41 protein-coding genes, 1 tRNA gene and 1 other RNA gene are annotated in these 50,213 nt (G+C 76.7%); 27 read left to right on the top strand and 16 right to left on the bottom strand.

Annotated features, from left to right (window positions below; translation table 11 throughout):
- Positions 1-113: 113 nt before the first annotated feature.
- Positions 114-2,915: a pyruvate dehydrogenase (acetyl-transferring), homodimeric type gene (gene aceE, locus ACI8AX_RS18495; RefSeq protein WP_456551314.1), complete on the bottom strand. Its 2,802-nt coding sequence runs from the start codon at positions 2,913-2,915 to the stop codon at positions 114-116.
- A 347-nt stretch (positions 2,916-3,262) separates the two neighbouring features.
- Here aceE and ACI8AX_RS18500 point away from each other — a divergent pair, with 347 nt between their 5' ends.
- From ACI8AX_RS18500 to ACI8AX_RS18515, 4 genes are all read left to right on the top strand, one after another.
- Positions 3,263-3,688, top strand: a complete 426-nt coding sequence (locus ACI8AX_RS18500; protein ID WP_456551315.1) for a DUF3052 domain-containing protein — start codon at positions 3,263-3,265, stop codon at positions 3,686-3,688.
- A gap of 69 nt (positions 3,689-3,757) precedes the next feature.
- On the top strand, positions 3,758-4,219 hold the full coding sequence (locus ACI8AX_RS18505) for a peroxiredoxin (RefSeq protein ID WP_456551316.1): 462 nt from the start codon (positions 3,758-3,760) through the stop codon (positions 4,217-4,219).
- A 71-nt stretch (positions 4,220-4,290) separates the two neighbouring features.
- A tRNA-Val gene (locus ACI8AX_RS18510) sits at positions 4,291-4,362 on the top strand.
- Between the two features lie 71 nt (positions 4,363-4,433).
- Positions 4,434-5,261 (top strand): acyl-CoA thioesterase, encoded by an 828-nt coding sequence (locus tag ACI8AX_RS18515; RefSeq protein ID WP_456551317.1) that lies wholly within the window; start codon positions 4,434-4,436, stop codon positions 5,259-5,261.
- 19 nt (positions 5,262-5,280) lie between these two features.
- Here the strand turns inward: ACI8AX_RS18515 and ACI8AX_RS18520 are convergent, their stop codons facing one another.
- From ACI8AX_RS18520 to ACI8AX_RS18530, 3 genes are all read right to left on the bottom strand, one after another.
- Positions 5,281-7,602: a protein kinase domain-containing protein gene (locus ACI8AX_RS18520; protein ID WP_456551318.1), complete on the bottom strand. Its 2,322-nt coding sequence runs from the start codon at positions 7,600-7,602 to the stop codon at positions 5,281-5,283.
- Positions 7,603-7,753: 151 nt separating this feature from the next.
- Positions 7,754-10,381, bottom strand: a complete 2,628-nt coding sequence (locus tag ACI8AX_RS18525; protein ID WP_456551319.1) for a protein kinase domain-containing protein — start codon at positions 10,379-10,381, stop codon at positions 7,754-7,756.
- A 115-nt stretch (positions 10,382-10,496) separates the two neighbouring features.
- The gene (locus ACI8AX_RS18530; protein WP_456551320.1) at positions 10,497-11,300 is read right to left on the bottom strand and encodes an esterase/lipase family protein; all 804 of its coding nucleotides are present in this window, start codon (positions 11,298-11,300) and stop codon (positions 10,497-10,499) included.
- Between the two features lie 192 nt (positions 11,301-11,492).
- On the opposite strand from ACI8AX_RS18530, the gene ACI8AX_RS18535 reads away from it, so the two are divergent.
- Positions 11,493-12,425: an alpha/beta fold hydrolase gene (locus tag ACI8AX_RS18535; RefSeq protein WP_456551321.1), complete on the top strand. Its 933-nt coding sequence runs from the start codon at positions 11,493-11,495 to the stop codon at positions 12,423-12,425.
- Between the two features lie 65 nt (positions 12,426-12,490).
- Positions 12,491-13,501, top strand: coding sequence for a zinc-dependent alcohol dehydrogenase (locus tag ACI8AX_RS18540; RefSeq protein WP_456551322.1), 1,011 nt, complete (start codon positions 12,491-12,493; stop codon positions 13,499-13,501).
- Positions 13,502-13,512: 11 nt separating this feature from the next.
- Here the strand turns inward: ACI8AX_RS18540 and ACI8AX_RS18545 are convergent, their stop codons facing one another.
- The 6 genes from ACI8AX_RS18545 to ACI8AX_RS18570 form a co-directional block, all read right to left on the bottom strand.
- Positions 13,513-16,440, bottom strand: coding sequence for an HAD-IB family hydrolase (locus tag ACI8AX_RS18545; RefSeq protein WP_456551323.1), 2,928 nt, complete (start codon positions 16,438-16,440; stop codon positions 13,513-13,515).
- Positions 16,437-18,680, bottom strand: a complete 2,244-nt coding sequence (locus ACI8AX_RS18550) for a glycerol-3-phosphate 1-O-acyltransferase (protein WP_456551324.1) — start codon at positions 18,678-18,680, stop codon at positions 16,437-16,439. Before ACI8AX_RS18550 ends, ACI8AX_RS18545 begins: the two co-directional genes overlap by 4 nt.
- A gap of 121 nt (positions 18,681-18,801) precedes the next feature.
- Positions 18,802-19,779, bottom strand: coding sequence for an NAD-dependent epimerase/dehydratase family protein (locus ACI8AX_RS18555; RefSeq protein ID WP_456551325.1), 978 nt, complete (start codon positions 19,777-19,779; stop codon positions 18,802-18,804).
- Positions 19,780-19,853: 74 nt separating this feature from the next.
- Entirely contained in the window at positions 19,854-21,308 is a 1,455-nt protein-coding gene (locus tag ACI8AX_RS18560) for a WS/DGAT/MGAT family O-acyltransferase (protein ID WP_456551326.1), read from the bottom strand.
- 160 nt (positions 21,309-21,468) lie between these two features.
- Positions 21,469-22,446 carry an alpha/beta fold hydrolase gene (locus ACI8AX_RS18565; protein ID WP_456551327.1) on the bottom strand — a complete coding sequence of 326 codons (978 nt, stop codon included), beginning with the start codon at positions 22,444-22,446 and terminating at the stop codon, positions 21,469-21,471.
- Between the two features lie 139 nt (positions 22,447-22,585).
- Complete coding sequence (locus tag ACI8AX_RS18570) at positions 22,586-24,529, bottom strand: FUSC family protein (RefSeq protein WP_456551328.1); 1,944 nt, start codon at positions 24,527-24,529, stop codon at positions 22,586-22,588.
- Positions 24,530-24,659: 130 nt separating this feature from the next.
- Between ACI8AX_RS18570 and ACI8AX_RS18575 the strand changes: the two genes are divergently transcribed.
- The 6 genes from ACI8AX_RS18575 (at position 24,660) to nadA (ending at position 29,655) form a co-directional block, all read left to right on the top strand.
- On the top strand, positions 24,660-25,166 hold the full coding sequence (locus ACI8AX_RS18575; protein WP_456551329.1) for a GNAT family N-acetyltransferase: 507 nt from the start codon (positions 24,660-24,662) through the stop codon (positions 25,164-25,166).
- Positions 25,163-26,014, top strand: coding sequence for a Nif3-like dinuclear metal center hexameric protein (locus ACI8AX_RS18580; RefSeq protein ID WP_456551330.1), 852 nt, complete (start codon positions 25,163-25,165; stop codon positions 26,012-26,014). The genes ACI8AX_RS18575 and ACI8AX_RS18580 overlap by 4 nt, the downstream gene beginning before the upstream one ends.
- 4 nt (positions 26,015-26,018) lie before the next feature.
- A complete protein-coding gene (locus ACI8AX_RS18585; RefSeq protein WP_456551331.1) occupies positions 26,019-26,759 on the top strand; it encodes a zinc ribbon domain-containing protein in 741 nt (246 codons plus the stop codon).
- A complete protein-coding gene (locus ACI8AX_RS18590) occupies positions 26,756-27,853 on the top strand; it encodes a bifunctional RNase H/acid phosphatase (protein ID WP_456551332.1) in 1,098 nt (365 codons plus the stop codon). Before ACI8AX_RS18585 ends, ACI8AX_RS18590 begins: the two co-directional genes overlap by 4 nt.
- 68 nt (positions 27,854-27,921) lie before the next feature.
- Positions 27,922-28,515: a dihydrofolate reductase family protein gene (locus ACI8AX_RS18595; protein ID WP_456551333.1), complete on the top strand. Its 594-nt coding sequence runs from the start codon at positions 27,922-27,924 to the stop codon at positions 28,513-28,515.
- Positions 28,516-28,623: 108 nt separating this feature from the next.
- A complete protein-coding gene (gene nadA / locus ACI8AX_RS18600; protein WP_456551334.1) occupies positions 28,624-29,655 on the top strand; it encodes a quinolinate synthase NadA in 1,032 nt (343 codons plus the stop codon).
- A gap of 3 nt (positions 29,656-29,658) precedes the next feature.
- Here the strand turns inward: nadA and ACI8AX_RS18605 are convergent, their stop codons facing one another.
- Positions 29,659-30,903 (bottom strand): SLC13 family permease, encoded by a 1,245-nt coding sequence (locus tag ACI8AX_RS18605; RefSeq protein WP_456551335.1) that lies wholly within the window; start codon positions 30,901-30,903, stop codon positions 29,659-29,661.
- 13 nt (positions 30,904-30,916) lie between these two features.
- Positions 30,917-31,672, bottom strand: coding sequence for a sulfite exporter TauE/SafE family protein (locus ACI8AX_RS18610; RefSeq protein ID WP_456551336.1), 756 nt, complete (start codon positions 31,670-31,672; stop codon positions 30,917-30,919).
- 24 nt (positions 31,673-31,696) lie between these two features.
- On the opposite strand from ACI8AX_RS18610, the gene ACI8AX_RS18615 reads away from it, so the two are divergent.
- From ACI8AX_RS18615 to ACI8AX_RS18650, 8 genes are all read left to right on the top strand, one after another.
- Entirely contained in the window at positions 31,697-32,056 is a 360-nt protein-coding gene (locus ACI8AX_RS18615; protein WP_456551337.1) for a DoxX family protein, read from the top strand.
- A gap of 19 nt (positions 32,057-32,075) precedes the next feature.
- The gene (locus ACI8AX_RS18620) at positions 32,076-32,810 is read left to right on the top strand and encodes a PIG-L deacetylase family protein (RefSeq protein WP_456551338.1); all 735 of its coding nucleotides are present in this window, start codon (positions 32,076-32,078) and stop codon (positions 32,808-32,810) included.
- 4 nt (positions 32,811-32,814) lie between these two features.
- On the top strand, positions 32,815-33,717 hold the full coding sequence (locus ACI8AX_RS18625; RefSeq protein ID WP_456551339.1) for an endonuclease/exonuclease/phosphatase family protein: 903 nt from the start codon (positions 32,815-32,817) through the stop codon (positions 33,715-33,717).
- A gap of 18 nt (positions 33,718-33,735) precedes the next feature.
- An RNA gene (rnpB, locus tag ACI8AX_RS18630) (RNase P RNA component class A) lies at positions 33,736-34,143 on the top strand.
- A gap of 28 nt (positions 34,144-34,171) precedes the next feature.
- Entirely contained in the window at positions 34,172-35,161 is a 990-nt protein-coding gene (locus tag ACI8AX_RS18635; RefSeq protein WP_456551340.1) for a patatin-like phospholipase family protein, read from the top strand.
- Between the two features lie 20 nt (positions 35,162-35,181).
- Positions 35,182-36,069, top strand: coding sequence for a leucine-rich repeat domain-containing protein (locus tag ACI8AX_RS18640; RefSeq protein ID WP_456551341.1), 888 nt, complete (start codon positions 35,182-35,184; stop codon positions 36,067-36,069).
- Positions 36,070-36,455: 386 nt separating this feature from the next.
- Positions 36,456-39,740, top strand: a complete 3,285-nt coding sequence (locus tag ACI8AX_RS18645; protein ID WP_456551342.1) for a LamG-like jellyroll fold domain-containing protein — start codon at positions 36,456-36,458, stop codon at positions 39,738-39,740.
- Positions 39,737-40,453, top strand: coding sequence for a hypothetical protein (locus ACI8AX_RS18650; RefSeq protein ID WP_456551343.1), 717 nt, complete (start codon positions 39,737-39,739; stop codon positions 40,451-40,453). The genes ACI8AX_RS18645 and ACI8AX_RS18650 overlap by 4 nt, the downstream gene beginning before the upstream one ends.
- A gap of 52 nt (positions 40,454-40,505) precedes the next feature.
- On the opposite strand, the gene ACI8AX_RS18655 is transcribed toward ACI8AX_RS18650, so the two are convergent.
- Together ACI8AX_RS18655 and ACI8AX_RS18660 are read right to left on the bottom strand one after the other, a co-directional pair.
- Positions 40,506-40,685, bottom strand: coding sequence for a DUF1059 domain-containing protein (locus tag ACI8AX_RS18655; protein WP_456551344.1), 180 nt, complete (start codon positions 40,683-40,685; stop codon positions 40,506-40,508).
- Positions 40,686-40,761: 76 nt separating this feature from the next.
- The gene (locus ACI8AX_RS18660) at positions 40,762-41,028 is read right to left on the bottom strand and encodes a DUF1905 domain-containing protein (RefSeq protein WP_456551345.1); all 267 of its coding nucleotides are present in this window, start codon (positions 41,026-41,028) and stop codon (positions 40,762-40,764) included.
- A 113-nt stretch (positions 41,029-41,141) separates the two neighbouring features.
- Between ACI8AX_RS18660 and ACI8AX_RS18665 the strand changes: the two genes are divergently transcribed.
- Together ACI8AX_RS18665 and chrA are read left to right on the top strand one after the other, a co-directional pair.
- Positions 41,142-42,320, top strand: coding sequence for a hypothetical protein (locus ACI8AX_RS18665; RefSeq protein ID WP_456551346.1), 1,179 nt, complete (start codon positions 41,142-41,144; stop codon positions 42,318-42,320).
- An 82-nt stretch (positions 42,321-42,402) separates the two neighbouring features.
- Positions 42,403-43,776 carry a chromate efflux transporter gene (gene chrA / locus ACI8AX_RS18670; protein ID WP_456551347.1) on the top strand — a complete coding sequence of 458 codons (1,374 nt, stop codon included), beginning with the start codon at positions 42,403-42,405 and terminating at the stop codon, positions 43,774-43,776.
- Between the two features lie 6 nt (positions 43,777-43,782).
- On the opposite strand, the gene ACI8AX_RS18675 is transcribed toward chrA, so the two are convergent.
- Positions 43,783-45,174 carry a CopD family protein gene (locus ACI8AX_RS18675; protein WP_456551348.1) on the bottom strand — a complete coding sequence of 464 codons (1,392 nt, stop codon included), beginning with the start codon at positions 45,172-45,174 and terminating at the stop codon, positions 43,783-43,785.
- Positions 45,171-45,722, bottom strand: coding sequence for a copper resistance CopC family protein (locus tag ACI8AX_RS18680; RefSeq protein WP_456551349.1), 552 nt, complete (start codon positions 45,720-45,722; stop codon positions 45,171-45,173). The genes ACI8AX_RS18675 and ACI8AX_RS18680 overlap by 4 nt, the downstream gene beginning before the upstream one ends.
- Before the next feature lie 367 nt (positions 45,723-46,089).
- On the opposite strand from ACI8AX_RS18680, the gene ACI8AX_RS18685 reads away from it, so the two are divergent.
- The 5 genes from ACI8AX_RS18685 (at position 46,090) to ACI8AX_RS18705 (ending at position 50,163) form a co-directional block, all read left to right on the top strand.
- Entirely contained in the window at positions 46,090-46,854 is a 765-nt protein-coding gene (locus tag ACI8AX_RS18685; RefSeq protein ID WP_456551350.1) for a hypothetical protein, read from the top strand.
- Positions 46,855-46,933: 79 nt separating this feature from the next.
- Complete coding sequence (locus ACI8AX_RS18690; protein ID WP_456551351.1) at positions 46,934-47,629, top strand: class F sortase; 696 nt, start codon at positions 46,934-46,936, stop codon at positions 47,627-47,629.
- Positions 47,630-47,821: 192 nt separating this feature from the next.
- Entirely contained in the window at positions 47,822-48,997 is a 1,176-nt protein-coding gene (locus ACI8AX_RS18695; RefSeq protein WP_456551352.1) for a hypothetical protein, read from the top strand.
- Between the two features lie 77 nt (positions 48,998-49,074).
- On the top strand, positions 49,075-49,746 hold the full coding sequence (locus ACI8AX_RS18700) for a prepilin peptidase (protein ID WP_456551353.1): 672 nt from the start codon (positions 49,075-49,077) through the stop codon (positions 49,744-49,746).
- A 210-nt stretch (positions 49,747-49,956) separates the two neighbouring features.
- Entirely contained in the window at positions 49,957-50,163 is a 207-nt protein-coding gene (locus ACI8AX_RS18705) for a Flp family type IVb pilin (protein ID WP_456551354.1), read from the top strand.
- The last annotated feature ends 50 nt before the right edge of the window (positions 50,164-50,213 follow it).

A 50,213-nucleotide genomic window follows, 5' to 3' on the forward strand; every position in this document is an offset into this window, starting at 1 on the left:
CCCCCCCCCCCCCCCCCCCCCCCCCCCCCCCCCCCCCCCCCCGCCCCCCCCCCCCCCCCCCCCCCCCCCCCCCCCCCCCCCCCCCCCCCCCCCCCCCCCCCCCCCCCCTCCACTCAGGTCGCGGGGCTGGGGTCGGTGCGCTCCTCGGCCGGGGCCGCCTGCACGTCGCGGACCTGGTACTCCTCCACCGCCCGGCGGACGACGTCGCCGTCGACCTCACCGCGGCGGGCGAGCGTCGCCAGCGTGCGGACGACGATCGACTCCGCGTCCACGTGGAAGTGCCGGCGCAGCGCCGGGCGGGTGTCGGACAGGCCGAACCCGTCGGTGCCCAGCGTCGACATGCCCCCGGGGACGTAGGGCGCGATGAGGTCGGGGACCGCCTTCATCCAGTCCGAGACCGCCACGACCGGGCCGGGGGCGTCGGCCAGGCGCTGCGTCACGTACGGCGTCCGGACCTCCTCGCCCGGGTGCAGCAGGTTCCACTCCTCGCACTCGTCGGCCTGGCGGCGCAGCTCGGTCCAGGAGGTCACCGACCACACGTCGGCCGACACACCCCAGTCCTCGCGCAGCAGCTCCTGCGCCCGCAGCGCCCACGGCACCGCGACGCCGGAGGCCAGCACCTGCGCCTTCGGGCCGTCACCCTGGCCGGGCGCGTAGCGGTACATGCCCGCGAGCAGGCCCTGGACGTCGAGGTCCTCGGGCTCGGCCGGCTGCTGGAACGGCTCGTTGTAGACGGTCAGGTAGTACATGACGTCGGGCGAGCGGTGCCCGCCCAGCGGCGCCCCCGGGTCCTGCCCGTACATCCGCACCAGCGCGTCGCGGGTGATGTGCGCGACCTCGTAGGAGAACGCCGGGTCGTAGGAGACGACCGCCGGGTTGGTGTGCGCCAGCAGCAGCGAGTGCCCGTCCTCGTGCTGCAGGCCCTCCCCGTTGAGCGTCGTCCGCCCCGCGGTGGCGCCCAGCACGAAGCCGCGCGCCATCTGGTCGGCCGCGGCCCAGAAGCCGTCGCCGGTCCGCTGGAACCCGAACATCGAGTAGAAGATGTAGATCGGGATCATCGGCTCGCCGTGCGTGGAGTAGGACGTGCCGACGGCGGTGAACGACGCGGTGGACCCGGCCTCGTTGATGCCCTCGTGCAGGATCTGGCCCTGCTCGGACTCCTTGTAGGCCAGCATCAGCTCGCGGTCGACCGAGGTGTAGCGCTGGCCGGCCGGGTTGTAGATCTTCTGCGTCGGGAAGAGCGAGTCCATCCCGAAGGTGCGCGCCTCGTCGGGGATGACCGGCACGAACCGCGGGCCGAGCTCCGGGTCCTTGAGCAGCTCCTTGAGCAGCCGGACGAACGCCATCGTCGTGGCGACCTCCTGCTTGCCCGAGCCGCGGCGCAGCACGTCGAGGGCCTTGTCCTCCGGCCCCTTGAGCGTCTTGAACTCCGACCGCCGCCGCGGCACCGCCCCGCCCAGGGCCCGCCGCCGCTCGAGCATGTACTGCATCTCGTCGGAGTCCGGGTCGGGCTTGTAGTAGGGCGGCAGGGTCTTGTCCAGCGCCTCGTCGGGGATCGGCAGGTAGAGCCGGTCGCGGAAGGCGGCGAGGTCCTCGGCCGTCAGCTTCTTCATCTGGTGGGTGGAGTTGCGGCCCTCGAAGTGGCTGCCCAGGGTCCAGCCCTTGATGGTCTTGGCGAGGATGACCGTCGGCTGGCCCTTGTGCTCCACCGCGGCCTTGAACGCCGCGTAGACCTTGCGGTAGTCGTGCCCGCCGCGGGAGAGGTCCCAGACCTCCTTGTCGCTCATGTTCTCCACGAGCTTGCGGGTGCGCGGGTCCTTGCCGAAGAAGTGCTCGCGGACGAAGGCACCGTCCTCGGCCTTGTAGGTCTGGTAGTCGCCGTCGGGCGTCTGGTTCATGATGTTGACCAGCGCGCCGTCGCGGTCGGCGGCCAGCAGCGGGTCCCACTCCCGGCCCCAGATCACCTTGATCACGTTCCAGCCGGCGCCGCGGAAGAACGACTCCAGCTCCTGGATGACCTTGCCGTTGCCCCGGACCGGCCCGTCGAGCCGCTGCAGGTTGCAGTTGACGACGAACGTGAGGTTGTCCAGCTCCTCGCGGGCGGCCAGGCCGATGACCCCGAGCGACTCCGGCTCGTCCATCTCGCCGTCGCCGAGGAACGCCCACACGTGCTGGTCGGAGGTGTCCTTGATGCCCCGCGCGTGCAGGTACCGGTTGAACCGGGCCTGGTAGACGGCGTTCATCGGGCCCAGACCCATCGAGACGCTGGGGAACTCCCAGAACTCGGGCATCAGCCGCGGGTGCGGGTAGGACGACAGCCCGCCGCCGGGGTGGCTGACCTCCTGCCGGAAGCCGTCGAGCTGCTGCTCGGTCAGCCGGCCCTCGAGGTAGGCGCGGGCGTAGATGCCGGGGGAGGCGTGCCCCTGGAACCAGATCTGGTCGCCGCCGCCGGGGTGGTCCTTGCCGCGGAAGAAGTGGTTGAAGCCGACCTCGTACAGCGAGGCGGAGGAGGCGTAGGAGGAGATGTGCCCGCCGACGCCGATGCCGGGCCGCTGCGCGCGGTGGACCATGATCGCGGCGTTCCAGCGGATGTAGGCGCGGATGCGCCGCTCGACGTGCTCGTCGCCCGGGAACCAGGGCTCGCGCTCCGGCGGGATCGTGTTGATGTAGTCGGTGCTGCGCAGCGCCGGGACGCCGACCTGCTGCTGGCGGCTGCGCTCGAGCATCCGGAGCATCAGGTAGCGGGCCCGGCCGCGGCCGGCGTGGTCGACGACGGCGTCGAGGGACTCCAGCCACTCCTGGGTCTCGTCGGGGTCGGTGTCGACCAGCTGGCTGGGGAGCCCGTCGGTGATCACCGCGCGGGCCTGTCCTGCATCGCGGGCGGGGTCGCCGCCCGACTGCTGCGGTGCGCTCATGACCCCATCCTCCCGCCGCGCGGCCGTCGCCGTCACGCACGCGCCCATCTGACGGGATCCCGCCGTGTCGTCGCCGGTCCGCCGGGGACCTGACCGCCTGCGCCCGGCCTCGCGCCGGGCCCGTGCTCGACCTTGCGCTCGCCGGGGCATGCCCTACGCTTCCGCCCACGTGGCCCGAACGCCGGGCCCAGCGGACCGAGGGAAGACGGGGGTGACATGACCAGGCTGCGGGTGACCCTCCCGCCGGTCGTGTCCGCCCCGCGGCGCCCGGCCGCCGCGCCCGCCGCCGGGCGCCCCGTCGCCGGCGACCGGAGGGCCGTCGTCACACCCATGGAGGACGAGCAGGGATGAGCGTCGACTCGGGCAGCGCCGGCATGGCGGCCCGGCTGGGCATCAAGCCGGGCATGGTCGTGCAGGAGCTCGGCTGGGACGAGGACGCCGACGAGGACCTGCGCGACTCCATCGTCGAGGTCTCCGGCAGCGAGATGGTCGACGAGGACACCGACGAGGTGGCCGATGTCGTCGTCCTGTGGTGGCGGGAGGACGACGGGGACCTGTTCGACGCCCTGACCGACGCCCTCACCTCGCTGGCCGACGACGGCGTGGTGTGGCTGCTGGTCCCCAAGTCCGGCCGGCCGGGGCACGTCGAGCCCGGCGACGTCACCGAGGTGGCCCCCACCGCGGGGCTGCAGCAGACCAGCAGCATCTCCGCCGCCAAGGAGTGGTCGGGCATCCGCCTGGTCACGCCGAAGGCCGCGCGCTCCCGCCGCTGACACGCCCCTCCCGCGGGCTCGCGGGAGGCCCCTGCGAGGGGACCGGGAGGGTTGCGGCAAGATCACGGCATGAGCCTCTCCGTCGGTGACCGCGCGCCCGAGTTCAGCCTCCCCGACCAGGACAAGCAGGTCGTCTCCCTCGCCGAGCTGCGGGGGAAGCCGGTCCTGGTCGTCTTCTACCCGTTCGCCTTCTCGGGCATCTGCACCGGCGAGCTGTGCCAGCTGCGCGACGAGCTCACCACCTACACCGACGCCGGCGTGCAGGTGGTGGCCATCAGCACCGACCCGGTCTTCAGCCTCAAGGCGTTCAAGGAGCAGCAGGGGCTGCCCTTCCCGCTGCTGTCGGACTTCTGGCCGCACGGCAGCACCGCCCAGGCCTACGGCGTCTTCAACGAGAAGGCGGGCATGGCGGTGCGCGGCACCTTCCTCGTCGACGCCGAGGGCGTCGTCCGCTTCGCCGAGGTGAACCAGCCCGGCGACGCGCGTCAGCAGACCGGCTGGAAGGACGCGGTCGCGCAGCTCGCCGCCTGACGGAGTGGGAGGAGCGCGGTCCCCGCGCTCCTCCCACTCCGTTGCCCGGGGAGACCTACCCTGGGCGCGCGGGGCGCGTAGCTCAGCGGGAGAGCTCTCGCCTTACAAGCGAGCGGTCGCCGGTTCGATCCCGGCCGCGCCCACCCCCGGACCCCGCCGCGCCTCCCGGTGCCGGCGCCGGAGCAGGTTCCGACGTCGACGGATGAGGTGAGCGGTGGAGCAGGTCGCCCGGGTCGTGGCCGCGCTGGGCGTGGAGCCGCTGGGGGAGGACCGCTTCGGCGTCTCCGGGGCCTCGCCGCTGGCCCGCGAGACGCTGTTCGGCGGCGCGCTGCTGGTGCAGGCGCTGCTGTCGGCGGACGCGACGGTCCCCGACGACTACGCGGTGCACCACCTGCACGGGGAGTTCCCGCAGCGCGGCCGCGCCGGTGAGCCGATCGTCTTCGCCGTCGACCGGGTCAAGGACGGCCGCGCGCTGACCAGCCGCCGGGTCGTGGGCCACCAGGGCGGGCGGGTGGTCGTGACGCTCGAGGCCTCGTTCCAGCGGGCGCGGGAGGAGGGCGCGCAGTTCCACGTGCCCGGCGCCCTCACCTTCCCGGCGGGCGCCGTCGCGGCCGGGGACCTGGCCGTGCACGCCGACGGCGGCTTCGGCGTCGAGTTCGTCGACGCGACCGGCAGCGCCAACGGCACGGCCTCCACCGACGTCCAGGCCTGGTACCGCACCGGGGAGCCGCTGCCCGGCGCCGCCGTCTGGCACGCCGCCGTCCTGACGCTGGTCTCGGACATGGCCGTGCCCACGGTCGCCATCACCGCGGCCGGGCTGCACGCCGGCGGGCCGGACGGCGAGGGCGGCCCGGGCACGGTGGCCACGACGAGCGTCAACCACACCATGTGGTTCCACCGCCCGCTGCGCGCCGACGAGTGGTTCGTGCTCACCTCGCAGCCGCTGTCGACGGCGCACGGCCGCGGCGTCGCGCTCGGCTCCGCGTACGACGGCGCGGGCCGGCACGTCGCCTCGGTCGTGCAGGAGATCTACCTCAAGTGACGGCGGGCGTCACCGGCGCTCAGCAGGACGCCTGCCGGTAGGTGTAGGTCACCGACTGGCCCCAGGCGATCACCGTGCCGGGACCGACGCTCTGCGCGGCGATGGTGTCGGGCGGGCTGCCCACCGTGCAGAAGAAGCCGGGCGCCGAGATGTCGGCGACGTCGGGGTTGCCGTTCTCCCCGCAGCCCCGGCCGCAGCCGTAGGTGTTCACGTAGTTCGGCATCGTCGTGTGGGTGTCGCGGACCGTCCACGTGACGGTGCGCGAGGTGGAGGCACCCGCGGCGTCGGTCACGGTCACCGTCACGGGGAAGCCGCGGGCCTGGATGGCGCCGCGGGTGGTGGTCACCGCCGCGGCCGACGCGCTGACCGTCCCGGTGATCCGGCCGTTGGCGTGCGCCAGCCCCGGCGGCAGGCCGCTCACCGCGACCGTCACCGCGCCGCCGTCGGGGTCGGACCCGCCGAAGGTGACCCCCGGGGACTGCAGCTCGTTGCTGGTCACGTCGGAGGCGCTCACCACCGGCGCCCGGTTGGCCGGCGCCGGCGCGGGGGCGCCGCCCTGGTCCGCCGGGGGAGCCGGGGCCGCCTGCGGCGCGGAGCCGCCACCGCCGGCGGGCACGGGCACCGGGACGGTCCCGCCGCCCCCGGTGCCGCCGGTGCCCCCGGTCGTGCTGCCGGTCGTGCCGCCGCCGCCCGTGGCGCCGGGGACGGCCGGCGCGCTGCCGGTGCCCGGCAGGACGGTCGTCCCGCCGTCGGCCTGGGGTGGCGTGCCCGCGTCCGCGCCGGTGCCGGTGCCGGTGCCGGTGTCCGTGCCGGTGGGGGGCGCCTCCGCGGGTGCGGCGCCCTCCTCCTCGGCGAGCTCCAGGCGCTTGAGGTCGGCGGCCTCCTGCGTCGCCACGGTGGCCTCGGCGACCTGGTCGCGGACCTCCTCGAGGTGCTCCCGGGAGGGTTCGACGTCCTCGGGCACCGGCACCGACCAGGTCAGCGGCTGCGTGCCGTCGGGGGCGAGGTCGAACACCCAGCACGCCAGGAGCTGGTCGGCGAGCTCGGAGTGCGGGTCGACCGAGAACTCGACGTCGTCCAGGCTCGGCGCGAGCTCCTCGGGGATCGGCTCGATCCAGCTCACCCGGACGCCGGCGTCGGACGTGTTCACCAGCCGCACCGTGCTCACGACCTCGGACAGGTCGTCGGAGTAGCCGTACTCGCGGTGCACCTGCAGCCCCTGCGCGGTGTCCACGACCGACTCCGCCAGGCGCAGCTCGGGCTGCTCGGCCGCGTCGTCCCGCCAGGGCGCGGCGATGCCGAGGGCGGCGCCGGCGACGGCGACGACGCCGAGGAGGGCGACCAGGACCGACGCCAGCCGGTTGCGGCGGCGGGGACGCTCGCCCGCCGGGGCCGGCAGCGGCTCGCGGCGACGGGCGACGTGCACGGTGTCCAGCCGCGGCGTCGGGCGCTCGCCGGGCGGCCGCTCGAACAGCGGGCCGATGGTGGCGACGTCCTCCACGGGCACCGGCGGGACGGCGGCGCCGAGGGCGCCGGCCACCCCCTGGAGGGCGGCGCCGAACTCCGCCGCGGTGGCCGGCCGGTCCTCCGGGTCCTTGGCCAGGGCGGCGGCGACGACGTCGGCCAGGGCGCCCGGGACGCCGAACTCGCGCAGGTCCGGCGGCGGGGCGGTGGCGATCCGGGCGATGAGCGGCGCGAGGCTCTCCTCGTCGGGCCGGTCGAACGGCGCCTGCCCGGTCAGGGCGAAGAACAGGACGCTGGCCAGCGAGTAGACGTCCGAGCGCGGGGACGCGGGGGCGCCGCCGATGATCTCCGGGGCGGCGTGGCCGAGGGTGGCGCTGACCGAGCCCGAGCGCGTCTCGAACGCCGTCCGCATCCGGGCGATGCCGAAGTCGACGAGCTTGGGCGCGCCGAAGGTGGAGAAGAGGACGTTCTCCGGCTTCACGTCCCGGTGCACGATCCCGCTGCGGTGGGCGGTCTCCAGCGCGCCGGCGAGCGCCGCCCCCCACGCGACGACGTCGCGCGGCTCGGCCGGGCCGTCGGCGGCGGTCCGCTCGGCCAGCGAGCCGCCGGGCAGGTACTCCATGACGAGGTAGAGCTCGCCGTCGGCGGTCTGCCCGGCGTCGTGGATCGACACGATGTTCGGGTGGCCCGACAGCGCGCCCAGCGACCGGCACTCGCGCGCGAAGCGGGCCAGCACCTCGTCGCTGAGCCCGGCGTCGCGGATGACCTTGAGCGCGACGTCGCGGTCGAACCGCTCGTCGCGGGCCCGGTAGACGACGCCGAAGCCGCCCCGGCCGATCTCGACCGGCTCACCCAGCCCGGCAACCCCTGGTGGCATGCCCGTGCCCCGTACTCGTCGTCGGACCCCCCGTGGCCACCCGGCGCCGGGCACGAGCCCTGGTCGGCGCCGACCGGTTGCCGGGAAGGTACGTGCCCGCGCCGCCCAGCGGAACCGTCCCGGGGGCGGCTCCCCCCGATCTGGGGGCCGGTCAACCCCTCCCGGGCGACGCGCCGGGCGGCGGCGGGACCTCCGGGCGCCCGATGACGGTCCGCGGCGCGGGCGCGGGGGGCGCCAGCGCCGCCTGGGCCGCCAGCACCAGCTCCAGGCAGCTGGCGTAGCGGGCCTCGCGGTCCTTCTGCAGCGCGCGGGTGACCACCTCGGCCAGCGCGGCGGGGGTCTCCGGGCGCAGCGTTCGGACGTCGGGGACCGGGCCGGCCATCACCGAGGCCAGCAGCGGCGCCATGTCCACCGCCGGGAACGCGCGGCGCCCGGTCAGCGCCTCGAAGAGCACCGCGCCGAGCGAGTACACGTCGGCCCGCCGGTCCAGCGGCAGGCCCTCCAGCTGCTCGGGCGCGGCGTAGGCCAGCGTGAGCGGGGCCTCCCCGGCACCGGTCAGCGACACCGCCGCCGCGAGGTCCTTGGCGATGCCGAAGTCGGTGAGCATCGCCTGCTCCGTGCCGTCCGCGTGCCGGCGCAGCAGCACGTTCGCGGGCTTCACGTCGCGGTGCAGCAGCCCGGCCTCGTGCGCGGCGTCCAGCGCCCGGCCGACGTCGGTGACCACCGCGACCGCGGCCTCGGGCGGGAAGGGCCCGCGCTCGCGCAGCGCGGTGTCCAGGTCCGGCCCGGGGATGTAGCGCATCGACATCCACAGCAGGTCGCCGTCCTGACCGCGGTCGACGACGTCGACGACGTTGGGGTGGTCCAGCCGGCACAGCACGTCGGACTCGCGCTCGAACCGCTCGCGGAACTGCCGGTGCCCGGCGAAGCCCGGGTGCAGCACCTTGAGGGCCACGTCGCGGGGCAGCGACCGGTGCCGCGCGAGGTAGACCGCCCCCATGCCGCCGGCGCCCAGCTGCCGCTTGAGCAGGTAGCCGCCCACCGTGGAGCCCACCGGGATGGGCTCCACGGTGCCGGAGGGCTGCTCGGGCTCCCGCTCCCGCCCGCGCAGGACCTCCTCCGGGGTCGGGTCGCCCATGCCGAGCAGCCGCGCGCCCGGCTCGGAGGCCGGTGCGCTGTCGTCGCCGCTGCCGTCGGCGTCGTCGAGCCCGGCGAGGTTCCAGGCCGCGGTCTCCAGCGGGCCGGGCGGGACGACGTCGAGGCTCGCGTCGGTCACCGTCGTCCCCGTGTCGGTCCAGGTGACGGCGCAGCCGGGCGGCGCCACCGAGACGACCGCCCGGCACGCCTCGGGCAGGCCGCCGCGGCGCCGGCCGAGCCAGACCACGTGCACGTCGACCGACGGGCCGTGCTGCAGCAGCGGCTCGACGGTCTCGCGCGAGAGGGGCAGGTCCTCGTCGACGAGGAGGACGACGGCCGGCTCACCGGCGGGGCGGGCGTCGCGGTCCCGCGCGCGCTCGGTCACCAGCGCGGTCAGCGAGGTCAGCAGGCGGCGGGCGTCGTCCGGCCCGGTCGCGAGCATCGGCCCGTCGTCGGACCCGGCGTGCGGGAGGGCGGCGAACCAGGCCCATCCGGTGCGGCTGCCGAGCGCCGCGGCCAGCCGCAGGTCGCGCGGGCTGTGCAGGGCGGCGAGCTGCAGAGACAGCCACCGGGCCAGCGCCAGCACCTGCTCGCGCGCGCCGGCCACCCCGACGGCGCCGACGTCGGGGAGCCGCACGGTGAGCGGCGCGCAGCGGGCGACGGCGTACGGCTCGAGGGAGCGGACGGCGTCCTCGCGCTGCTCCGGGTCGCCGCCGTCGGCCAGCCGGTAGCCCGCCTGCGACGGCAGGTCGGTCCAGCCGACCCGGACCTGCAGCCAGTCGCCGTCGCCGGGGCGGCGCTCCCACAGGTCGGGCGCCGGGCCCTCGGTGCGGCGCAGCACGTCGGCCAGGTCGGGCGCGGCCGCCCAGCGGCGGACGCCCTCCACCGCCAGGTCGCGCTCCAGGCCGGCGCGCGCGGCCGCGAGCGTGCTGTGGAAGGCCTTCTCCCGGAACCGGTGGTCGCGCGACGCGCGGGACCACGGGAGCAGGACCCGGGGCCGGGGGCCGGGCGGCGCCGACACCAGGTGGGGCGGGGGAGGGCCCGGCACCGGCGGGCGGGGCGGACGGCGGAGACGGGCGACGCCGCGGACCACCGGCAGGTGCGGCACGGGCGGTGGCTGCCGGGGGTGGTGGCGCAGCACGGTGGAGGCGGCCTCGACGGGGGCGTCGACGGGCACCGGGGTGGGGGCGGTGAGCGGCCGGCCGAACAGGTGGGTGCCGTTCAGCGACCCCAGGTCCTCGGCGAGGACGTCGTCCCCGTCGGCGGTGAAGCGCACGTGCTCGCGGGACAGGCCCGGGTCGTCGAGCCGCAGCTGCCCCTCGCGGCCGGCGGTGACGGCTCCGTCGAGCACCAGGCGCGCGCCCGCCGACGGGCCGATGCCCACCACGAGCTCGGTGCCCGAGACCGGCTGCGGCGGCGGGGCGGCCGCGGTGAGGACGTCGCCGTTGCGCAGTCCCAGCTCGGAGATCGGCTGGTCGACGTCGAGGGCGGTGCGGGTGCGCGCGATCCGCAGCTGCCCGCCGCCGGAGCGGGTCACCAGCCCCGCCCGCACGAGGAGGTCGACGACGGCGCGGCCGGCGGGGTCGCCGTGCACGTCGATCTCGACGAGCTCGGGCTCGCTCCCCGTCAGCCGCAGCCACACGGGGCGCACCCTCCCAGAAAACCGCCCCGCCGGACCCCCGCGGCTGCGCGGTCGGGTGGCCGGGTCAGCCGACCGGGGGAGTCCGGGCCGCCCCCCGGCCGCCCGCGGGGGCGGCTCAGGCCGCCGTGGCGGCCAGCGGGGAGGACGGCTCGGGCACGTCCGGGCGGGGGAAGACCGGCCGCAGCACCGCCGGGGCGCGGAAGTGCCGCCAGGTCCCCTCGGGCTGCGCGAGCCGGTCGGTCACCGCGTACACGACCGCCGGGTGGTGGCCCAGGCCCAGGTGGCTGGCGTGGACGGCGATGTTCTCCGCCCGCGGACCGGGGGTCTCCAGGCAGGTCTGCCAGTGCACGATGCCGTCGGCGTGCGAGTAGACCGACGTCGCGGGCACCGGCAGCGGGGTGCACTCGCTCTCCAGCGGGAACGACACCGAGTCCACGTGCAGGTGGGAGAAGCGGTTGAACACCCGGGCCGCGCGGGTCTGCGACTCGCAGGTCAGCCGGAACGGGCTGCCCAGGGTGATGACCTGCCGCACCGAGTCGGGGGTGGCCCGGGCGAGCTCGCGGGCGAAGATGCCGCCGAGGCTCCAGCCGACGAGGCTGACCGGCCGGCCGTAGCGGTCGGCGAGGTCGTCCAGCCGGCGGCGCATGCCGTCGACGCAGGTCGGCGTCGGGCCGATGTTGCGGCCCAGCCGCCAGCCGTGGACGCGGTAGTCCAGCCGCCGCAGGGTGGCCCGGAGGGTGCGCGTGGAGGTGTCGTCGGCCAGCAGGCCCGGCAGCACCAGGACCGGGTGGCCGTCGCCGGAGGGGAGCGCCTGCAGGAGGGGCCGCGCGGCCAGGTACAGGCCGTAGTCGGCCACGGCCCGGCCCGGCTCGCTCAGGTAGAGCGGGAGCGCGGGGCCGCCGTTGGGCTGTCGTGCCACGGATCTCCTCCTCGATGACCGGCGTTGGTCACCCGCCCGTTACCCGTGGCGGGACGGCGGGCACACCCGCCGAGACACATCCGTGTTCTCGGCAGCGTGCTGTGGCGGCCGACACAGGGTCGTCCCACCCGTCCCGTGCGTCGCGCACGACCCGGGCGGGCAGCGCGGCCGGCGGCGTGCCACGGTGGTCGGGTGGACGAGACGCAGGTCCCCGGGCGCTCCCTGACCGTGGAGCTCGACGGCCCGGTGCACTTCGTGGACTTCGGCGGGGCCGGGGGCGGGCCCCCGGTCGTGCTGGTGCACGGGCTGGGCGGCTCGCACCTGAACTGGGACCTGCTCGCGCCGCTGCTCACCCCGCACGCCCGGGTGCTGGCCCTGGACCTGCCGGGCTTCGGCCGCAGCGAGCCGGGGGAGCGGCGGGCGAGCGTGCCGGCCAACGTCCTGGTGCTCGACCGGTTCCTGCGCGAGGTGGTCCAGGGCCCGGCGGTCCTGGTCGGCAACTCGATGGGCGGGATGATCTCGCTGTTCGAGTCGGCGCGCTCCCCGCAGCGGGTGTGCGGCACCGTGCTGCTCGACCCGGCGGTGCCCGGTCCGCGCCGGGCGCTGGACCCCACGGTCGCGCTCCAGTTCGCCGTCTACGCCGTCCCCTTCCTGGCCGAGCGCGTCCTCTGGCTGCGGAGGATGCGCACGACGCCCCTGTCCCGGGTGCGCGAGCTGCTCGAGCTCTGCGGCGTCGACCCCGACGCGCTGCCCGCCGAGGTGATCGACCGGTCGGTGACGCTGCTGGAGGAGCGGCGCGACGTCGCCGGGATGGACAAGGCGTTCCTCGCCGCCGCCCGCTCCCTGCTGTGGGTGCTGGCCGACCCGCGGCGCTACCGGGAGGCGATGGCCGCCATCTCCGGGCCGGTGCTGCTGGTGCACGGCGACCGCGACCGGCTGGTCCCGGTGGCCGCCGCCCGCGACATCGCCGAGCGCCACCCCGGCTGGCGCTACGTCGAGCTGGCCGACGTCGGCCACGTGCCGCAGCTGCAGGTGCCCGAGGTGGTGGCCGGTCACCTGCTCGGGTGGCTGCGGGACTCCGGCCTGCTGCCGGCCGCCGACGGGGAGCCCGCCGACCGCGGCTGACCGCTTCCCCGCGACGCGTGGGTCGTGGTGGGGTGACCGGCGTCGTCCCCACCGTGGAGGTGCCCGTGCGCGCAGCCGTCTTCGACCGGCCGGGGGAGCCGATCCGCGTCGAGCAGCTCCCCGACCCCGAGCCCGGGCCGGGCGAGGTCCTCGTGCGCGTCGGGCGCTGCGGGGTCTGCGGCACCGACGTCGCGATGACGTCGGACGCGTTGGTCACCTACGGCCCGGGGCCGTTCGGGCACGAGTTCGCCGGCGAGGTCGTCGACGTCGGCCCCGGCGTCGACCGGGCCCGCACCGGGCAGCACGTGGCGTGCCTGCCGGTCACGCCGTGCGGCGACTGCGCGGGCTGCGCGTCGGGCTACGCGCTGACCTGCGCGGCGCCGCGTGGCGGGGCGGCCGGGTTCGCCGAGCTCGCCGTCGTCCCCGCCGACGGGGCCGTCCCGCTGCCGGGGTCGCTGAGCCCCGCCGACGGCGCCCTCGTCGAGCCGATGGCCTGCGGGCTGCACGCCCTGCGGATGGGCCGGCTGCGCGTCGGCGACCGGGTGCTCGTGCTGGGCGCGGGCTCCATGGCGCTGTCGGCGGTGCACTGGGCGCGGCGGATGGGCGCCGGCCGCGTCGTCGTCGCCTCCCGGTCCGCGCACCGGCGCGAGGTCGTCATGGCGCTGGGCGCCGACGCCTTCCACAGCACGGCCGAGGACGACCCGGCGGAGCTGGACGCCCTGCTGGGCGGCCCGGTGGACCTCGTCGCCGAGTGCATCGGCAAGGAGGGGGCGGTGGCCCGCGCGGTCGAGCTGGTGGGCCGCGGCGGCACCGTCGTCTCCATGGGGATGTGCATGGCCGCCGAGACCGTCGTCCCGGCGCTGTGCGCCTTCAAGGAGGCGAGCCTGGTGTTCCCGCTGGGCTACACGGTGGGCGAGTTCGTGGAGAGCGCCCGCGCCTTCGACGCCGGCCGGCTGAGCGCGGAGCTCATGGTCAGCGACGTCATCGCCCTGGACGCGCTGCCGGCGACGATGGAGCAGCTGCGGGCGGGCACCCGGAGCGCGCTCAAGGTGCTCGTGGACCCCGCCCTGGGCTGACGGCCGCCGGCTCACCTCCTGCCGAGCGCCACCACCTCGTCCAGCCCCGCCTGCAGGTCGGCCACCAGCCCCTCGGGGTCGGTCACGGCCGCGGAGTCGACGTTGACGCCGATGCAGCACTGCCCCTCGTGCGACAGCAGCGTGATCATCGCCGCGCAGCCGGGCAGCGGGCCGAAGGGGAACATCCGGGTGATCCGCGAGCCGGCGATGTAGACCGGGTGGGAGACCCCGGGGACGTTCGACAGCTGGACGTCGTTCGCGCTGGTCAGCCGCCCCGACACGGCGCCGATCACCGGTGCGGGCAACCAGCTCAGCGTGGGGGCGAGCAGGTCGTTGAGCACGCCGGAGCTGCTGTCGCTGCGCACCGACAGCACGAACTCGCGGATGGTGCGGATCCGGTCGGCGGGGTCGGCCTGGTCGAGCGGGGCGGGGAAGCGGGCCCCGGTGAAGCGGTTGCCGCCCTCGGGGGCGTCCTGGGTGCGCAGGCTGATCGGGATGCCCACGGCCAGCGTGCCCAGCGGGGCGCCGTGCCGCTCGTGGTAGCGGCGGAAGCCCCCGACCATCGCGGCGAGGAAGCCGTCGTTGAGCGACCCGCCGGCGGCCTTCGCCCCGGCCTTGAGGTCGGCCAGCGGCACCTCGAGCACCTCGAGGTGCCAGTCGCCGCCGCGGGTGGCCAGCAGCGTCGAGCCCGGCCCGGGCGGGCCGAGCGTGCGGCCGGCCGAACGCGCCGAGTCCAGCGCGGAGGCGACGACGTCCCGCGGCCGGCCGGCGGCGAGCGCGTCGACGCCGCGGCGCAGCAGCTCCAGCGGCGCCGACCGCGCCGTGCCGACCAGCCGCTCGGTGAGCAGGGCGGTGCGGGAGACGCCGTCGTCGGGCAGCGGCACCGGCGGCTCGGGGCGGACCGGGTCGCGCTCGGCGGTGCGGCTGTGCAGCTTGCCCATCAGCTGGACGGCGCCCAGTCCGTCGGTGGTGCTGTGGTGGGTCTTGACCACGTAGCCGGCCCGGCCGTCGGCCAGCCCCTCGACCAGCAGCACCTCCCACAGCGGGCGGGTGCGGTCCAGCGGCGCGGAGACGAACTCCCCGACCACGTCGAGGAGCTGGCGCATGGAGCCGGGCGCGTCGAGCCGCACCCGGTGCACGTGCGCGTCGAGGTCGAGCTCCTCCACGGTCACCCACCGCGGCGTGCCCACGCCCAGGGCCGGCTCGACGACGCGCTGGCGCATCCGCGGCACCATCCGCGACGCCCACTCGTGCGCCGCGCGCAGCCGCTCCCACTCCGGGGCGGGGTCCAGCAGCTCCAGCAGGGAGACGTTGGCGCGCAGCCGCGGGTCGGCCGCCTCCGCCCGCCACATCGCCGTCTCCAGCGGGTTCATGTCCGGGGCGCTGCCCCAGTCCAGCGGCGCCGCCGGGGTGGGCACCTGCTGGCCGGCGGTGGGCTCCTCGCTGACCACCGGCCGCTCGCCGCGGCCGCCCCAGTCGGCCAGGGTGCGCAGGTACATCCCGTGCACCTCGGCGGCGCGGTCGCCGACCTCCTCGGCCGTCCAGCCCTCGGTCGGCACCGGCGGCAGCACCCGCACCTGCACGACCCCGGGGGAGACGGTGGTGGCCCCCTTCCACATCAGCTCGCCGGTGTTGCGCAGCACGATCGGCACGATCGGGACGCCGGCCTGCCTCGCGACGTGGAAGGCGCCCTTCTTGAACGGGCCGAGGGTCGGGGTGACCGACCGGGTGCCCTCGGGCGCGATCACCAGCGAGATGCCCTCGCGCAGCCGCTGCACCGCGGGCTCCAGGGCCTGGCGGGCCTGCCCGGAGTCGGCCCGGTCGACGAAGGCGACGTCGGCCAGCCGGAAGGCCAGCCCGAAGCCCGGCGTCCGCTCCAGCTCCTTCTTCGCCACGGCGGTGAAGCCGCCGCGCAGCAGCTTGGCCAGGACCACGACGTCGAGCTGGCTCTGGTGGTTGAACAGGAAGACCGCGGGGCGGGTGGCCAGGTGCTCGGCGCCCTCGACGTCGAGCCGGACGCCGGCGATCGCGCTGCCGAGCTCCCCGGCGAGGGTGATGCCCAGGTCGACCGCCTCGCGCCGCGAGCCGCCCAGGGCGCCGACCGCGACCCCGGTCGCGAAGCCGCCGAGCATGCCGCCGACGCCCGCGACCGTGCGCGCGAGGTCGGCCGCCGAGGTGCGGCCGCGGCGGCGGAAGCGGGCGACCGGCCAGGAGTAGTGGCGGGCCGCGGCGGCGAGCCCGCTGCCGGGGTTGAGCGCGCGGGCCCGCCCGACGGTGCGCAGGAAGGGCACGTCCTCGTCGCCGTTGGAGTAGGCGTAGCTCTGCGCCAGGTCGATGCCGTGCTCCTCGGCGAAGGCGCGCACGGCCGCGGCCTTGCCCTTCCGCCACAGCAGCGGGCCGCCGGGGCGGCCGGTGCAGACGCCGTCGACGATCTCGACCGGGGAGACCAGCACGTGCTCGACGCCGAGGGCCCGGGCGGCGGGCTCCACCTGGAAGCGGGTGGCCGACGACGCGAGGACGACGGTGTGCCCCGCCTGCAGGTGGGCCTGGACCAGCCGCCAGGCCTCGGGGAACAGGGAGCCGGCGATGCCCTGCACGAACAACCGCTCGCCCAGCTCGGCCAGCTCGTCCTCGCTGCGGCCGGCCCAGGCGCGCATGCCGGTGACCGTGAACCGCTCGAAGTCCTGCTCGGTGGTGACCCCGCGCAGGCCGTTGAGCAGCAGCTGTCCCAGCGCCTGCGGGGTGACCTCCAGCGAGCGCAGGTGGTGCCGGGCGAAGGCGGCCAGCGAGTAGCCGTCGATGACCGTGCCGTCGAAGTCGAAGAACGCGCCGGTGCGCGGGCCCGGCGGGGCGGCCTCGACGTCGGCGATCAGCTGCTCCTCGGTCCAGACCAGCGTGCGCGCCGTCCCGCCGTCGGTCGGCTCCTGCCCGGCGCTCACGGCTCCACCCCCACGTTCTCCCGCCGCGCGGCGGCGTCCAGCTCGTCGATCACGGCGACCCGCCCGACCACGTCGCGGACCTGGGCGGCCCACTCCTGCCGGCGGCGGGCCAGCTCCTCGCGGCCGGGGTCGACCAGGTCGAGGTTGGCGGCCAGCTGCAACGCCGTCCCGAACAGCTCGCGGGACAGCGACTCGGGCCCGTGCAGCCGGCCCTGCAGCAGCATCTGCTGCCCGACGCCGCTGCACTCGGCCAGGAAATCGGCCTGCACGACCGGCGTGCGGGGGTCCCGGGCGGCCAGCCGCTCGGCGACGACGAGCTGCGCGTCGACGAACGAGCGCAGCACGCGGTGGGCCAGCAGCAGCGGCGCCCCGCACAGCACCTCGCGCCCGTCGGCGGTCTCCCACTGCGGGTCCAGCCGCTCGAGCTCGGCGGTGAGCCGCTCCCGGTAGGCGTCCCGCTCCGGGAAGAAGAACTCGAACTTCAGCAGGTCCCGCAGCCGGAAGGCCTCGTCCCAGCGGTCGGCCGGCTCGCGCAGCATGACCAGCTCGGCGATCGCGCGGTCGACGACGTGGTGGATCGCGCCGTTGCGGTAGAAGGCGGCCACCAGGTGCTGACCGCGCTCGATGGAGTAGACCGGCTCCTCGCCGCCCTCGTACACGGTGACGACGCCCTGCTGGGCCAGGGCCGTGAGCACCCGCCGCACGCCGCCGGCGGTGTGCAGCGCGGCGCCCGAGTGCGGCCGCCCGCTCTCGGTCAGGTAGGCCAGCAGCGGCTGGAGCACCCGCTGCACCTGGGCCAGGGTGAGCGCGCGGTCGCGCACGCCCAGCAGCGCGAGGGTGACCAGCGCCGTGGCGGTGGCCGGGGTGACGGAGTTGATGCCGACGGCGACCTGGAACGCCACCTTCTGCAGCGTCAGCCGGCGGGCGTCCGGGTCGGCCGGGTCGGCGCCGCCGCGCAGGGCGGCGGCCAGCGAGAGGGGCTCGGCGAACCCGACGTGCACCGTGCCCAGCGGGGTGCGGACCTGCTCGCGGATGTAGGAGGCCATCCACGACAGCCCCTCGCCGCGCTTGGCCGCGCCGCCCTGCTCGGCGGCCATCCCGGTGACCTCGCGCAGCTGGTCGTAGGTGATCGACACGGGGACGACGTAGGCGTCCTCCACCCGGCCGCGCTCGACGGCGTCGGCCACGTAGCGCAGCAGGCCGTGCCGCGGCGGGCGCAGCTTGCCGGTGCGGCTGCGGCCGCCCTCCAGGTACCACTCGAGGTTGAACCTCTTGGCCAGCAGGAAGGCGAAGTACTCGCGGACGGCGAGCTTGTAGACCTGGTCGTCGCCGAAGCTGCGCCGGATGAAGACCAGCCCGGCGCGCTTGGCCACGGGGCCGACGGGCCAGAAGCGCAGGTTCTCCCCGCCGAGCACGTGGTTGCGCGGGAAGTCGTGGGCGGCGAGGACGTCGGCGAGCACGAGCGGGTCGACGTAGGAGCGGTGGCTGGGCAGGAAGACCAGCGGGTGGCGGCGGTTGAGCTCGCGCAGCCCGTCGAGCCGGGCGGCGTCGACCTGCACGTCCCAGGCGCGGGCGTGCACCGGCCGCAGCAGGCCGGTGAACAGCTCGACGGCGACCGGGTCCATCGCCGCGACCAGCCCGTGCAGGTCCGCGACCGCCTCGGCGGCGACCTCCTCCTCGGGACGCTCCAGCCGGGCCGCCAGGGCGGCGACCTCCGCGCGGAACTCCGGGCTGTGCTCGATCGCCTCGGCCACGTGCCGCGGCACCTTCGCCCGGTCGCCGACGACCTGCCGCTCGGCCCGGTCCAGGGCCAGGGCCGCCTGGTGGGCGACGAACGCGGCGAGGTCCCCGGTGCCGTCCCAGCGCTGGGTCAGCTCGGCCACGGTCGCCGGCTCGGCGACGACCACGCGGGCCCGCTCGGGGTCGCGGCGCAGGGCCGCGGCCTGCAGCGGGGCCGGGGGGCGGCGCAGCAGCGAGGGCCGGGCGTCCTGCAACCGGCTGCGCCGGCTCTTCCCGGACGTGCCCGGCCGGCGCGGCTGCCAGGCCACCCGCACCGCCGTCACCACCGTGTCGGGGGTCGCCCGGGCCAGCGGCCCGGCCAGCGCGGCGCCCCGCAGGGGGACGACGGTGGTCCGGTCGTCGCCGGCCGGCAGCGCGTCGGTGACCAGCCGCCGCTCCACCTCGCTGTCGGCGTCGGTGAGCACGATCAGCGGGACGTCGATGTCCACCAGCGTGGTCATGTGCACCTCTCCCCGGGGCTCCCCGGACTGTCGGCCGTGCTGCGCCCGGCGGCCGGCCGGGACCGCGGGACGACCGGGGGACGCCGAGCCTGCCGGTCCGGCGTCCGCGCGTGGAAGGGGGTCACCCCCGGTCGAGGGTGTCCCGCAACGCCTCGAGCCCGGTGAAGCGGGGCTCCCAGCCCAGCTGCTCGCGGGCCTTGGTGGTGTCCATGATCACCGGCCGGCTGACCGCCTCCACCCACTCGGCGACCGGCGGGAGGAACGGCAGTGCGGCCACGGCCCGGGCGGCGGCCTGCGCCGGCCGGGCCGGCAGCGGCACCGGGACCGCGCCGAACTCGCGGGCGACGTCGGCGGCGGTGAGCACGCCGTCCCCGGCGATGTTGTAGGCCCCCGGCGGGCCGGCGGCGACGACGCACAGCTGCAGGGCGCGGCCGACGTCGTCCTCGTGGACCAGCTGCAGGGGCAGCGCGGGGACGGCCACCGGCACGGGCACCGGGAGCCGGCGCGGCCGGCTGAACAGCGCCCGGCCCAGCGGCGCCAGCGGGCCGGGCAGGACGTCCTTGCCGCCGACGACGTTCGGGCCGACCACCACCGGCGGGCGCAGGAGGTAGAGCGCCATGTCCGGCGCGTGGACCGCCTCGGCCTGCAGCAGGTGCTCCAGCTCCGCCTTCTCCTGCGCGTAGAACAGCCGGGACGCCGGGCGCACCGGCCAGCTCTCGTCGACCCGCTCCGGGGTGTCGGGGTGGAACCCGTAGGCGGCCACCGACGAGGCGTAGACGAACCGGCGGGCGCCGGCCGCCGCGGCCGCGCGGAAGACGTTGAGCGTGCCGTCGACGTTGATCGCCCGGGCGGTCTGCCGGGAGGCGTTGCCGGTGATGAGGAACGCCAGGTGGACGACGACGTCGGCGTCGCGGAACGCCTCGGCCAGCGCGTCCGGGTCCCGGACGTCCCCGCGCCGGTACTCCATCTTCGTCCAGCCGCGGGCGGCCGGGTCGAACGGGCGGCGGGCGATGCCCACGACCCGCGCGACCCGGTCGTCGTCCTGCAGCAGCGGCACCAGGCCGGCGCCGAAGGTGCCGGTGGGGCCGGTGACGGCCACGGTCAGGTCGGATCCGGCCCCCCGCAGGGGCCCGCCGCGAGCCTTCGGGCGGTGGGGGGCAGGGGGTCCTCCCATCAGCGCGCCGCCGCCTTCCGCCGCTTCGCCGGCGCCGGGCGCTCCTCGGCCGCCGGGGCCGCGGGTGCCGGCTCCGCGGTCCCGGCGGCCTCCTTGAGCTCGTCGATGCCGCGCCGGATGCCGCCGGCGAGCACGTCGAGGTCGGGGAAGCCGTCGAAGTCGGCGTTGATGCCGAAGGTCATCGTGTTCAGGTAGCTGAAGATCCCGATGGAGACCCGGGTGCCGCCGGCGATCGGCACGTAGGCGTGGGCCGAGCACATCCGGCGGCCGAGCACGTAGAGCGGCACCCGCGGTCCGGGCACGTTCGTGGTGACGGCCTGCGAGTAGAACTGGCTGGCGCCCAGCGCCGCTCGCACCCCGAGCGACAGCAGCGTGGGTGCCACGAAGTCGCCCATGGCGATGATCGACCGGGCGTCGACCAGCTGCATCATCTGCTTGTACTCGTCCATCTGCTGCCGGACGGACTGCAGCCGGGCGACCGGGTCGGGCTCGGCCACGGGCAGGTCGACGAAGACCGCGGAGATGCGGTTGTCCAGCTTCCCGCGCTCGTGCTCCTGCCGCATCGACACCGGCACCATCGACCGGACGACGAGGCCGTCGCGCAGCGACCCGCGGCGCTCGAGCAGGTCGCGGAAGCCGGTCGCGATCGACGCGAGGACGACGTCGTTCACGGTGCCGCCCAGCGCGGTGCGGATCGGCTTGAGCTCGTCGAACTCGGCCTCGGTCCACGCCCACCGCCGGTGCGGGCCGATCGGGCCGGACAGCGACCGGGCGATCGGGGTGGTCAGCTGCCGGGCCACGGTGGGCAGCGTCTTGGCCACGGACCTCGTGGTGCCCAGCACCGACCGGGCCAGCCCGCCGATGCGGGGGCCCCCCTCACCGGCCGCGATCTGGCGCAGCGGCTGGGTGACCGCGTCCTGCACCGCGCCGGCCACGACCTCGACGGTCGAGGGGCCGCGCTGCGGAGTCCAGTCCTGCGGCTCGGGGTGGGTGGCGTCGGGGGTGAGGTCGAACATCAGCTGCATCAGGTCGGTGCCGGCGACGCCGTCGACCATGCAGTGGTGGACCTTGGAGATGATCGCCCAGCGGCCGTTCTCCAGGCCCTCCACCAGCCACAGCTCCCACAGCGGCTTGGCCAGGTCGAGCCGCTGCCCGAGCACCCGGCCGGCCAGGTTGCGCAGTTGCTCGTCGTTCCCCGGGCTGGGCACCGCCGTGTGCCGCACGTGGTACAGGATCTGGAAGTGCGGGTCGTCGACCCACAGCGGGCGGCCCAGCTGGAAGGGCACCGGTCGCACCCGCTGCCGGTAGCGGGGCACGAGCGGCAGCTTGCTCAGCAGGAGCCGGATGACGTCGCCGTAGCTCGGGGCGGGGCCCTCGAAGACGGCGACCGAGCCCACGTGCAGTGGGGTGTTCTCGCTCTCCGCGAAGTAGAAACCGGCGTCGGTCGGGCTCATGCGGTCCACGGTCAGCTCCCTTGCCTCCCCGCCCGTCCCGGGTGGGGCGCGTCACACGTCGTCGGGTGTGCGGCGAAGCCAACCCCTGTTCCCCGGCCGCCGCAATCGGAGCAACGAGCCGCCGCGGTCCGCGTTGCGGGGACGCCTCACGTGGTCCGCGTCACCCCGCCCGGCGCTCGCCCCGTCGCCGCGCCTCGACCCGGTCGAGGAGGCCGGCGAGCGCGCGGTCGACCACCTCGGTGCGGGTGAGGTTGACGCTGTGCCCGGCGCCCGGGACGACCACCAGCTCGGCGTCGTCCCCGAGCAGCTCGGCCAGCCGGCGGCCGTGCCCGACCGGGGTCAGCCGGTCGTCGGTGGCGGCGACGACGGTGGTCGGCACCCGGCCGAGGACCGGCAGCGCGGCGGTCTCGTCGTGGTCGAGGAAGGTGGCCCAGAACGCCAGCGTGACGGTGTAGGGGGTCTCCTCGAGCAGGTCCTGCACGAGGCGCACGTCGGCCGGGTCGGCGTCCTCCCGGCCGAACAGGTAGCGGCGGGTGAACCAGCGGCCGACCGCCGTCCCGCGCCGGCGGAACCGTTCGAGCAGCGGCGCGACCAGCTGCAGCCAGCGCAGCCACAGCCCGAGCAGGTGCAGCCGGCGGACGGCGGTCACCCAGAGGCCCAGGACGCCGCTGCTGACCAGCCCGCCCGAGGAGGTGGCGAGCAGGAGGGCGCCCACCACCCGCGTGCCGAACAGCTCGGGCCGCTGCCGGGCCAGCGCCATGATGCTCATGCCGCCCATCGAGTGGCCGGCGAGGACGACCGGCCCCTCGGGCGCGACGGCGTCGAGCACCTGCCCGAGGTCGCGGCCGGTGCGGTCGATGGTGGCGGCGGTCAGCCGGGTCCAGCCGGAGCGGCCGTGGCCGCGCTGGTCCCAGAAGACCAGCCGGACGCGGTCGCGCAGCGCCGCCCGGTGGACGTCGAACTCGGCCAGCCGCGCGGTGAAGCCGTGCGAGAAGACGACGGTCAACTCCGCGTCCTCCCGCCCGTCGACCTCGACGTGCAGGTCCACCCCGTCGTCGGTGCGGACGGTGCGGGACCCCGGTGGCGGGGGTCCGGGCGGGCCGGGGACGGGCGCGTCGACGCCGGGCGGGAGGGGCACGGACCGATCGGTGCCCGCCCGCCGCTCGCGGCAACCCCGGCCCTGGCGACGATCAGGTCACCTGATCATGCGGCGTCCTCCCTCACGGTGTGCGGTGAGGGAGGACGCTCCACGATCAGGTGAGCTGATCCCGGCGCGGTCAGGCGGCGTCGGGGTCCTGCCGGCGGCCGGGCGCGGCGTCGCGGACCAGCCGGCGGGCGGCGTCGACCTCCCGGGCCACCGGCGCCAGGACCCCCTCGGCCAGGATCTCCGCGTCGTCGGGGGACCGGTGCGCGGCGACGTCGTCCTCCAGCCGCCGGATCGCGCGGCGCAGCACGGCGACCTGCGCCAGGTCGGGCACCGGCTCCCCGGTGCGGATCGCGATGACCGCCTCGGTCACCGCGTCCGACGTGCGCTCCAGCTGCACGATCACCGGCCACCACGCCGCGGCCCGGGTGCTGATCGGCGGCGGCTCGGCCAGCCGCCGCTGCAGCTGCGTCTGCAGCTCGGTCAGCGCCCGGTAGCTGCGCCGCCGGGCGCGGCGGGTCTCGGCGGGGCTGCCGGTGAACGCCGCCTCGACGAACGCGTCCAGCGCCAGGGCGGCGTCCCGGAGGGCCTCGTCCAGCGGTGCGCGCCAGGTCTGCGGCCACAGCGCGTAGCCCACGACGAGCACGATGGCGCAGCCGACGAGGGTGTCGACCATCCGCGCGCCGACCAGCCCCGGGCCGCCGGCCAGCGCGAGGTCGAGCAGCAGGATGATCACCGGCGTCTGGAAGACCGAGAACAGCCCGAAATTGGCGCCGCGGGCCCAGGGCAGCAGCCCGGCCGCGACGGCCATCGCCACTAGCACCCAGGCGTCGCGGGGGAGCACGGCGAGCAGCAGCGAGCCGATCAGGACGCCGATCAGCGTGCCCACGCCCCGCTGCACGGCCCGGGTGAACACCGACCCGAAGTCCGGCTTGAGCACGATCGCGACGGTCAGCAGCACCCAGTAGGGCCGCTCCAGCGGCAGCAGCTGCCGGGCGACCTCGGCGACGGTCATGCACAGCGCCAGGCGCACGGCGAACGAGCGGCTGTCGGGGCTGGCGACCGTGCGGTCGGCGAGGTCCCGCAGGCGGGTGCGCCGGTCGAGCCGGGGGAGCGGGACGGCGGCACCCGCGCGCTCCTCGGGGTCGCCGACGACGTTCCACGCCAGCCGCAGGCCGTGCCGCACCGCCCGCCGCGTGGGCGGCCCGTCGTCCAGCGGGGGCGGCCGGTCGGGGGGCAGCTCGCGGTCGCCGGTCACGGCGGCGGCCAGCGCGTGGACGGCGGTGACGTCGGAGGGGTCGGCCGGCACGCCGGCACGGACGGTGGCGACCGTCCCCTCGACCAGCGGCGCGGCGCCGTTGAGGACTCCGGCCAGCTCCGACAGCGCCCGCGAGCGGCCCGCGGTGTGGCTGCGGCTGCGGATGACCCGGTCGTAGGCCGCGTTGAGCGCGGTGGTCAGCCGGCGGCGCGCCTCGTCGGTGTCCTCGCTGCCCGCCGCGGCCAGTAGCTCCCCGGTGCGGGTGAACACCTCCGCGACCGCGGCGCGGTCGGGGTCGCCGCGCTCGGTGGCGGCCTGCACGAGGGTGGTCAGCGTCGCCCACGCGGCGCCGGCGAAGAAGAAGCCGACCTCGGCGGCGGCCGGCAGCGGCGTGACCAGCCCGGAGGCCAGGGCGGTGTAGACGAGCAGCTGCAGCGCGCCCAGGGACAGCGCCGCGTTCACCGCGCTGATCAGCGCGGCCGCCGCGGAGACGAGCGCGATGACCACGACCGGCAGCCACCCGCCGCCGCTGGCGTACTGCCCGACCACCAGCCCGACGGCGCCGAACGCGGTCGCCGCCGCCGTCCGGCGCAGCCGGTCGCGCAGCGGGCCGCCCATCGGGGCGAGGCAGGCGGCCAGCGCGCCGGTGGTCCCGAAGACTCCGGCACCGAGCTCCGGACCCGGCTCGATGCCGCCGGCCAGGAGCACCGCGACCGCCAGCGGCATGGGCACGGTGACGGCGAAGCGGACGACGTCGGGCCAGGGCACCGCCGGCGGCGTCGTGCGGAGGAGCTCCTCCAGCCACGCCGGTGCCCGCAACGACCGCTCCGCCACACACCGGGGCTGCCCAGCCGGGTCGCGCCGGAACCTCCGGGCTCAGGTCACCGGGTGGCCGCGCGTCCGCCCTCTCCGCGGACGGCGGGCCGGCCGGCTGGCAGGGTGGCCGGACGTGGACCCCGACGACGGCGCGGTGCGGCGCGCGGAGCCGGCCGACCTCGCGGAGCTGCCGGCCCTCGAGGCCGCGGCGGACACCCTGTTCCTCCCGCTGGGGATCACCGACCTCCCGCCGCCGGCGAGCGCGGCCGAGCGGGCCCGGGCGTGGCGGGTGCTGGTGGCCGGGCGGCCGCCGCGCGGGTTCGCCGTGCTGGGACGGCGGGACGGCGACGTCCACCTCGAGCAGCTGTCGGTGCACCCCGACGCCGGTCGCCGCGGCCTCGGCGGCGCCCTGCTGGCGGCCGCGGTCGAGGAGGCCAGGGCGGCCGGCGCCGAGCGGGTCACGCTCACCACCTACGCCGACGTCCCGTGGAACGGCCCCTGGTACGCCCGGCACGGCTTCGCCGAGACCACCGACGTCGGGCCGGAGCTGGCCGCCGTCGTGCGGGAGGAGCTGGCCGCCGGGCTGGACCGGCACGGCCGGCGGGTGGTGATGGCGCGAGCGGCTACGGTCCGCCCGTGACCGTCACCCTGGGGGAGGTCGTCGCCGCGCTCGAGGCCCGCTACGACCCCGCGCTCGCCGAGGACTGGGACGCCGTGGGGCTGGTCTGCGGCGACCGCGACGACCCCGTCGACCGGGTCGTGTTCGCCGTCGACCCGGTCGCCGCCGTGGTCGACGAGGTGGTGGCCACCGGCGCCGGCCTGCTCGTGACGCACCACCCGCTGTTCCTGAGCGGTGTGCACGGGGTGCCGGCCGACGACCCCAAGGGCCGGCTGGTGCACCGCCTCGTCCGCGCCGGCGCCGGGCTGTTCGTGGCGCACACCAACGCCGACCGGGCCCCGGGGTGCGGCGTCAACGACGCCCTGGCCGGCGCTCTCGGGCTGGTCGACGCCGTGCCGCTGCAGCCGGCGGGCGAGGACCCGCGGGCGGGGCTGGGCCGGGTCGGCCGGCTGCCGGAGCCCCGGACGCTGCGGGAGTTCGCCGCCGCCGCGGCCGCCGCGCTGCCGGCGACCGAGGGCGGGGTGCGCGTCGCGGGCGACCCGGAGCGCACGGTCACGACGGTCGCGGTGTGCGGCGGCAGCGGCGGCTCGCTGCTGGGCGCGGCGGCCGCGGCCGGCGCCGACGTCCTGCTCACCAGCGACCTGCGGCACCACCCGGCGTCCGAGGCCGGCGAGGGGCCCGGCCCGGCGCTGGTCGACGTCGCCCACTGGGCCACCGAGTGGCCCTGGCTGCCGGTCGCGGCACGGGTGCTGGCCGAGGACCTCGGCGGCCGCGTCGAGGTGGCGGTCGCCGGGCGGCGCACCGACCCGTGGACGGCGCACGTGCCCCAGCACGGGGACCGGGGCGGCGCCGGGCCGACGGTAGGTTGAGCCGGTGAAGGCCGACCACTTCGACCAGCAGAAGCTGCTGGCGCTCGCCGCCGAGGACGTCGCGCTCACCCAGCTCGCGCACCGGCGCCGCACCCTGCCCGAGGCGGCCGCCGTCGAGGCCGCGGCCGAGGCCCAGCGGAAGGCCGCGGCCGCCGTCGTCCGCGCCGAGACCGAGGTGCGCGACCTGCAGCGCGAGGTCTCCCGGCTGGAGGCCGATGTCGAGACCGTGCGGGCGCGCGCGGCCAAGGACCAGAAGCTGCTCGACTCCGGCAGCGTGTCGGCCAAGCAGATGACCGACCTCCAGCACGAGATGCAGTCGCTGCAGCGACGGCAGTCGGACCTGGAGGACCAGGAGCTCGAGTTGATGGAGCAGGTGGAGACGGCGGAGTCCGCGCTGAGCCAGGCGCAGGAGGCGCAGGCCGCGGCGACGGAGGCGCTCGAGCGCGCCGAGCAGGCCCGCGACGACGCGCTGGCCGACGTCACCGACGCGACCGCGAACCACGAGGGGGCCCGCACGTCGGCGGCCGCGGCGGTGCCGGCCCCGCTGCTGGCGCTGTACGACCGGATCCGCACCCAGACCGGCACGACCGGCGCCGCCCTGCTGCAGGCCCGCGCCTGCCAGGGCTGCCGGATCGAGCTCAACGGCCGCGAGCTGGCCGCCGTGCGCAACGCCGACCCGCACGAGGTCGTGCGCTGCGAGAACTGCGGCCGGATCCTGGTGCGCACCGCCGAGTCCGGGCTGTGAGCCGGCGGTTCGTCGTCGAGGCGGACGGCGGCTCGCGGGGCAACCCCGGGCCGGCCGGCTACGGCGCCCTGGTCCGCGACGCCGCCACCGGCAGGGTCCTCGCCGAACGGGCCGCGAGCGTCGGGCGGGCGACCAACAACGTCGCCGAGTACGGCGGCCTGGTCGCCGGGCTGCAGGCCGCCCTCGACCTCGACCCCTCGGCCACGGTCGAGGTGCGGATGGACTCCAAGCTCGTCGTCGAGCAGATGTCGGGGCGCTGGAAGGTGAAGCACCCCGACATGCAGAAGCTGGCGCTGCAGGCCCAGCAGATCGCCCGGCAGCTCGGCGGCGTCCGCTACACCTGGGTGCCGCGGGCGCAGAACTCCGCCGCCGACGCGCTGGCCAACAGCGCGATGGACGGCAAGCCGGTGCACCGCGACCTCGCCGCCGAGCCGAGCACCGCGCCCGACGACGTGCAGCCCGCCCCGGCCGAGCGGGCGCCGGCGGTCACCACCGTGACGCACCTGCTGCGGCACGGGCAGACCGAGCACACCCCCGAGCGGCGCTTCAGCGGCCGCAACGACCTGCCGCTGTCGGCGGTCGGCCGGGCCGAGGCCGAGGCCGCGGCCGAGCGGGCGGCGGCGCTGGGGGTCGACGTCGTCGTCGCCTCGCCGCTGCGCCGCACCCGGGAGACGGCCGAGATCGTCGCCGCCCGGCTGGGCCTGCCGGTGCTCTACGACGACGACCTGGTCGAGATGGACTTCGGCGACCTGGAGGGGCTGACCGCCGACGAGGCCCGCGCGAAGCACCCGCTGGCGACCCGGCGGCTGTTCACCGAGGTGGACGTGGCCGCGCCGGGCGGGGAGTCGATCGCCGACGTCAGCCGCCGGGTGGCCCGCGCCCGCGCCCGGGTGCTGCGCGAGCACCGCGGCCGCGTCGTCCTGCTGGTCAGCCACGTGACGCCGATCAAGCTGCTGCTGGCCGCAGGCCTCGACGTGGACGACGCAGTGGTCCACCGGGTCTTCCTGTCGGCGGCCTCGCTGTCGACGGTCGCCTGGTCGACCGACGGACGGCACTCCGTGCGCCTGGTCAACGACGTCTCGCACCTGCCGTAGCGCCCGACCGATGAGGTGAGGCGCCGCCGGTCGTCCTCTCTGCGGGGACCGACCACAGGAGGCGCGCGATGGGCAGGGTGGTGCTGTTCGCGGCGGTGTCGCTCGACGGGTACGTGGGGCGCGACGACGACATGCCGGGACCGCTGTTCGACTGGTACGGCAACGGCGACGTCGAGCTGACGTTCAGCGACCCCGACCGCCCGTTCCGGGTCACGGCGGAGACGGCGGAGTACATGCGGGAGTTCGCCGGGCGGGTGGGCGCCATGGTCTGCGGCCGGCACCTGTTCGACATCACCGGCGGCTGGGGTGGCGTGCCGCCGAACGGGGAGCACGTCGTGGTGGTGACCCACCGGCCCGTGCACGACTGGCCGCACGCCGGCACGGCGCCCTTCGCCTTCGCCCCCGACGTCCGCAGCGGCATCGAGCGGGCCCGCGAGCTCGCCGGCGACCGGGACGTCACCGTGTCGGCCGGCGACGTCGGCGGTCAGGCGCTGCGCGCGGGGCTGGTCGACCAGGTGGCCCTCGCCCTGGTGCCGGTCGTGCTGGGCTCCGGCAAGCCGTTCTTCGGCAGCGGCGGCGTGCCCGAGGTCCTGCTGGAGGACCCGGTGACCGTCGTGCGGGGGAAGCGGGTGCTGCACCTGGTGTACGACGTCCGCCGCTGACCGCGGGAAGGTCGGCCGCCCGCGCGGTGTTGCAGGGAGTGCCCCGCTGCGGACGCGCCGCGCCGAGCGGGGGATCATGTGGCCCCCGCCTTACCCCCTGGAGACCGTGTGACCTCGACGATCGCGCCCGCCACCCCCGCCGTGACCGGGGACGAGCGGACCCTGTCGCCCGCCGAGTACGAGAGCTGGGCGGCCGAGGTCCGCCGGCTCGCCGACGAGCGCGGCGCCGTCATCCTGGCGCACAACTACCAGGTGCCCGAGATCCAGGACGTCGCCCACTACACCGGCGACTCCCTGTACCTCTCCCGTGTCGCCGCGCAGACCGACGCCCGCGAGATCGTCTTCTGCGGCGTCCACTTCATGGCCGAGACGGCGAAGATCCTCTCGCCGGAGAAGACCGTGCTGCTGCCCGACCTCGAGGCGGGCTGCTCGCTGGCCGACAGCATCACCGCCGAGCAGCTGCGCGAGTGGAAGGCCGAGCACCCCGGCGCCGTCGTCGTCAGCTACGTCAACACCACGGCCGCGGTGAAGGCCGAGACCGACATCTGCTGCACCTCGTCGAACGCCGCCGACGTGATCCGCTCGATCCCGGCCGACCGGGAGATCCTGTTCTGCCCCGACCAGTTCCTCGGCGCGCACGTCAAGCGGGTCACCGGGCGCGAGAACATCCGGGTGTGGGCGGGGGAGTGCCACGTGCACGCGGGCATCAGCCCCTCTGACGTCCGCGCGCAGGTCGCCGCCCACCCCGACGCCGAGATCCTGGTGCACCCCGAGTGCGGCTGCACCACCTCCGTGCTCGACCTGGTCAGCCACGGCGACCTGCCCGCCGAGCGCACCCGCGTGCTCTCCACCGGCGGCATGGCCGACGCCGCCAAGAACACCACCGCCGGGCAGGTGCTGGTGGCCACCGAGGTCGGGATCCTGCACCAGCTCCGGGCGCTCAACAGCGGCACCGAGTTCATCCCGATGAACGACCGCGCCGCCTGCCGCTACATGAAGATGATCACGCCGGCCAAGCTGCTGCACACGCTGCGCTCCGGCTCGGGCGTCGTCGACGTCGACCCGGGGACCGCCGCCCGCGCCCGTCGCGCGGTCGAGGCGATGATCGCCATCGGGGAGCCCGGCCGCGGCGGCGAGTGACCGTCACACCTGCAGCGCCGCCCACAGCGCGGTGGTCGCGGCCAGCAGCGTGAGCGGGACCGTGGCCAGCCCGGCGGCGGTGAAGCGGAGGGCGCCGGGGGCGGCCGGGCCGAGCGCCCGCCGCCACAGCAGGTTGGCCAGCGACCCGGCGTAGGTGAGGTTCGGCCCGACGTTGACGCCGATGAGCACGGCCAGCGCGGTCGCCGGGCCGCCGGCGGCGGCGACCGGGAGCAGCGCCAGCGTCGCCGGCAGGTTGTTCACCGCGTTGGCCAGCAGGGCCGCCACCCCCGCGACGGCGACGAGCGCCGGCAGTCCGTCGCCCTCGGGGAGGACCGCGGCCAGCAGGGACTCCAGGCCCGCGCGGCGGACGGCGAGGACCACCACGGTCAGCCCGGCCACGAACACCGCGAACGGGACGTCGGCCGCCCGCACGAGGTCCGCCGGCCGGCTGCCCCCGGTGGCCAGCCGCCGGACGGCCAGCGCGCCGGCCCCGAGCGCGGCGGGAACCGTGGGCGGCACCCCGGCCAGGGAGGCGACCCCGAAGCCGGCGACGGTCAGCGCGACGACGGCGACGGCGAACCGCGGCACGGGCGGCGGGTCCCCGGGGGTCACGTCGGGGACGGCGCCCAGGTCGGCGCGGAACAGCCACCGCAGCACCACGTACTCCACGGCGACCGCGGCGAGCCACGGCCCGAGCATCAGCCCGGTGAAGTGCAGGAACGACAGCCCGGTCGCCGCGAAGGCCAGCAGGTTCGTCAGGTTCGACACCGGCAGCAGCAGCGAGGCGCTGTTGGCCAGGTGCCCGGTGAGCAGCGCGTGCGGCCGGGCGGGCACCCGCATCCGCGCGGCGGTCGCGACCACCACGGGCACGAGCAGCACCACGGTGGCGTCGAGGCTGAGCACCGCCGTCACCGCGGCCGCCAGCAGGGCCACCCGGCCGAGCAGCCGCGAGGGGGAGTGCCCGCTCCGACCCGCGGTCCGCGCCGCGGCCCAGGTGAACAGCCCCTCGGCGTCGGCCAGTGCCGCCAGCACCAGGACCAGCACCAGGAAGCCGATCGTCGGCGCGACGTCGCCGACGGCGTCCGCGGCGTCGGACCAGCCGACCAGGCCGGTCGCGCACAGCACGACCGCCCCGCCCGCGGCGACGGCCGCGGCCGGCACCCGCGGCCGGGCGGACACGGCCGCCGCGAGCGTCGCCGCCAGCACGGCGCCCGAGGCGGTGAGGGCGATCGGGTCCAGGCCCGGCACGGGACCGGGTCCCTCAGATGCGGGAGAACAGGTAGACCGACACCGCGACGCCGAAGACGACGATGAAGACCCGCAGCGGGGTGGCCGGGATCCGGCGGGCCATCCGGGCACCGAGGAAGCCGCCGGCCAGGGCGGCCGGGGCGGCCACGGCGACGGCGGCCCAGTCGACCGGGCCCCAGATGCCGAAGATGACGACGGTGACCGTGGCGGTGACCGTCGACAGCGCGGACTTCAGCGCGTTGGAGAGCTTCAGGTCGTGCAGGCCGACCCCGAGGACGCCCACGAGGATCACGCCCAGCGCGCCGCCGAAGTAGCCGCCGTAGACGGTGGCCAGGAACAGCGCGACGTACAGCCACGCCGGGTCCCGCCGCGGCCCCCCGTCCTCGGCCCTCTTGAGCCGCCTGGTGATCAGCGGCTGCAGCGCCAGGAGCAGGCTCGCCATGAGCACCAGCACCGGGACGACGACGTCGAAGGCCTCGCTCGGCGTGGTCAGCAGCAGCACGCAGCCCGCCGTCCCGCCGAGCAGCGCGACCAGGCCGAACCGGACCAGCCTGCTGCGCTGGCCGACGTACTCCTTGCGGAAGCCGAGCACCCCGCCGATGTAGCCGGGCCACTGCGCGACGGAGTTCGTGACGTTGGCGGCGACCGTGCCCAGCCCCAGGGCGACCAGCACGGGGAAGAGGATCAGCGACCCGCCGCCGGCGATGGAGTTGATGCCCCCGGCCGCGAGGGCGACGGCGGCGATGACCAGCAGGTCGGCGGCGGACACGGGGGGTCAGCCTACGGTCGTGGCATGCGACTCCCCGGCAGGGCGAAGGTGCTGTTGGCCGCACTCGGCGGCTCCGGTGTCATCCACCTCGTGCGACCGCGCACCTACGAGTGGCTGGTGCCCCCCGAGCTCGGTGACGCCCGCCGGTGGGTGCTGGTCAGCGGCGTGGCCGAGATCGCGACGGCGGCGCTGATGGCCGCGCCGGCGACCCGCCGGGCCGGTGGCTGGGCGGCGGCGGGGCTGCTCGCGGCCTTCGTCCCGGCGCACCTGCACACGTTCCGGGTGGTGCCGCGGGAGGCGCTGCCGATGACCGTGGCGGCGCTGCGGCTGCCGCTGCAGGTGCCGCTGATCGGCATCGCGCTGCGGGTGGCGCGCGGCCGCTGACCAGGCAGGATCAGGTGCCATGACCTCCGCTGGGACCCAGGCGCTGCCCGACGACTGGCAGCGCGCGCTGGTGATCGTGGCCCACCCCGACGACGTCGAGTACGGCTGCGCCGCCGCCGTCGCGGTGTGGACGGCCGCGGGCAAGGACGTCCGCTACGTGCTCGCGACCAGCGGGGAGGCGGGCATCGCCGGCTGCCCGCCCGAGGCGGCCGGCCCGGTGCGCGAGGAGGAGCAGCGCCGGGCGGCGGCCGCCGTGGGCGTCTCGGTCGTGGAGTTCCTCGGCCACCCCGACGGGCGGCTGGTCGAGGGCCCGGAGCTGCGCCGCTCGCTGGCCGCCGCGATCCGCCGGCACCGGCCCGAGCTGGTCGTGACCATGCACTGGGGCGAGACGTGGACGCCGCCGGGGGTCGCGCCGGCGTACTGGAACAGCGCCGACCACCGTGCCCTGGGCCGGTGCGCCGTCGACGCCGTCGGCGACGCGGCCAACGAGTGGATCTTCGCCGAGCTGGCCGACCCGGAGCCGTGGCGCGGCGTCCGCTGGGTCGCGGTGAGCACCCCGACCGGGGTGACCCACACCGTCGACGTCACCGACGGCGTCGAGCCTGCGGTCGCCTCGCTCACCGAGCACCGCCGCTACCTGGCCGCGCTGTCGGACGACCCGGTCGAGGAGCAGGCACGCCGACAGGTCGACATGGCGACCCCGGCCGGCCCGGACGGACGGCGGACCGCCGGGTTCGCCCTCTACGCGGGCTGACCCGGTGGCCGGCCGGCCGCGCCTGCGGGTGCTCACCCTCAACGTGCTCGGGCCGGCCAACCCCGACTGGGAGCGGCGCCGGGCACTGGTCGCGGTGACGCTGCGCTCGCTGGACGCCGACGTCGTCGCCCTCCAGGAGGTGCCGATCGGCGCCGCGCCCGAGGTGGTCGAGGACCTGGTCGGCCCCGGCTACACGCTGCGGGGTCTCGGCCGGCCGGCCGACGACGGCGTCGGTGCGGTGCTGGCGACCCGCGGCCCGTCCCGGGTGCTCGACGAGCTGGACCAGCGCTGCACGCCGCGGTCCCGCGACTTCCCGTGGTGCGCGACGCTGCTGGTCGAGGTCGACGCGCCGGTCGGCCGCGTGGTCGTGGCGCACCACAAGCCCAGCTGGCAGTTCGGCTTCGAGTACGAGCGGGAGCGGCAGGCGCTCGCGGCGGCGCGCGCGGTCGAGGCGGTCGCCGGCGACGGCCACGCCGTCGTCCTCGGCGACTTCGACGCGACCCCGGACGCGGCCAGCATGCGGTTCTGGCGCGGCCGCCGGTCGCTGGACGGCGTCAGCGTCTGCTACCAGGACGCCTGGGAGACGCTGCACCCCGGCGACCCCGGGTACACGTTCTCCCGGGGGAACCCGCTGGTGCGCCGCGGTGAGGTGGCCACCGCGGTCTCCCGGCGCATCGACCACGTCCTCGTCCGCGCGGGGGTCCACGGCCCGACGCTCGAGGTCGCCTCGTGCGCGCGGGTCCTCGACGGCCCGGTCGGCGGCGTGTGGGCCAGCGACCACTCCGGCGTCGTCGCCGACCTGGTGCTGCCCGACCACCCGCCCGGCACCTGGGCTCCCGGCACCTGGGCTCCCGGCACCGGGGCTCCCGGCACCTGGGCTCCCGACGAGCCCTCGGACGACCACTAGACTGGCCGGCACGACGGACGAGTCGGCTGGGCGGTCGCGTCGGCGGGGGAGACCCCGTCGCCGAGGAACGTCCGGGCTCCACAGGGCAGGGTGGTCGCTAACGGCGACCCGGGGCGACCCGCGGGACAGTGCCACAGAGAACAGACCGCCGGCGGTGCCTCCTCGGAGACACGGCCGGTAAGGGTGAAACGGCGGTGTAAGAGACCACCGCACACCGGGTGACCGGTGTGGCTCGGTAAACCCCACCCGGAGCAAGGTCGAGAGGGACGGTTCGCCGTCCTGCGCAGGCGTTCGAGGGCTGCCCGCCCGAGCCTGCGGGTGGACCGCTCGAGCCTGCCGGCAACGGCAGGCCTAGATGGATGACCGCCCATCGGGAGGCCGCGAGGCGCCCGAGGACAGAACCCGGCGTACAGGCCGACTCGTCCGTCGTCCCGCGGCGTGTCACGCTCGTCGCGTGACGCGCGTCGGCCTCGTGCTGGGTGCCGGTGGCGTGGTCGGCCAGGCCTACCACGCAGGTGTCCTGGCGGTGCTCGAACACGACCTCGGCTTCGACCCGCGCCGGGCCGAGGTCATCGTGGGGACCTCGGCCGGGTCGATCACCGGGACGCTGCTGCGGCTCGGGGTCTCGGCCGAGGACCTCGCCGCCTGGACGGTGAAGGCACCGCTGTCCGGTGAGGGCGAGGTGATCCAGTCGATCGCCGCGAGACCCCTGCCGGACCTGGCGCCGTTCCGCCCGCTCAGCCTGCTGCGCCGCCCGATGCGCCCACCCGGCCCGGGCATGGTCCGGCGGGCGCTGACCCGGCCGCTGAAGTTCCGGCCGCTGGCCGCGGGCGCGGCACTCCTGCCGGCGGGCCGGCACGACATCGTCGAGCAGCTGGCCGCCATGCGGGAGCTGGAGCCGGAGACCTGGCCCGAGCCGGGCCTGTGGATCTGCGCGGTCCGCCGGCGCGACGGCCGCCGGGTGGTGTTCGGCCGACCCGGGACGCGGCCGGTGCCCATCCACCTCGCCGTCGCCGCGTCCTGCGCGGTGCCCGGCTACTTCACCCCGGTCGACATCGACGGCCGCGCCTACGTCGACGGCGGCGTGCACTCGCCGACGAACGCCGCCGTCCTGCGCGGCTCCGGGCTCGACCTGGTCGTCGTCATCGCGCCGATGAGCGGGACGGTCGGGTGGGTGCCCGACATCTACGCGGCCGCGCGGCGGCACTCCTCGCGCCTCATGGAGCGAGAGGTCCGGGCGCTGAGGCGAGCCGGGATCCGCACCGTGGTGTTCACCCCGGGCGTCGACGAGCAGCAGGTCATGGGCAACGACATGATGTCCCGCGCGCGGCTGCCGGAGATCATCCAGCAGTCGTTCATCGAGACGGGACGTCGCCTCGCCGACCCGTCGCTCGCCGACCTGATCCGGTCGGCGGCGGGCACCGACGGCCCGGCGGGTCCCTGACGGCTGGCAGCATCGCCGCCGTGACGGTCGCCCGCTCCGTGCTGCTGTCCGGCCTGGCCGCCGCGCTCCTGACCGGGACGGCGGCCTGCGGCGCCGAGCCAGGGCGCCCGCTGGACGACGTCGTCACCGACCCGGCGCTGGCCGCCTGCGTGGCCGCCGCGATGGGGCTGGCCGACGCGACCGCGGAGGTCGCCGACGCCGACCTCGCGGCCGTCGACGCCGTGGAGTGCGACGGGCAGGACACCCGACCCGTCCGCTCCCTCCACGGCATCGAGCGGCTCACCGGTCTGATCGAGCTCGACGCCCCCCGCAACCGGATCACCGACCTCGGGCCGCTCGCCGGCCTCGACCGGCTCAGCACGCTGACGCTCACCGCCAACAGGGTCAGCGACCTGTCGCCGCTCGCGGGCCTGCCCCTGTACGACCTCGGCCTCTCCCAGAACCCGGTCGCCGACCTCACGCCGCTCGCGGGGACGACGACGCTCGCCGTCCTCGGCGTGGCCGACGCCCGGGTCACCGACATCGGGCCCCTGGCCGGTCACGACGCGCTGCGGACCCTCGACCTGTCCGGCAACGCGGTCTCCGACGTCTCCCCGCTGGCCGGGCTGCCCGCCCTCGACACCCTCCGGCTGGCCCGCAACGACGTCGTCGACCCCGCACCGCTGGGCACCGTCCCGACGCTGCTGGTCCTCGACCTCTTCGACAACGACGTCGGCGACGTCTCCGGGCTGGCCGCCGCGCCGCTGCTGCAGGAGCTGCAGCTGGGCGCAAACCCGCTGACCGACCTGACCCCGCTGCTGCGGGCGCCGAGCCTGGTGGACGTGGGGCTGGACGAGAGCGACCCCGCGCGGCTGACCGGCGTCGCGGAGCTGCGGGCCGCCGGGGTGAGCGTCAACGGCCTCGCCTGACGCGCCCCGGGTCGCGCGCCCGGTGGGGGAGGGGCACGATGGGCAGAACGTCGTCGAACAGCTGCGACGCTGCGCCACGCCCGCCCGGGTGGAGGGGGAACTCCCTGGGTGGGCACCGGGCCAGGTTCCGAGCTCCGCTCCCTGGTCCGGCCCTGCCCCGGCCGGGACGCCGGCCGAGCGCCGGACCCCATCGGGGGAACCGCTGCCGCGGCCCCTGCACGAACGGGTGGAACCGCGGTCCCCGTCCTCGTGTCGCATTGACGCGAGGTGACGGTCTGTGAAGTGTGCACTCGCCACCCGTCCGTCCGAGTGCACGTCAGCGTTCCGGAACAGGGTCGGTGGTGACAGAGCGTCACCGTCCGTCGTCGCCGTCCCCCGGAGTCCCGATGCCTGCTGCGACCGCCTCGCCCGCCCTCCGGGCGCGCCGACCCGGATCCGCCGCCACGGCCGCGGTCCTCGCGTTCGGGTTGCTCGTCCTGGGCCTGGCCGCGCCGACGGCGGCGAGCGCCGACACCGCCCCGGCGCCGGGCACCCCGGCCACGGTGAGCGCCGACGCGCTGCCCACCGTCCAGGTCAACGGCGTGGTCTGGTCGATGGTCACGGTCGGCAACACCGTCTACGCCACCGGCAGCTTCACCCAGGCGCGCCCGGCCGGCGCGGCGCCGGGGACGCAGCAGACCCCCCGGGCCAACCTGCTGGCGTTCGACCTGACCACCGGCGCGCTCGTGACGGGCTTCAACCACACGCTCAACGGCCAGGGCCGCACCATCACCGCCTCGCCCGACGGCTCCCGCGTCTACGTCGGCGGCGACTTCACCACCGTCAACGGCATCGCCCGCGGGCACGTCGCCGCGTTCAGCACCGCCACCGGCGCCCTGGTGAGCGGCTTCGCCCCCTCGACCAACGGCGCCGTCCACTCGCTGGCCGCGACCGGCACCACCGTCTACGTGGGCGGCAACTTCACGTCCGCCGGCGGCCAGACCCGCACCCGGCTGGCCGCGTTCTCCGCCGCCACCGGCGCGATGACCTCTTGGGCGCCGGCGGCCAACCACATCGTCCGCGGCATCGTGCTCAACGGCTCCGGCACCCGGGTCCTGCTCGGCGGCCAGTTCTCGCAGATCAGCGGCGTCCGCGCGATCGCCCTGGCCTCGGTCGACACCGCCGGCGGCGACGTCCGCACCTGGGACTACGGCATCACCAACGAGGGCGACAACGGCGGCGTGTACAGCCTCCGCTACGACGGGCGCAACGCCTACGCCAACACCTACGGGTTCATGGTGGGCAACATTGAGGGCACCGTGGCGTTCGACCCCGACACCCTCGCCCTCGAGTGGATGAACGACTGCCACGGCGACCCCTACGACACCTACACCGCCGGTGACGTCGTCTACGCCGTCGGGCACGCGCACGACTGCGAGACCTCCGGCAGCTTCCCCGACCTCAACCCCCGCGTCTGGAAGCGCGGCATCGCCATGACCATCGAGCCGACCGGCACGCTGGAGGCGACGACGGAGGTGCCCCGCTACGGCAGCTGGGAGGGCCGGCCGCACCCGACCGTCCTCAACTGGTGGCCCACCCTGAACGCGGGCACCTACACCGGCCAGTCGCAGGGCCCGTGGGCGCTCACCGGCGCCGGTCAGTACGTCGTCATGGGCGGCGAGTTCACCACCGTCAACGGCGTCGGCCAGCAGAGCCTGGTGCGCTTCGCCACCTCGGCGGTCGCCCCCGACAGGCGCGGACCCGAGCTGTCGGCCTCGGCCATGCGGCCCAACGCCACCGCGGTCGGCGCTGGCGCGGTCAAGGTGACCTGGCCGCAGTCGTGGGACATGGACAACGAGACGCTGACCTACGACGTCTACCGCGGCTCGGGCACCACGCCGGTGCACACCGTCCCGGCCCCGGCGCAGTGGTGGAACGGGACCCTGATGTCGTGGACCGACACCGGCCGGCCCGCGGGCAGCACGGCGTCCTACCGCGTCGTCGTCCGGGACCCGTTCGGCAACTCGGTGAGCAGCGTGCAGAGCAACACCGTGACCGTCCCGGCGACCACCAGCCCGTACGTGACCCAGGTGCTCGCCGACGCGCCCTCGGCCTGGTGGCGGCTGGGCGAGAGCAGCGGCACGACCGCCTACGACGCCATCGGCACGACGAACATGACGACGGCGGCCGGCATCACCCGCGGCACCGCCGGGGCGGTCGCCGGTGACACCGCCGTGACGGCCAACGGCACCGCGACCGGGCGCGCCAACACCCCGGCGCTGGTGACCGAGCCGGGCACCGGCTTCTCGGTCGAGGCCTGGGTGCGGACGACGTCCACCGCCGGCGGCACCGTCGTGCAGTACGGCGAGCAGCTGACCGCGGCCGACGTCGCCAACACCGACCGGGCGCTGTACGTCGACGCCGGCGGCCGCGTCTCCTTCGGGCTCACCGCCCGCGGCGCCGACCGGGTGACCCGCTACGCCACGGTGCGCAGCCCGCAGGCGGTCACCGACGGCCGGTGGCACCACCTGGTCGCCACCGTCGGCGCGCAGGGCACCGTGCTGTACGTCGACGGCGCCCCGGTGGCGCAGAACCCGGCGCTGACCGCGGCCAACCCGCGCACCGGCCCGGCCTACTGGCTGGTCGGCAGCGGCACGCTGACCGGCGCCCCGGACGCGCCCGCCAGCCCGCACCTGGCCGGCGCGGTCGACGAGGTCGCGGTCTACCGGACGGCGCTGAGCGCCGGCCAGGTCGCCGCGCACCACGCCGCGGCCACCGGCGGGCCGGTCAACACCCCGCCGTCCGCGTCGTTCACCGCGACCGCCACGCAGCTGGCGGTGTCGGTCGACGGCTCGGCCTCGGCCGACGCCGACGGCACGGTGGCCGGGTACTCGTGGAACTGGGGCGACGGCACGGCCGCCGGCTCCGGCGCCACCGCGACCCACACCTACGCCGCGGCCGGCACCTACACCGTGACGCTCACCGTCACCGACGACCGGGGCGCCACCGGCACGGCCACCCGCCCGGTGACGGTCACCGCGCCGGCTCCGCCCGCGGGCACCGCCTTCGCCAGCGACGCCTTCGGCCGGACGGTGACCGGCGGCCTGGGCACCGCCGACGTCGGCGGCGCCTGGACGGCCTCGGCCGGCGCGAGCCGCCAGTCGGTCACCCCCGGGACCGCCGTCCTCGGGGTGGGCGCGGGCCAGACGACCGCCTCGTCGCTGGCCGCGGTCTCCCAGCCGAACGCCGACGTCACCACGACCGTGGCGCTCGGCGCGGCGCCGACCGGCGGCGGGCTCACGTTCTCGGTGCTCGGCCGCCGCGCCAGCGCCGGCTCCGACTACGAGCTGCGGGTCCGGTTCCTCGCCGACGGCAGCGTCCGGCTCGGTGCCGTCCGCCAGGTCAACGGCGTCGAGACGCTGATCGGCACCGAGGTCGCGCTGGCCGGGCGCTACACGCCCGGCACGCCGCTGAACCTGCGGGTGCAGGTGACGGGCTCGGGCACCACCACGGTGCAGGCCCGGGCCTGGACCGGCACGGCCGAGCCGACGGCGTGGGCGCTGTCGCGCACCGACACCACCGCCGCCCTGCAGGGCCCGGGCGGGGTCGGCCTGGAGGCCTACCTGTCGGGCAGCGCCACCGCCGCCGTCCCGGTGCGGGTCACCGCCTTCTCCGCCCGGCCGGTCGCGTGACCGGGGACGCCGCGCCCCGGCGCAGCACCCGTGACCTGGTGCTCCGCCTGGTCCTGCCGGCCCTGCTGCTGGTGGCCGCCGCGGGTGTCCTCGTGGGGTCCCTCGTGGGCGGGGACGACGACGGCGACGCCCGACCGGCCGCGTCGTCGTCCCCGGCCGCCCCGACGAGCTCCCCGGCCCCGGGGCCGGCCGAGGAGCAGCCGGCGGCCGAGGAGGAGCTGACGCCCACGGCGCCGCCACCGACCGCGACGCAGCCGCCGGCCCCGCCGGTGGTGACCCGCGAGGGCGTGCCGGGGTCCGCGCGCACCGTCACCGCGGCGCCGGCCGACTTCACGGCGCCGGCGGCCTGGTCCGACGGCGTCACCGTGCGGGTCGTGGAGGCCCGCCAGCAGGTGACCACCGGGAGCGGGCCGGGGGAGCTGGCCGGCCAGCCGCAGACGGTGTTCCGGCTGGAGGTCGTCAACGGCTCGGGCGCGCCGCTGGACCTGACCGCGGTGGTCGTGCAGGCGAGCTACGGCGACCCGGCGGCGCAGGCCAGCCCGCTCTACGACGCGGAGACCGTCGACTTCGCCGGCGCGCTGGCACCGGGAGGCACCGCGTCGGCGGTCTACTCCTTCGCCATCCCGGCCGACCGGCTGGGCGCCGTCAGCCTCTCCGTGGACGTCGACGGATACCGCTTCCCGGCGGTCTTCTCCGGCGCCGTCCCGGCCTGACCCGCCGTCCGCCGGCGGGCACGGTCCGGGGCGGGTCGGATCCGGGGCGGGGTCAGGCCGGGGCGACCTCGCGGACCGCGCCGCGCAACTGCCCGGCCACCTCGGGCGTCACCTCGAGGCCGTGCACCTGCTCGGCGTGCGGGCCGGCCTCGGCGAGGACGTCGTCGACCGTCTCGGCGCGCACCACCGCCTCGCAGTCGAAGCCGGCGTCACGGCAGCGCAACTCCTGCACGGGGACCTCCCGGGGTCGGGCCTGCGCCGGTCAGCGTGGTCTGCGGCCGCCCGCCGGACCAGGGTCCACCGACCCGTCACAGCCGGCCGGGGTCGACCTCCACCTCGACGGTGACCGTGTCGCCGTCGTCCTTGCCGCCGCGGACGCGGGCCGGTACCGGCAGCAGCCAGCCGGCCCGCCGGTCCCGCCAGACGCTGGTCGGCCAGGTGCGGCCGTCGACGGTGGCCGTCACGGGCACCCGCCCGAAGGCGCCCGCGTGCTCCGGCGCGTGCTCGGCGGGGACCGGGGCGAAGACCCAGGCGCCGGCTCCGGGCCAGCGCACGAGGGTGGCGGTGAACGGCACGCCGCGGAGCCTGCCCGACGGGTACGACGTCCGGCGGCGCCAGTCGCGTGCAAGCCCCGGCCAAGGCCGCCGGGGGAACGTCGGGGCGACCCCGACGCCTCCCGAGGAGCACGATGCCCACCCGTCGCGCCGCCCTGTCCGCCACCGCCGCCCTCGGCGCCGCCCTGCTCGTCGGCTGCTCGTCGGGCTCGGGCCCCGTGCCGTGGGGTGCCCCGGTGGGAGCGGGGGAGGTGGCGCAGGTGGACGTCAGCGTCCCCGAGGCCGGCGCGCCCCGCGGGCTGCACGACGTCTACGAGGTCGACGTCGCCGCCGACGGCTCCGTCGTGGCGGCGCTCTACAGCGGCTCCGGGAGCGGCGTGGTCCGCGTCGTCGGCGACCGGCCGGTCTCCAGCGTCGCGCTGCCCGGCCGGGTCGTCGAGGTGGTGCCGCTCCCCGACGGGTCGGTCGTGGTGGTGGTCGCCGAGGAGGAGGGCACCCGGCTGTCGGTCGGTGTGCTGCCCGAGGGTGCCGACGCCGTCGACCTGCGGCCGCTGGAGCCGCGGGTCGACCTGGACGAGGGCGAGTACGCCTACGGGTCGGTCCTGCAGGGCGTGCTCGCCCCCGACGGCGAGACCGTCGTCCTCGCCCTGCCCGACGGGGACGACGCGCAGCTCCTCGTCGCCGTCGACCCGGCCACCGGCGAGGTCCGCGCGGAGCAGGAGCACGAGGCGACCTCGGTGCAGGGCCTGCACCTGGACGCCGACCGGGAGGAGCTGGTGGTCCTGCTCGGCACCGCCGGGGGCGCGGAGGTGCACCGCCTGCCCGCCGACCTCTCCGGCGCCGACCCCGAGCCGGTCGCGCTCGACGACCCCGTCTGGGCCAGCGCCCTGGACGACGGGGGTGTGCTCACCGTGGTGGCGCTCGAGCACGTCGACGACGACGAGATCCAGGTGCGCTACGACGCCGCGACGGTCGCCACCCTCGCGCCGGACGCGGACGAGGCGGACGTGCGCCGGGTCGAGGTCCCCGGCTGGCCGGAGCTCCCGCAGGGCGACGTCGACGCGTTCGGCGTCGACCCGGAGGCCACCACGCTGTACGTCGCCGGCGACTACGGCGAGGACACCGACAACCCGCAGCCGGTCCTCGTCGTCGTCGATCTCGGCTCCGGGGCGGCCGAGGCGGTCGACCTGTCCAGCTGGGGCTTCCCGAACGACCTCGTCGTCGCGGAGGACGTCGTGGTCACCGGCGGCGGGACGCGCCTGGGCGGCGAGGGCGCCGCCGCGGCCGCGGTCTGGCTGTACGGCCGCGGCTGACCCCACCCCGGCCGTTCACCTGCTCCCCATAGGCTCCCGCCGGCACGGCTCGCGGGCGTCGTGCGTCCGGTCGGGGAGGCCCATGTCCGAGCACCTCGCGCCGGCACCGGCGGTTCCGTTCGGCACCGCGGTGCGGGCGTGGTTCCTCATCTCGCTGCAGACCTTCGGCGGCCCGGCCGGCCAGATCGCGGTCATGCAGCGGACGCTGGTCGACGAGAAGCGGTGGATCGGCCAGCGCCGGTTCCTGCACGCCCTCAACTACTGCACCCTGCTGCCCGGCCCCGAGGCGCAGCAGCTGGCCACCTACGTCGGCTGGCTGCTGCACGGCACCCGCGGCGGCCTCGTCGCCGGCGGCCTGTTCGTGCTGCCCGGCGTCGTCGCGCTGCTCGCCCTGTCCGCCGTCTACGTCGCCTACGGGGACACGACCGCGATCACCGCGGTGTTCACCGGGCTGGCCGCGGCCGTCCTGGCGATCGTCGTGCAGGCCGTCATCCGGGTGGCGAGGAAGGCGCTGGACAGCCGCGCGCTCGTCGTCCTGGCGGTGGCGTCGTTCGTCGCGCTGGCGGTGTTCGGTGTGCCGTTCCCCGCCGTGGTCGCCGTCGCCGGCGTCGCCGGCTGGGCACTGGGCCGGTGGCGTCCGTCCGCGCTGCCGAACAGGCAGGCCGGCGATGGGCCCGACGCCGGTCCCGCCCCGGTCATCGGCGACGACGTCCTGCACCACGAGGCGCCCACGGCCCGCCGCACGCTGCGGGTCCTGCTGGTGGGCCTGCTGGTGTGGGCGCTGCCGGTCGCCGCGGTTGGGCTGCTCACGGGTGCCGGCAGCGTGTTCACCGAGCAGGGCCTGTTCTTCTCCGGCGCCGCCGTCGTCACCTTCGGCGGCGCCTACGCCGTCCTGGCCTACGTCGCCCAGCAGGCGGTCGACGTCTACGGGTGGCTCGCCCCGAGGGAGATGGTCCGCGGGCTGGCCCTGGCCGAGACCACGCCCGGGCCGCTGGTCATGGTGGTGCAGTTCGTCGCCTTCCTCGGCGCCTACCGCGACCCCGGCTCGCTGGACCCGTGGGTGGCCGCCGTCCTGGCGTCCCTGCTCGTCACCTGGGTGACGTTCGTGCCCAGCTTCCTGTTCGTGCTGCTGGGCGCCCCCTACATGGAGCGGCTGCGCGGCAACCGGTCGCTGTCGGCCGCGCTGACCGGCATCACCGCCGCCGTGGTGGGGGTCATCGCGAACCTCGGCGTCTACTTCGCGGTCCACACGCTGTTCGCCGACAGCAGCCGCCGCACGTGGGGCCCGCTGGGCCTGGAGGTGCCCGACGTGGGGTCGGTCCGGTGGGTGGCGGTGGGCATCGCCGCGCTCGCCGCGGTGCTGCTGTTCCGGCTGCGCTGGTCGGTGCTGCGCACGCTGGGCGCCTGCGCGCTGGTGGGCCTGGCCGCCGGGTTGGCCGGGGCGTCGGTGGGCTGACCGGCATCAGCCCACGACGAGGACGCCGGTGAACCCGGTCGCGTGCCGGCTGGTGAACGGGTAGCTGCCCGGGGTGGCCGGCGCGCGGAACGAGGTGAGGCTCCCCGCCGGGATCCGCGCGTCGAACGAGCCGTCGTCGGCGGTGACGGTCACGTCGGCGTCGGTCGGGTTGTGCACCGTCACGACGGCGCCGGGCGCGACCGGCTCGGTCACGGTGAAGCCGGTCGGGTCGACCAGGACGGGCACCGACAGGTCGCCGTGGTCGTGCCCGGCCGGCGGCGTGAACTCCTCCGTCGCGGGCGCGGGGCCGCCCTCCGCCGCCGCGCCGGCGGCCGGAGCCGCCGGGGTCGCCGCCGCCGGGGGCGGGGAGGCCGACAGCGCCACGGCGAGCGCCACGGTCGCGAGCATCAGGCCGGTCTCGGCGGCGGCGAAGCGGCGGAAGGCCCCAGGCCGGCCGGCGGCGAGCGCGGGCAGGGCCCGGCGCCGGTGGTGCCGGCCGAGGGCGAGCAGGGCGACCAGCGCCAGCGTCTTGCCGACCAGCAGCAGGCCGTAGCCGGAGCCGAGGCCGGAGAGCAGGCCGGCGCCGTCGTCGAGCACCAGCCAGGCGGCCAGCAGCCCGGAGGCACCGACGGCGGCCGCGGCGGCCAGCGCCACCGCGCTGAACCGGGCCGCCACCCGCGGTAGCACGCCTGCCCCGCGGCCGTGCAGCAGCACGGCCAGCAGGCCGCCCACCCAGACGGCGGCGGCGACCACGTGCACCGCCAGGTTCGAGACCGCCAGGACGTGGTCGTCCTCGGTCGCCGCGTGCCCGGTGAGGACCGCGGGGAGGACGACGCCCGCGGCGGCCACGCCCAGCAGGAGCACCGCCGACCCCGAGCCGGCGGCCCGCCGCGCGCCGATCGCGACCGCGACGGCCGCGACGACGGCACCGACGGCGGCGTCCCCGGCGGGCAGGTGGAGGAGGAAGGCCCGCACCGACCCCGCGGTCAGGTCTGCCGGTGGGACACCGAGGAACGCCGCCACGGTGAGCAGGGCCTGCACGACGACGGCGGCCGCCCACGCGACCGCCCAGCCGGACGCGGCCCGCAGCGCTCGACGCGAGGCGTCGGGCAGCACCGCCCCCGGGAGCAGGACCGCGGCGAACAGCAGCGTGCCGACGGTGCCGACCGCGGCGACCCGGACGGCGAGGGTGACCGCGGGCAGGCCCCAGCCGACCAGCGGCCCCGGGTCGGCCAGGCCGCTCTCGGTGCTGTCCGGGGCGCCGCCGCCGACGAGGAGGGCCAGCACGAGCACCGCGGCCAGGGCCGCGGCCGCGGCAGCCCCGAGGACGAGGCCGGTCCGTCGGGCCGGCGGCGCGGTCTCCGGGGCAGCCGCCGGCCGGGGGAGGAGGGTGGTCATGCGCGCCTGCGCAGCTGCCGGGCCGCGACGGCCAGCGCGACGAGCAGGACGGCTCCGGCGCCGACGCCGATCCAGACCCCGGAGGACGAGGACCCGGCCGGCTCGGTGGACGACGCCTCCTGCACCGGCGCCGGGGCCCCACCGGAGGTGACCGTGAAGGACGTCGTCCCCGCGATCGGGTGCCCGTCGGCGGAGGTCACGCGCCACTCGACGGTGTAGGTGCCGGCGGGCAGGCCGGGCGCGAGCGGCTGGGTGAGCGTCGTGTCGACGACCCGGGGCTCCCCGTCGCCCACCGCCGTCCCGCCCGGTCCGGTCACCGCGACCCGGGCGCCCAGCTCCTGCACCACGCCGCTGAAGCGCAGGGCGACCTCCGCGGGCGCCGTCGCCACCGACGCGCCGTCGGCCGGCGTCGCGGCGCTCAGCTGGTCGTGCGCGGACGCGGCCGGCGCGCCGGCGACCGCCAGGACCACCAGGGCGCCGAGCGTACCGAGCAGGAGTGCGGTGGCCCGGCGGCGGCGGTGCCCGGGGTGGGTCGGCTGGAGGTCCATGCCCGGCATTCGTGCGCTCCCGTCCCAGGGGTTCGTCCCGGCGTCCTACCGGCCGCGTCGTGCGGATCCACCATGCTCGCCCGCAGGTCAGCGGTTCGCTCGGCGACAACACGGTCGTACCCGATCGGGCCGTGTGCGATTCCGAATGAACCGATGCGAGGACAGCCGGCGAACGACGTACGTGGACGGTGACCGACCCCGGTCGAGCGCCGGGGGAGCCCGTCCGGAGAGGGCCCCTTCCCCGGGTCCGCAGCACGGTCCGCACCGCGGTGCGGACGAGCCCCACCGGTGGTCCGACCAGGACGCCACCGGGACGCCTCGCCACCCCGGCGCCGGTGTCGCACCCCGAGTTCGAAGGAGAACCCTCGTGCGCAAGACCCTCGCCCTGCCCACCGTCGCCCTCGCCGCCGCGGCCTTCCCGCTGCTCACCATGACCGGTGCGTCCGCCCACGAGGGCACGCACACCTACCAGGCCGACCTCGGCGCCCTGAACCAGTCGGGCGTCACCGGCACCGGCATGGTGACCCTCGACGGGACCACCGCCACGGTGATGATCGAGGCCTCGGGCCTGCTCGCCGGCGCGCCGCACGCCCAGCACTTCCACATCGGCGCCCAGGGCCAGTGCCCGACCGACGCCGACGACACCGACGGCGACGGCTTCGTCAGCGTCTCCGAGGGCGTGCCCTACTACGGCGCGATCGGGAGCTCGCTGACCACCTCCGGGGACACCAGCCCCGACAGCGGCCTGGCGATCGACCGGTTCCCGACCGACGGGGACATCTCGTACGAGCGCACCTTCGAGGTGACCCCCGACGTCGCGGCCTCCTTCGAGGCCGGCACCGCGGTGCTCGTGCTGCACGGCGTGGACGAGGACGGCAGCGGCACCTACGACGGCACGGTCATGAGCGACCTCGACCCGTCGCTGCCCATGGAGGCCACCGCCCCGGCCGCCTGCGGCACCCTCGCCGCCTCGCAGATGGGCACCGCCCCCAGCGGTGGCGCCGAGACCGGCGGCGGCAGCACCGCCGGCATCGAGCAGCAGGCCGCCCTCGGCGTGGGCGCCGTCGCCCTCGTGGGTGCGGCCGCCGCCGGCGCCGTGGCCCACCGCCGCCGCCAGGCCGACCAGGCCTGATCCCGGACGCCGTGCCGCGCGGAGCCTCCTCCCGCGCGGCACGGCCCCGGCCGGCCCGCCCGCAGACCCGGAGGACGCAGTGACGGACGACCCGCAGACCCGGCCCCGCAGCCGCGCACCCCGCCGCTGGCTCCTCGCCGCCCTGGCCCTGGCGGTCGTCGGGGTCGTGGCGCTCGTGCTGGCACTGACCGGGCAGCAGTCCCCGCCGCAGCCGGCCTCCGGAGCCGGCGCCACCACCTCGGACCCCGCGACGCCGCCGCCCGCGCCCGGGGGGCCGCCGCCGTCGCCGGCCGGCGCCCCCGCGGTCGCCACCCCCGCGCCGGTGTCGGTCTCCCTGCCGTCGATCGACGTGACCAGCGACCTGCTCCGCCTGGGCCTCCACGACGACGGCACCGTCGAGGTGCCGCCGCTGGGCCCCGACGACCAGGCCGGCTGGTACGAGCCCGGGCCGGAGCCCGGCGCGGTCGGCCCGGCGGTGGTCCTCGGCCACGTCGACTCGGCCGAGTACGGCCCGGGCGTCTTCTACGACCTCGGCGCGCTGACCCCGGGCGACCCGGTCGAGGTCACCCGGGCCGACGGCAGCGTCGCCGTCTTCGTCGTCGACCGGGTGGAGCGCCACCCGAAGGACGACTTCCCGACGATCGAGGTCTACGGCAACACCCCCGACCCGCAGCTGCGGCTGATCACCTGCGGCGGCGCCTTCGACAGCGCCGCCGGCAGCTACGAGGACAACGTCATCGCCTTCGCCACCCTGACGGAGACCCGCCCGGCGTAGCCGTCTCCGGCGGAGAGGCACGGCTCGGCCCGGGACGTCGTCGCCTGAGCCGCGCCACGGCCCGGCTCCACGGTCGGCGGCCCGGCTCGACCCCCGGGGCCGACACGGGCACGGGCCCGGCCCGGGCCGGGCGCCACCGGTCCACCAGCGGCGGTCAAGGCCCGCACAAGGGGGTCGGGCGACCGTCGGTGCGTGCCGCACGCTCTCCGCCGTCCCCTGACCACCCTGGCCGCCGCGCTGCTGGCGGTCTCGGTCGCCGCCTGCGGAGGCGGCGACGGCGGACCCGCCGGCCCCGCGGTGGTCGAGGTGGCCGTGGTGGGCCCCGACGGGTACCCGCTCGTCCCCGCGACCGACGTGGCGCCGGCCGGCGACGGCTCCGTGGTGGTCACGCTCGACGAGCTGGACGTCTCCGCGGTCGCCCGCGTCGAGGACGGCGAGGTCGTCTCCCGGGCCCTCTTCGAGGGCAGCGCGCTCGACGTCGTGCCCCGGCCCGACGGCTCGGTCGCCGTGGTCGCCAGCCCGTACCGCGCGCGGGGTGTCCTCGTCGCCGTCGTCCCGCCGGGCGGCGAGCCGGACGAGACCCTCGACGTCCGGCCCACCACGCCCCCGACGTACCTGGGCAACGGCGCCGACGACGGCTACGCCGTCCTCGCCCCCGACGGGCGCACCGTGGTGCTGCTGCACAGCAACGGCGCCGCCCCGGTGCTCACGGCGATCGACCCGGACAGCGGGGAGGTGACCGGCACGCACCCCCTCGCGGAGTGGGTCGGCGCGGCACCGCTGGGCCTGTTCCTCACCGACGACGGCGCCGGGATGGCCGTCGTCCTCGGCGTGGAGGCACCCGGGCAGGAGCCCGCCGCCGTGGTCCTGCGGCTGCCCGGCGTCCTCCCGGGCGACCTCCCCGCCACGCCGCCGCCGGCCCAGCGCGTGCCCGGCACCGTCGTCCCCGGCGCGGCGGCCGTCGGGCCCGCCGACGAGGTCGTCCTCGTCGCGGAAACCCGGGCCGCGGGCAGCTCCACCGTGTCGCTGGTCGGCGTGCCCGCGGACGGCTCCGCGCCCACCGCCCTGGCCACCCTCCCGTCGAGCTACGAGGAGTTCCCCAACGGGTACTGGGAGGACGTGCTCGTCGGACCGGACGGGACGCGGGCCTGGGTGGCGGGCGAGGCGGGCGAGGACAGCGACGTGGCCGAGCCCGTGCTCGTCCAGGTGGACCTCACGGCCGGCACCGTCGGCCCGCTCGAGCACCTGTCGGACGCGGGCGTGACCGGCCCGATGGCGCTCGTCGGCGACACGCTCGTGATGGCCGGGTACACGACGGTGCGCCGGACGCGCGCCTCCACCTCGGTGGTCTGGTACCTGCCGACCTGACCGCGGGCCTGCCCGGGGCGCCGCCAGAGGTGTGCCAGGGTGCCCACCGTGCCCGCCCCCGACCGTGCCCGCCGCGGATGACCGCCGCGCTGGTCGCCGTGGCCGCCCTGGGCGGGCTGCTCGCCGGGGTGCTGGTGAACCGCGCCGCCGGCCGCTTCCCGTGGTCGGCCGGCGCCGGCCCCGCGGCGGTGCTCGCGCCGGGTCGCCGCGCCGTCCGCCCGCCGGGGGTGGAGGCCGGGACGGCGGTGCTCTGCGCGCTGACCGCCTGGGCCACCGGCCCGGCCGCGGAGCTGCCGGCGCTGCTGGTGCTCGCCGTCGCGGCCGTGCTGCTGGCGGTGGTCGACCTGCAGCACCGGCTGCTGCCCGACCGCGTCGTCCTGCCGGCCACGGTCCTGGTCGCTCTCCTGCTGACCGGGGCCGCGGCCGCCGGCGGCACCTGGGCGCAGCTCGGGCGCGCTTTCCTGGGGGCCGCCGTCCTGTTCGCCGTCTTCCTCGTGCTCGCGCTGCTGGCGCCCGGGCAGCTGGGCATGGGCGACGTCAAGCTGGCCGCGCTGCTCGGCCTCCCGCTGGGCTGGTTCGGCTGGCCGGCGCTGCTGCTCGGGGCGCTCGCCGCCTTCGTCGTCCAGGCCGTCGCGGCGCTGGTTCTGCTGGCGGCCCGCCGGATCACGCTGCGCAGCGCGCTGCCCTTCGGCCCGGCGATGCTGCTGGGCGCGGCCGTGGCCGTCGCGCTCGCGCTCCCGGCCGCCTGAACCGACCGGTCCCGTTCCGGCTCTCCCCGGTCGGGTGGTGACCGGCGGTGACGGCGGCCACAGGCGTGCAGGCGTGCGGGTGACGCCGTCCGCCGACGGGGTGGAAAACCCTCAAGGCCCGCAACCCGCGACCCGAAGCGCTCCCCACAGCCGCGACGGCGGGCCACCCCCGGCCCGTCCTGGCCGGCTCCACCCCCAGGGAGCACCCCCGTGTCCAACCCGTTCGCCGCGATCGTCAGCCTCTACGCCCTCGCCTCCGACCGCCTGCGCAAGGAGGAGAAGGGCGCCACCGCCGTTGAGTACGGCCTGATGGTCGGCCTGATCGCGCTGGCGATCATCGTCATCGTCGGCACCCTCGGCGGCCAGCTCTCCGGCCTGTTCAACAGCGTCGTCGAGGCCCTCCCCGGCGGCGACTGACCGCCGACCCCACCGCGTCGCCGGCGCGGCGGCCCGTCCCCCGGGCCGCC

It is taken from the genome of Blastococcus sp. SYSU D00813, assembly GCF_054050735.1.

What these genes read in the sequence shown, in the direction of transcription:
- aceE (WP_456551314.1), bottom strand. Translation starts at nt 2,915, where the DNA reads ATGAGCGCACCGCAGCAGTCGGGCGGCGACCCCGCCCGCGATGCAGGA.
- ACI8AX_RS18500 (WP_456551315.1), top strand. Translation starts at nt 3,263, where the DNA reads ATGAGCGTCGACTCGGGCAGCGCCGGCATGGCGGCCCGGCTGGGCATC.
- ACI8AX_RS18505 (WP_456551316.1), top strand. Translation starts at nt 3,758, where the DNA reads ATGAGCCTCTCCGTCGGTGACCGCGCGCCCGAGTTCAGCCTCCCCGAC.
- ACI8AX_RS18520 (WP_456551318.1), bottom strand. Translation starts at nt 7,602, where the DNA reads ATGCCACCAGGGGTTGCCGGGCTGGGTGAGCCGGTCGAGATCGGCCGG.
- ACI8AX_RS18550 (WP_456551324.1), bottom strand. Translation starts at nt 18,680, where the DNA reads ATGACCACGCTGGTGGACATCGACGTCCCGCTGATCGTGCTCACCGAC.
- ACI8AX_RS18560 (WP_456551326.1), bottom strand. Translation starts at nt 21,308, where the DNA reads ATGAGCCCGACCGACGCCGGTTTCTACTTCGCGGAGAGCGAGAACACC.
- ACI8AX_RS18595 (WP_456551333.1), top strand. Translation starts at nt 27,922, where the DNA reads ATGGGCAGGGTGGTGCTGTTCGCGGCGGTGTCGCTCGACGGGTACGTG.
- ACI8AX_RS18615 (WP_456551337.1), top strand. Translation starts at nt 31,697, where the DNA reads ATGCGACTCCCCGGCAGGGCGAAGGTGCTGTTGGCCGCACTCGGCGGC.
- ACI8AX_RS18620 (WP_456551338.1), top strand. Translation starts at nt 32,076, where the DNA reads ATGACCTCCGCTGGGACCCAGGCGCTGCCCGACGACTGGCAGCGCGCG.
- ACI8AX_RS18645 (WP_456551342.1), top strand. Translation starts at nt 36,456, where the DNA reads ATGCCTGCTGCGACCGCCTCGCCCGCCCTCCGGGCGCGCCGACCCGGA.
- ACI8AX_RS18665 (WP_456551346.1), top strand. Translation starts at nt 41,142, where the DNA reads ATGCCCACCCGTCGCGCCGCCCTGTCCGCCACCGCCGCCCTCGGCGCC.
- chrA (WP_456551347.1), top strand. Translation starts at nt 42,403, where the DNA reads ATGTCCGAGCACCTCGCGCCGGCACCGGCGGTTCCGTTCGGCACCGCG.
- ACI8AX_RS18675 (WP_456551348.1), bottom strand. Translation starts at nt 45,174, where the DNA reads ATGACCACCCTCCTCCCCCGGCCGGCGGCTGCCCCGGAGACCGCGCCG.
- ACI8AX_RS18680 (WP_456551349.1), bottom strand. Translation starts at nt 45,722, where the DNA reads ATGGACCTCCAGCCGACCCACCCCGGGCACCGCCGCCGCCGGGCCACC.
- ACI8AX_RS18700 (WP_456551353.1), top strand. Translation starts at nt 49,075, where the DNA reads ATGACCGCCGCGCTGGTCGCCGTGGCCGCCCTGGGCGGGCTGCTCGCC.